This is a genomic window from Vibrio sp. 811, assembly GCF_033339195.1.
This window is the reverse complement of sequence record NZ_JAWOUB010000005.1, coordinates 173,015-230,685: the sequence shown is the minus strand read 5'-3', so window position 1 is coordinate 230,685 and position 57,671 is coordinate 173,015. Positions and strand designations below refer to the sequence as shown.

At 44.4% G+C, this 57,671-nt stretch carries 46 protein-coding genes, 4 tRNA genes and 1 other annotated feature (2 of these 51 running past the window's edge); of the genes, 29 read left to right on the top strand and 21 right to left on the bottom strand.

Annotated features, from left to right (window positions below; genetic code table 11):
• Positions 1-164 carry the 5' end (the start) of a DNA topoisomerase (ATP-hydrolyzing) subunit A gene (gyrA, locus tag R7Q46_RS11030; protein WP_318077501.1) on the bottom strand. Its footprint begins 2,557 nt before the window's first position, so the window shows 164 of its 2,721 coding nt (coding positions 1-164); the start codon lies at positions 162-164; its stop codon lies off the left edge, out of view.
• Positions 165-639: 475 nt separating this feature from the next.
• On the opposite strand from gyrA, the gene ubiG reads away from it, so the two are divergent.
• The 4 genes from ubiG (at position 640) to yfaE (ending at position 5,629) form a co-directional block, all read left to right on the top strand.
• A complete protein-coding gene (gene ubiG / locus R7Q46_RS11025) occupies positions 640-1,347 on the top strand; it encodes a bifunctional 2-polyprenyl-6-hydroxyphenol methylase/3-demethylubiquinol 3-O-methyltransferase UbiG (protein ID WP_213871695.1) in 708 nt (235 codons plus the stop codon).
• Between the two features lie 501 nt (positions 1,348-1,848).
• The gene (gene nrdA, locus R7Q46_RS11020; RefSeq protein ID WP_005376819.1) at positions 1,849-4,131 is read left to right on the top strand and encodes a class 1a ribonucleoside-diphosphate reductase subunit alpha; all 2,283 of its coding nucleotides are present in this window, start codon (positions 1,849-1,851) and stop codon (positions 4,129-4,131) included.
• A gap of 83 nt (positions 4,132-4,214) precedes the next feature.
• On the top strand, positions 4,215-5,348 hold the full coding sequence (nrdB, locus tag R7Q46_RS11015) for a class Ia ribonucleoside-diphosphate reductase subunit beta (RefSeq protein ID WP_005376818.1): 1,134 nt from the start codon (positions 4,215-4,217) through the stop codon (positions 5,346-5,348).
• Positions 5,348-5,629, top strand: a complete 282-nt coding sequence (yfaE, locus tag R7Q46_RS11010; RefSeq protein WP_005376817.1) for a class I ribonucleotide reductase maintenance protein YfaE — start codon at positions 5,348-5,350, stop codon at positions 5,627-5,629. Before nrdB ends, yfaE begins: the two co-directional genes overlap by 1 nt.
• Before the next feature lie 96 nt (positions 5,630-5,725).
• On the opposite strand, the gene R7Q46_RS11005 is transcribed toward yfaE, so the two are convergent.
• Complete coding sequence (locus R7Q46_RS11005) at positions 5,726-6,958, bottom strand: CinA family nicotinamide mononucleotide deamidase-related protein (protein WP_054577688.1); 1,233 nt, start codon at positions 6,956-6,958, stop codon at positions 5,726-5,728.
• A 191-nt stretch (positions 6,959-7,149) separates the two neighbouring features.
• On the opposite strand from R7Q46_RS11005, the gene R7Q46_RS11000 reads away from it, so the two are divergent.
• Both R7Q46_RS11000 and R7Q46_RS10995 read left to right on the top strand, forming a co-directional pair.
• Positions 7,150-8,052: a DUF3943 domain-containing protein gene (locus R7Q46_RS11000; RefSeq protein WP_005376815.1), complete on the top strand. Its 903-nt coding sequence runs from the start codon at positions 7,150-7,152 to the stop codon at positions 8,050-8,052.
• A 221-nt stretch (positions 8,053-8,273) separates the two neighbouring features.
• A complete protein-coding gene (locus R7Q46_RS10995; RefSeq protein WP_005376814.1) occupies positions 8,274-8,786 on the top strand; it encodes a glycine cleavage system protein R in 513 nt (170 codons plus the stop codon).
• Between the two features lie 77 nt (positions 8,787-8,863).
• Here R7Q46_RS10995 and nspC read toward each other — a convergent pair whose 3' ends face one another.
• The 10 genes from nspC to uvrY form a co-directional block, all read right to left on the bottom strand.
• A complete protein-coding gene (gene nspC, locus R7Q46_RS10990) occupies positions 8,864-9,997 on the bottom strand; it encodes a carboxynorspermidine decarboxylase (protein WP_213871696.1) in 1,134 nt (377 codons plus the stop codon).
• Positions 9,998-10,100: 103 nt separating this feature from the next.
• Complete coding sequence (locus tag R7Q46_RS10985; protein ID WP_012841628.1) at positions 10,101-11,345, bottom strand: carboxynorspermidine synthase; 1,245 nt, start codon at positions 11,343-11,345, stop codon at positions 10,101-10,103.
• An 18-nt stretch (positions 11,346-11,363) separates the two neighbouring features.
• On the bottom strand, positions 11,364-14,240 hold the full coding sequence (locus tag R7Q46_RS10980; protein ID WP_213871697.1) for a pyridoxal phosphate-dependent class III aminotransferase: 2,877 nt from the start codon (positions 14,238-14,240) through the stop codon (positions 11,364-11,366).
• Between the two features lie 897 nt (positions 14,241-15,137).
• Positions 15,138-15,213: transfer RNA gene (locus R7Q46_RS10975), tRNA-Gly, on the bottom strand.
• A 13-nt stretch (positions 15,214-15,226) separates the two neighbouring features.
• A tRNA-Leu gene (locus R7Q46_RS10970) sits at positions 15,227-15,313 on the bottom strand.
• A gap of 77 nt (positions 15,314-15,390) precedes the next feature.
• Positions 15,391-15,466 (bottom strand) — tRNA-Gly (locus R7Q46_RS10965).
• Between the two features lie 37 nt (positions 15,467-15,503).
• Positions 15,504-15,577, bottom strand: a tRNA-Cys gene (locus R7Q46_RS10960).
• Between the two features lie 463 nt (positions 15,578-16,040).
• On the bottom strand, positions 16,041-16,598 hold the full coding sequence (gene pgsA, locus R7Q46_RS10955) for a CDP-diacylglycerol--glycerol-3-phosphate 3-phosphatidyltransferase (RefSeq protein ID WP_005394805.1): 558 nt from the start codon (positions 16,596-16,598) through the stop codon (positions 16,041-16,043).
• Positions 16,599-16,644: 46 nt separating this feature from the next.
• Complete coding sequence (gene uvrC, locus R7Q46_RS10950) at positions 16,645-18,477, bottom strand: excinuclease ABC subunit UvrC (protein WP_203345909.1); 1,833 nt, start codon at positions 18,475-18,477, stop codon at positions 16,645-16,647.
• Between the two features lies 1 nt (position 18,478).
• A complete protein-coding gene (gene uvrY, locus R7Q46_RS10945; RefSeq protein ID WP_005386783.1) occupies positions 18,479-19,123 on the bottom strand; it encodes a UvrY/SirA/GacA family response regulator transcription factor in 645 nt (214 codons plus the stop codon).
• Between the two features lie 427 nt (positions 19,124-19,550).
• Here uvrY and R7Q46_RS10940 point away from each other — a divergent pair, with 427 nt between their 5' ends.
• Positions 19,551-21,914 (top strand): DNA polymerase II, encoded by a 2,364-nt coding sequence (locus tag R7Q46_RS10940; RefSeq protein WP_262647517.1) that lies wholly within the window; start codon positions 19,551-19,553, stop codon positions 21,912-21,914.
• Here the strand turns inward: R7Q46_RS10940 and R7Q46_RS10935 are convergent.
• Complete coding sequence (locus R7Q46_RS10935; protein ID WP_213871699.1) at positions 21,911-22,678, bottom strand: nucleotidyltransferase domain-containing protein; 768 nt, start codon at positions 22,676-22,678, stop codon at positions 21,911-21,913. The two genes, R7Q46_RS10940 and R7Q46_RS10935, sit on opposite strands and share 4 nt — an antisense overlap.
• 194 nt (positions 22,679-22,872) lie before the next feature.
• Between R7Q46_RS10935 and yeiP the strand changes: the two genes are divergently transcribed.
• Both yeiP and R7Q46_RS10925 read left to right on the top strand, forming a co-directional pair.
• Complete coding sequence (gene yeiP, locus R7Q46_RS10930) at positions 22,873-23,439, top strand: elongation factor P-like protein YeiP (RefSeq protein WP_005376801.1); 567 nt, start codon at positions 22,873-22,875, stop codon at positions 23,437-23,439.
• Positions 23,440-23,441: 2 nt separating this feature from the next.
• Positions 23,442-23,762, top strand: a complete 321-nt coding sequence (locus tag R7Q46_RS10925) for an HI1450 family dsDNA-mimic protein (RefSeq protein ID WP_005376800.1) — start codon at positions 23,442-23,444, stop codon at positions 23,760-23,762.
• A 186-nt stretch (positions 23,763-23,948) separates the two neighbouring features.
• Here R7Q46_RS10925 and rluB read toward each other — a convergent pair whose 3' ends face one another.
• Complete coding sequence (gene rluB, locus R7Q46_RS10920; protein ID WP_005376798.1) at positions 23,949-24,887, bottom strand: 23S rRNA pseudouridine(2605) synthase RluB; 939 nt, start codon at positions 24,885-24,887, stop codon at positions 23,949-23,951.
• A 565-nt stretch (positions 24,888-25,452) separates the two neighbouring features.
• Here rluB and R7Q46_RS10915 point away from each other — a divergent pair.
• Positions 25,453-26,163, top strand: coding sequence for a calcium-binding protein (locus tag R7Q46_RS10915; protein ID WP_005376796.1), 711 nt, complete (start codon positions 25,453-25,455; stop codon positions 26,161-26,163).
• 93 nt (positions 26,164-26,256) lie between these two features.
• Here R7Q46_RS10915 and R7Q46_RS10910 read toward each other — a convergent pair whose 3' ends face one another.
• Both R7Q46_RS10910 and rnm read right to left on the bottom strand, forming a co-directional pair.
• Positions 26,257-26,877: an L-threonylcarbamoyladenylate synthase gene (locus tag R7Q46_RS10910; RefSeq protein ID WP_005376791.1), complete on the bottom strand. Its 621-nt coding sequence runs from the start codon at positions 26,875-26,877 to the stop codon at positions 26,257-26,259.
• 59 nt (positions 26,878-26,936) lie between these two features.
• Positions 26,937-27,794: an RNase RNM gene (rnm, locus tag R7Q46_RS10905; protein WP_005386777.1), complete on the bottom strand. Its 858-nt coding sequence runs from the start codon at positions 27,792-27,794 to the stop codon at positions 26,937-26,939.
• 95 nt (positions 27,795-27,889) lie between these two features.
• Between rnm and R7Q46_RS10900 the strand changes: the two genes are divergently transcribed.
• From R7Q46_RS10900 to R7Q46_RS10865, 8 genes are all read left to right on the top strand, one after another.
• Positions 27,890-28,015 (top strand): trp operon leader peptide, encoded by a 126-nt coding sequence (locus R7Q46_RS10900; RefSeq protein ID WP_005376787.1) that lies wholly within the window; start codon positions 27,890-27,892, stop codon positions 28,013-28,015.
• Positions 27,962-28,065: a sequence feature (Trp leader region), on the top strand. (Overlaps the previous gene by 54 nt.)
• A gap of 126 nt (positions 28,066-28,191) precedes the next feature.
• Complete coding sequence (locus R7Q46_RS10895; protein ID WP_262647518.1) at positions 28,192-29,757, top strand: anthranilate synthase component 1; 1,566 nt, start codon at positions 28,192-28,194, stop codon at positions 29,755-29,757.
• Positions 29,758-29,773: 16 nt separating this feature from the next.
• Complete coding sequence (locus R7Q46_RS10890) at positions 29,774-30,382, top strand: aminodeoxychorismate/anthranilate synthase component II (protein WP_318077500.1); 609 nt, start codon at positions 29,774-29,776, stop codon at positions 30,380-30,382.
• Positions 30,383-30,419: 37 nt separating this feature from the next.
• Positions 30,420-31,430 carry an anthranilate phosphoribosyltransferase gene (trpD, locus tag R7Q46_RS10885; protein WP_033905671.1) on the top strand — a complete coding sequence of 337 codons (1,011 nt, stop codon included), beginning with the start codon at positions 30,420-30,422 and terminating at the stop codon, positions 31,428-31,430.
• A gap of 13 nt (positions 31,431-31,443) precedes the next feature.
• Positions 31,444-32,883 carry a bifunctional indole-3-glycerol-phosphate synthase TrpC/phosphoribosylanthranilate isomerase TrpF gene (trpCF, locus tag R7Q46_RS10880; RefSeq protein WP_318077499.1) on the top strand — a complete coding sequence of 480 codons (1,440 nt, stop codon included), beginning with the start codon at positions 31,444-31,446 and terminating at the stop codon, positions 32,881-32,883.
• A gap of 64 nt (positions 32,884-32,947) precedes the next feature.
• Positions 32,948-34,138: a tryptophan synthase subunit beta gene (gene trpB / locus R7Q46_RS10875; RefSeq protein WP_005445041.1), complete on the top strand. Its 1,191-nt coding sequence runs from the start codon at positions 32,948-32,950 to the stop codon at positions 34,136-34,138.
• Positions 34,138-34,944: a tryptophan synthase subunit alpha gene (gene trpA / locus R7Q46_RS10870; protein ID WP_130545111.1), complete on the top strand. Its 807-nt coding sequence runs from the start codon at positions 34,138-34,140 to the stop codon at positions 34,942-34,944. The genes trpB and trpA overlap by 1 nt, the downstream gene beginning before the upstream one ends.
• Positions 34,945-35,140: 196 nt before the next feature.
• A complete protein-coding gene (locus tag R7Q46_RS10865; protein ID WP_005376777.1) occupies positions 35,141-35,836 on the top strand; it encodes a Crp/Fnr family transcriptional regulator in 696 nt (231 codons plus the stop codon).
• 126 nt (positions 35,837-35,962) lie between these two features.
• Here R7Q46_RS10865 and R7Q46_RS10860 read toward each other — a convergent pair whose 3' ends face one another.
• Positions 35,963-37,504 (bottom strand): long-chain-fatty-acid--CoA ligase, encoded by a 1,542-nt coding sequence (locus R7Q46_RS10860; protein WP_213871704.1) that lies wholly within the window; start codon positions 37,502-37,504, stop codon positions 35,963-35,965.
• Positions 37,505-38,047: 543 nt separating this feature from the next.
• On the opposite strand from R7Q46_RS10860, the gene R7Q46_RS10855 reads away from it, so the two are divergent.
• From R7Q46_RS10855 to R7Q46_RS10820, 8 genes are all read left to right on the top strand, one after another.
• Positions 38,048-39,307 (top strand): dicarboxylate/amino acid:cation symporter, encoded by a 1,260-nt coding sequence (locus R7Q46_RS10855; RefSeq protein WP_005376774.1) that lies wholly within the window; start codon positions 38,048-38,050, stop codon positions 39,305-39,307.
• Between the two features lie 156 nt (positions 39,308-39,463).
• The gene (locus R7Q46_RS10850) at positions 39,464-40,648 is read left to right on the top strand and encodes an acyl-homoserine-lactone synthase (protein WP_170893474.1); all 1,185 of its coding nucleotides are present in this window, start codon (positions 39,464-39,466) and stop codon (positions 40,646-40,648) included.
• Complete coding sequence (locus R7Q46_RS10845; protein ID WP_213871705.1) at positions 40,641-43,181, top strand: hybrid sensor histidine kinase/response regulator; 2,541 nt, start codon at positions 40,641-40,643, stop codon at positions 43,179-43,181. Before R7Q46_RS10850 ends, R7Q46_RS10845 begins: the two co-directional genes overlap by 8 nt.
• Before the next feature lie 111 nt (positions 43,182-43,292).
• A complete protein-coding gene (locus R7Q46_RS10840; protein WP_017634694.1) occupies positions 43,293-43,535 on the top strand; it encodes a hypothetical protein in 243 nt (80 codons plus the stop codon).
• A 198-nt stretch (positions 43,536-43,733) separates the two neighbouring features.
• On the top strand, positions 43,734-44,297 hold the full coding sequence (locus tag R7Q46_RS10835) for a septation protein A (RefSeq protein ID WP_005376769.1): 564 nt from the start codon (positions 43,734-43,736) through the stop codon (positions 44,295-44,297).
• A gap of 225 nt (positions 44,298-44,522) precedes the next feature.
• On the top strand, positions 44,523-44,918 hold the full coding sequence (yciA, locus tag R7Q46_RS10830; protein ID WP_213871707.1) for an acyl-CoA thioester hydrolase YciA: 396 nt from the start codon (positions 44,523-44,525) through the stop codon (positions 44,916-44,918).
• Positions 44,919-45,033: 115 nt separating this feature from the next.
• Entirely contained in the window at positions 45,034-45,330 is a 297-nt protein-coding gene (locus tag R7Q46_RS10825; protein WP_005386727.1) for a YciI family protein, read from the top strand.
• 3 nt (positions 45,331-45,333) lie between these two features.
• Complete coding sequence (locus tag R7Q46_RS10820; protein WP_005386726.1) at positions 45,334-45,726, top strand: GspS/AspS pilotin family protein; 393 nt, start codon at positions 45,334-45,336, stop codon at positions 45,724-45,726.
• 133 nt (positions 45,727-45,859) lie between these two features.
• On the opposite strand, the gene metE is transcribed toward R7Q46_RS10820, so the two are convergent.
• The gene (metE, locus tag R7Q46_RS10815; RefSeq protein WP_262647522.1) at positions 45,860-48,142 is read right to left on the bottom strand and encodes a 5-methyltetrahydropteroyltriglutamate--homocysteine S-methyltransferase; all 2,283 of its coding nucleotides are present in this window, start codon (positions 48,140-48,142) and stop codon (positions 45,860-45,862) included.
• Between the two features lie 281 nt (positions 48,143-48,423).
• Here metE and metR point away from each other — a divergent pair, with 281 nt between their 5' ends.
• Positions 48,424-49,335, top strand: a complete 912-nt coding sequence (gene metR, locus R7Q46_RS10810) for an HTH-type transcriptional regulator MetR (RefSeq protein ID WP_005386724.1) — start codon at positions 48,424-48,426, stop codon at positions 49,333-49,335.
• 21 nt (positions 49,336-49,356) lie between these two features.
• Here metR and R7Q46_RS10805 read toward each other — a convergent pair whose 3' ends face one another.
• From R7Q46_RS10805 to R7Q46_RS10795, 3 genes are all read right to left on the bottom strand, one after another.
• The gene (locus R7Q46_RS10805; RefSeq protein ID WP_005376762.1) at positions 49,357-49,557 is read right to left on the bottom strand and encodes a DUF4250 domain-containing protein; all 201 of its coding nucleotides are present in this window, start codon (positions 49,555-49,557) and stop codon (positions 49,357-49,359) included.
• A 152-nt stretch (positions 49,558-49,709) separates the two neighbouring features.
• Positions 49,710-50,420, bottom strand: a complete 711-nt coding sequence (locus R7Q46_RS10800) for a hypothetical protein (RefSeq protein WP_262647524.1) — start codon at positions 50,418-50,420, stop codon at positions 49,710-49,712.
• An 86-nt stretch (positions 50,421-50,506) separates the two neighbouring features.
• A complete protein-coding gene (locus R7Q46_RS10795; protein WP_318077498.1) occupies positions 50,507-52,963 on the bottom strand; it encodes an EAL domain-containing protein in 2,457 nt (818 codons plus the stop codon).
• Between the two features lie 425 nt (positions 52,964-53,388).
• Between R7Q46_RS10795 and R7Q46_RS10790 the strand changes: the two genes are divergently transcribed.
• Together R7Q46_RS10790 and R7Q46_RS10785 are read left to right on the top strand one after the other, a co-directional pair.
• On the top strand, positions 53,389-55,722 hold the full coding sequence (locus tag R7Q46_RS10790) for a YgiQ family radical SAM protein (RefSeq protein ID WP_213960490.1): 2,334 nt from the start codon (positions 53,389-53,391) through the stop codon (positions 55,720-55,722).
• Between the two features lie 262 nt (positions 55,723-55,984).
• Positions 55,985-57,671 carry the 5' portion of a T6SS effector BTH_I2691 family protein gene (locus R7Q46_RS10785; protein WP_318077497.1) on the top strand. It continues 1,823 nt past the right edge of the window, so only the first 1,687 of its 3,510 coding nucleotides appear in the window; the start codon lies at positions 55,985-55,987; its stop codon lies off the right edge, out of view.

Below are 57,671 nucleotides of genomic sequence, written 5' to 3'. Positions count from 1 at the left end.
AGTACGTTCATCGCGAATAAAACGCGGCGGTGTACTGGTTTTAGGCCATCACGCACATCTGGAAGAGCACGACCCACGATGACTGACATCGCATAGTCTAGGTATGAACCTCTAAGCTCATCTTCAATGTTTACGGGCGTGATCTCTTTAGCTAAATCGCTCATAGAGCCATTATCCCTCTATTATCTGATCGTAATTACGATACGTGTAAGGTGCAAAAATATAACACACAATTCATCACTTCGGCATCACTTTCCCTCTCCTTTTATCAGGTTGTGAGCTTGGTTATGAATCAAATGTCGAGAATTTGCACACTCATCCCATATCTTTCTGATTAGTGGTTATATTTCGGTCAACATTGAGCAAAATCGGACTCTTTACGCGGAAAAGCGAGGTAAATTCCTTTAACCACACAACGCGAAAATGCAGGTTTTAGAGTTATTGTCACTGGCACTAGTTCAAGGATGAACCAAAAACAATAGCTAGCGCTTTCAAAAATACAGGAACCTGTCGCTATTGTCGCGCCAGTGAACTCTGTCATTGTCCCTTAACTAAGCACATCGAGGTTGTTTGGGTATAAAACGTTGGAGTATACTGGCGCCCTCTAAAGGACTCAGATTGAATGCAATAAAACCAATTATGACTAAAGCACAAAACGTCGACCCAAGTGAAATTAAGAAATTCGAGGACATGGCTTCTCGATGGTGGGATTTAGAAGGCGAGTTTAAGCCGCTTCATCAAATTAACCCACTTCGTTTGAACTATGTACTTGAAAAAGCAAATGGCTTGTTTGGCAAGCGAACACTTGATGTCGGCTGTGGTGGTGGCATTCTTGCTGAAAGCATGGCAAAAGAAGGCGCTATTGTGACGGGGCTTGATATGGGTAAAGAACCATTAGAAGTCGCGCGACTACATGCATTAGAAACAGTCACTCAACTGACCTACATTCAGAGCACAATAGAAGACCACGCTATAGAAAACGCAGGAACTTACGATGTCGTGACTTGTATGGAGATGCTTGAACACGTTCCAGATCCTCTCTCCGTTATCCGCTCTTGTGCTGCGCTAGTCAAACCCGGTGGTCACGTGTTTTTCTCAACTTTGAACCGAAACATTAAGTCGTACTTATTTGCTATTGTCGGTGCTGAGAAGCTTCTTAAGATTGTTCCTGAAGGCACTCATGAGCACGATAAGTTTATCAAGCCAGCCGAAATGATGAAGATGATAGACCAAACTGACCTGACGGAAATGGGCATTACTGGGCTTCATTACAACCCTCTAAATGACAGCTACAAACTCGGTCGTAATGTAGATGTAAACTACATCGTTCATACTAAAAAATACTGAACGCTATTAAGTTAAAAAATGAGTTTTGTGATTGACATTTTTTAAAGAAAATGAATCGAAAGCGGTAGCACAAAGTTGCCGCTTTTTTTGTCTTTTTATGGCTAAAATTCGTGCTCTAGATTCCATTTTGACCAAGCCATTTTTCGTAGATAAAAACGGCCAAAGATCAAGGAAAATATTTTTGCATGCGGTTATTTCTAAACCGATCTCGAAACCATACTTTTAACCATTCAAGTCTGCCCTTTTCTCATCGGTTAGTGTTCACTTACTGATTTTTTTCATTTTGTCAGTTATCCACAAGTCATCCCCGAACTGTACCTTGATAAATCAGTGTAATAGCACTATCTTGTAACCCGCAAACAAATGAACCCCTATATGTTGTGTTTAAGCGACAATATATAGATAGACTTTGATCACAAAGCCGCCGCAAGCTTTACTCATATTGCACATAAACAAACAAAAATACGGCTTTTATCAGTTTTCTTAGGGAAATAAAGCAGAATGAACCAACAACTTACCGTCACCAAGCGTGATGGCCGTAAAGAAAGTATCGATCTGGATAAAATCCACCGCGTTATCACTTGGGCAGCAGAAGGTCTAGATAATGTTTCGGTTTCTCAAGTAGAACTTCGCGCTCACATCCAGTTTTACGACGGCATCACAACGACAGATATTCACGAGACAATCATCAAGTCTGCGGCAGACCTGATCTCTGAAGAGACTCCGGATTACCAATACCTAGCTGCTCGCCTAGCGGTATTCCATCTGCGTAAAAAAGCGTATGGCCAATACGAGCCACCAACGCTTTATGATCACGTGTCTCGCCTCGTCGATATGGGTAAGTACGATCAACATATTCTAGAAGACTACACAAAAGCAGAACTCGACGAACTTGATGCGTACCTCGACCATAAACGCGACCTAAACTTCTCATACGCGGCAGTTAAGCAGCTAGAGGGTAAGTACTTCGTACAGAACCGTGTTACGGGCCAAATTTACGAAAGTGCTCAGTTCTTATACATCCTTGTAGCAGCGTGCTTATTTGCGAAATATCCAAAAGCGACACGCCTTGATTACATCAAACGTTTCTACGATGCGACATCGACATTTAAGATTTCTTTACCTACGCCAATTATGTCTGGCGTGCGTACCCCTACTCGCCAGTTCAGCTCATGTGTTCTGATCGAGTGTGGCGACAGTCTTGATTCTATTAACGCAACAGCAAGCTCAATTGTTCGTTATGTATCTCAGCGCGCTGGTATTGGTATCAACGCTGGTCGTATCCGTGCATTAGGCTCAGAGATTCGCGGTGGTGAAGCATTCCACACTGGTTGTATTCCGTTCTACAAGTACTTCCAAACAGCAGTAAAATGTTGTTCACAAGGTGGTGTACGTGGTGGCGCAGCTACTGTGTTCTACCCAATGTGGCACGGTGAAGCACGCTCACTCATGGTACTTAAGAACAACCGTGGTGTTGAAGAAAACCGTGTTCGTCACATGGACTACGGTGTTCAGTTAAACAAACTGATGTACCAACGTTTAGTTGAAGGCGGCAATATTACGCTATTCTCACCATCTGATGTACCTGGTCTGTACGACGCATTCTTCGAAAACCAAGAAGAGTTTGAGCGTCTATACGTGAAGTACGAGAACGATCCTTCAATCAAGAAAGAAACGGTTAAAGCGATTGAAATGTTCACTCTGCTAATGCAAGAGCGTGCATCAACGGGTCGTATCTATATCCAGAACGTGGACCATTGTAATACTCACAGCCCATTTGATTCTGAAGTCGCTCCAGTTCGTCAGTCGAACCTATGTTTAGAAATCGCACTGCCAACGAAACCATTAACTAACGTTGAAGATGACTCAGGCGAGATCGCACTGTGTACGCTTTCTGCATTCAACTTAGGTGCTATCAAGTCTCTAGATGATTTCGAAGAGCTATCCGATCTTGTTGTTCGTGCGTTAGATGCACTGCTTGATTACCAAGATTACCCTCTACCAGCGGCATACAAATCGACTATGAACCGTCGTACGCTAGGTGTTGGTGTGATTAACTTTGCTTACTACTTAGCGAAGAATGGCGTGAAATACTCTGACGGTAGCGCGAACGGCCTAACTCACCGTACGTTCGAAGCAATGCAGTACTACCTATTGAAAGCATCTGTAGCACTGGCGAAAGAACAAGGTAAGTGTCCTTCATTCGACGAGACGAACTACGCGAAAGGCTTACTGCCGATTGATACGTATAAGAAAGATATCGACCTAATTTGTGACGAAGCGCTGCACTACGACTGGGACAGCCTACGTAAAGAAATTATGGAGCACGGCCTACGTAACTCAACACTGACTGCACTAATGCCTTCTGAGACTTCTTCTCAGATTTCAAACGCAACTAACGGTATTGAGCCACCACGTGGTTACGTTTCAGTAAAAGCTTCGAAAGACGGTATCCTGAAGCAAGTTGTACCAGAGTTCACAGAACTTAAAGACAGCTATGAACTGCTTTGGAATATCGGTTCGAACGACGGTTATCTGCACCTTGTGGGTATTATGCAGAAGTTTGTTGACCAAGCTATCTCTGCTAATACTAACTACGACCCGTCACGTTACGAGACTGGCAAGGTTCCAATGAAAAAACTACTTCAAGACCTGCTAACAGCGTATAAGTTTGGTGTGAAAACGCTTTACTACCACAACACTCGTGATGGCGCGAAAGATGAACAGAAAGACGCTGTTCAACCACAAGATGACGATTGTGCTGGCGGCGGTTGTAAGATTTAATCTTCCCGTACCTAGCGAACCCGTAAAGACAGACTATCGATAACCTCCCCCTTACGGGGAGGTTTAAAAGGAATTGAGGCATTATGGCTTACAGTACTTTTAACCAAAAAAAGAATGACCAATTGAAGGAACCAATGTTCCTAGGTCAATCAGTAAACGTTGCACGTTACGACCAACAAAAGTTTGAGATTTTCGAAAAACTTATCGAGAAACAACTTTCTTTCTTCTGGCGTCCAGAAGAAGTAGACGTATCTAGCGACCGTATCGATTACAACAAACTGCCAGATCACGAGAAGCACATCTTCATCTCTAACTTGAAGTACCAAACGCTTCTTGACTCTATCCAAGGCCGCAGCCCTAACGTGGCACTGCTGCCGCTTGTGTCTCTACCAGAACTAGAGACTTGGATTGAGACTTGGTCTTTCTCTGAAACGATTCACTCTCGTTCTTACACACACATTATTCGTAACATCGTGAACGACCCTGCTGTAGTGTTTGATGATATCGTTGAGAACGAGCACATTCTGAAGCGTGCAAAAGACATCGCGCACTACTACGACGATTTGATTCAAGCGACGAATGATTACCATCGCTACGGTGAAGGTGAGCATGTCCTTAACGGTGAAACGGTTAAGGTTAGTCTGTACGATCTTAAGAAGAAGCTGTACATCTGTTTGATGTCTGTTAACGCATTAGAAGCTATTCGTTTTTACGTCAGTTTCGCATGTTCTTTCGCTTTCGCAGAACGCGAACTAATGGAAGGTAACGCGAAAATCATCAAGCTGATCGCTCGTGACGAAGCACTTCACTTAAACGGCACGCAGCACATGATCAACCTGCTACGTAACGGTCAAGATGACTTCACTTTCATGCAAATCGCAGAAGAGGCAAAACAGGACTGTTTTGACCTATTCAAAGAAGCGGCTGAGCAAGAAAAAGAGTGGGCAGAGTATCTATTCAAAGATGGCTCTATGATCGGTCTAAACAAAGACATCCTAAGCCAATACGTTGAATACATCACAAATATTCGTATGCAAGCGGTAGGTCTACCAGCAGCGTATCCAGAAGCAACAACCAACCCAATTCCATGGATTAACGCTTGGTTGTCTTCAGATAACGTTCAAGTTGCGCCTCAAGAAGCAGAAATCTCTTCTTACCTTGTGGGTCAAATTGACAATGAAGTTCGCGCAGATGACTTCGAAGGATTCGAGCTGTAATGGCAACACTCAAAATCAACAAACTGATCAGCATTGAATCCAACCCTTCCAATACGATTTTGGAAACAATGGAGCAAGCTGGCCTATTACCAGAATACAACTGCCGTGATGGGCACTGCGGCGCCTGTCGCTGCAAATTGGAGTCTGGTGAAGTGGAGTATGTTGGTTTTGCGATGGCTTACACACAAAGTGATGAAATATTACCTTGTATCTGTAAAGCAAAATCAGATTTGTCACTTAGCGGCGTTAACTACGCGATGAAAGAAAAGCAGCGCGCATAACGTTGACTCGACGGTATAAAATGCAAAAGCCAAGGTAATCACCTTGGCTTTTTTGTCTCTGTTTTTTGTCTCTCAGACTACTGTAGAGAGCTTTGGTTATAAAGCACTGCTCGGGAGGTGCATCTCTTTAACTTTCTCTAAAAATGCATAATGCGCAAACATCGGTTTACGTTCTAGGTAGCGACGCAACAAGTCTAGTGCTGCCGTGCTGATCACTTTAACTTGATCATTGCGCTGATACTTTTTCGAGAGTTTATATAATGCTCCCCACTCGCCTGACGGTGTCGATAAAGCGACGGAAAAAACCCCCTCTTCAATATGGCCAGTAACGAGTGATAAATCCGTCCCACACTTCTCTCGCGTAGCACCAGCCAGAGCAAACGTTTCTGCTAATGGATCTCCGCTGTTGGCCATCGCTTGAGTCAGGCTCGGTAGTATCCAACCATGCCCTAGTTGCTTTTCAGCGTTTTCATCACCGTTTAGCCAGTACGTTAAGTATCCTCCGCTACTTTTTTCGGAGGTCGACACTGTTAGTCCTTTATCGACCAACAACTGGCCGACATTTTCAACCATAGGTAAGTCAATACTAACGGTATTACTCTCAAGGTGTTTATTAATTATCTGTACGAGTTTCAAACGCTGTTCAAGCTGATCTGAAGGACCAAAAAGTTTCACTTCAATAAAAGGCAAGTAAGAGCGATACCCTAGCTCATAGCCTTGAGGAAGTTTTAGCTGATCTAGCTTATCTGAAATACCGGATTCAGACAGACCAAACGTGTAGATTCGGCTACAACATGAACCTTGCACATCGGGAAACACTCTTCTCAGATCGGGAAGAATTTGCGTCTCTGCCATGAGCTTAAATTCACTTGGTACACCCGGTGTGAAATAAAAAATGGCATCATTAATCAGCATTTTGAAACCGCAAGCAGTGCCTATCGGGTTGTCCAATATCTCTGCCGTTTCTGGCAGCATTGCTTGCTTTAAATTACTGTCCGGCATAGGGATGCCACGTCGAGCATACAAACTTTCTAGATGCTGCAACCACTCTTTGAATAGCACCAGTTTACAATCGGCGGCTCTCGCGGCGGCGGCGGCACTCATGTCATCCGTTGTAGGGCCTAAACCACCATTAACAATAACCACATCGTTGTTAAAGCTGAGCATTAAAAACTCTTCAACCAAACTCGATAGGCTATCGCCAACCGTTGAGCGCTTTGTTAAGCCAAATCCATGTTGATAAAACAGGCTAGACAACCATGCCGCATTAGTATCAACAATATCACCGTGGAGGACTTCCTCACCAGTACTAAGCATTGCTATTTTCACAACTGACTCCTGAACGTAAGCACAATCCTATTTTCGTTATAGCGCTTATTTTTCTTTTTATTTGGACAAATCTCGCCGAGGTTTGTTGGGACTAAATAAGGGTCAAGTGTTTAAATGATTGATGTTTTGAGGGATAATTACGAGCCCGAACATACACCATTCACTCGGAGACCTTTGTGTCAAAATCATCCATGTTCAAGACGACTCTAACAGGCCTTTGCTTGGCTTCGTCAGCGCTTGCGCACGCAAGTCACTATGACCTAAGCCGTCATACAGAGTTTTCTTACACACCTGATTGTTTGTCAGGTTACTGCGAAACGACGACTCTGTACACCTTCGAGGCTCAAAATCGCGGTGTTATGTATGAACAGAATAATGATGATTCGCTAAACCTTGACGCAGGGCTTCAGCCTAAACATCTCATCATCCCTCAAGATAAAGACTGGGATTATCTGATGGGTCAAACCTACACCATTCTAGGTCTCAGTATCGCGACCGTAGGCATGATGACTTTTCTTCCAGAAAGTATCACCAAATGGGACGAAGAAGACCGAGACATGAGTAAGTTGGGGCAAAAGTGGAAAGATAATGTCTCTGACGGCCCCGTTTGGGATCGCGATGAACATGTCCTCAACTACATCATGCACCCATATTTTGGCGGCGTTTACTACACGGCAGCACGTCACGCTGGCTATAATGAATTTCAGTCGTTTTTGTACTCCGCAACTATGTCGACGTTCTTTTGGGAGTATGGCGTGGAGGCGTTCGCAGAAGTACCATCTTGGCAGGATATTTTTATCACACCATTCTTTGGTGCTGTTGTTGGTGAAATGATGTTAACGGCTGAGCAAGACATTATTGCAAACGGCGGCGAAGTTATGGGCTCTGAAACCGCAGGTGATGTTTCGCTCTTCTTCTTAAACCCTGTTGGACATATTCATTATTGGGTAACTGATGCATGGGGCGGTAGTGCAGAACTACAATTCAATTCATCACCTTGGTTTGGAAACCAAGATGTTGCAAAATTCGCCATGGACGCAGGCGCAAACTACGACAGTCAATTTTATGGTGTCGAGTTAAAAGTAACCTTCTAATCCTAAGTTGATACTCGGTAAAAAGCAGCCTTACGATGGCTGCTTTTTTGTGCTCTGAACATTGTTTTAATTATTTGCATCACGAATTAGTGTTAAAAATTGACTTTCATCAAACATTACCTGCCCTTAGCACCTACACTAAATAAAAGGATTTATTCCAATAACTTAAGTAGCACGTTTATTCGTACTGCGTCCAAACCTTGATTCCAGGAGGGGACATTATGAACACCGTATTTATTGTTAATTTTGTCGGACAAGCGTCACCCGCCACGATTAAAGAGCTCGCTGCAATCACACACGAAAACGGCGGGAAATGGCTGATCAGCAAAGTAAACTTTATCGAAGACCAAGTTGCAGGTGTCATCAAAGTAGAGCTTCCAAGAGAAAATGCCGACATCGTTAAACAGGCGTTCTCTTCTTGTCAGACTCTTGTTGTTAGGTTCGTCGACTCTGAACCTCATTCATATCGTGAAGACACTATCTTCCAACTTCGTTTAGATGCCAACGATAGAGCGGGTATTGTGAATGAAATTACTCACGTTCTCGATAATCAAGGTATCTCAATTTTAGATATGGATTGTCAGCGTGTATTCATTGCTGGAGGCGGAGGGGTAAGCTCTAGCTTATTCAGCGCTAAAATGGCGATAAAACTACCTAGCGAGCTAGAAATTGAAGACATAGCCAATGAGTTAGAATCTCTGAGTGAAGACACTCGTGTAATTGTAGAAAGCTAACTGCACACCTTTAACGCTTCCCCAATAAAAAGAGCAGCAATTCAGCTGCTCTTTGTCGTTCTAATACTCAATACGTTTTATTTCACTGACCACTGAGACAGTGAACGTTTGAAATCAGAGTAGTCAAATTCATTCAGTTTTTGAATGTCACCATTCGAGCGTTCACAGTAAACCGACGGCATACGTAGACCGTTAAACCAGTTCAGTTTCACCATGGTGTAACCGGCACTATCTAGAATATGCAGACGCTGTCCTATCTCTAGAGGCTGTTCGAAGTTCGCCACGCAGAACTGGTCTCCAGCCAAACAAGAGCACGAGCCGATCACATACTCGTGTTCACCATTTTCAGATGCTTCAAGAATTGACGCTGGCTCATTGTAGATCAACGTATCTAAGCGGTGAGCTTCTGTGGCTGAATCGACAATCGCCGTCTTCTTTACGTTCTCAACGATATCAACCACAGTGACCACTAGATCAGTCGTCTTGGTAATGATCGCTTCGCCCGGTTCTAGGTACATTTGCACGCCGTGTTTTTCAGCAAACGCTTTCAGCGCTAGGCCAAGCTTTTCGATGTCATAACCCGGCCATGTGAAGAACACGCCGCCACCCATGCTTACCCAGTCCAGCTTATCTAGGTACTCGCCAAACTGAGCTGAAATAGCATCGAGTAAACCGATAAACGCATCCACGTCTTTGTTCTCACAGTTCATGTGGAACATTACGCCATCAATACCATCAAAAATTTCCGGTTTGATGTGATCAGCCTGAACACCAAGACGAGAGAATTGACGCGCTGGGTTTGCTAAGTCTTGCCCTGCATAGCTCACACCTGGGTTCAGGCGCAAGCCAATCGATGCTTTACCTTCGACAATATGACGATAAGCCGCTAGCTGTGACTGAGAGTTAAAGATCATCTTGTCACAGATGTCCGCCACATCGCGAACGTCATCTTCGCTGTAACCCACGCTGTATGCGTGTGTCTCACCACCAAACGTTTCGTAGCCAAGCTTCACTTCAAACGGGCCAGAACTTGTTGTTCCGTCTAGGTAAGGCTTGATGATGTCGAATACACCCCATGTTGAGAAGCACTTCAGTGCTAATACAAGCTTCACACCAGAGATGTCTTTTAGCTGTTTTGCTTTCTCTAGATTCTCAATCAGCTTGTCTTCATTGATCATGAAGTATGGCGTTTTTAGTTCGTTTTGTTGCATTTTGATACCTTACGTCCCTTCGCCTTAGCAAAGGCACTATAAAATCGAACAAAGCCGACGCAAGTGCATCGGCTTAAACGTACAAATAAGAGTCGCTAAATTCTTACTTCAATTTATGGATAACAGGTTGCCCTGGCTCCAGTTCTTGAACATGCCAATCTAGACCAATAGATGGCATGGTTTCTAGGAATGGGTCTGGATCTAGTTGTTCCATGTTGAACACGCCTTTGTCTGCCCACTTGCCACGGAAGAACTGCAAAGCCGCAGTGATCGCTGGTACGCCAGTGGTATATGAGATAGCTTGGTGTTCAACATCTTCGTATGCGACTTCGTGATCAGCGTTGTTGTAAATAAATACACTGCGCTCTTTGCCATCTTTCTTACCTTGAACCCAAGTACCGATACACGTTAGGCCAGTGTAGCCTGGTGCGAGAGATGTTGGATCTGGTAGTAGTGCTTTTAGCACGTGCAAAGGTTGAACAACCGTACCGTCGTGAAGCGTTAGTGGATCTGGGCTGAGTAGACCGATGTCGCGCATCACATTGAAGTAGTTTAGGTAACGGTCACCAAAGCCCATCCAGAATTCGATGCGTTTCGCCGGGATGAACTCTTGCATAGATCGAACTTCGTCGTGCGCCATTGAGTACACTTTGTGTGAACCACAATTCGGGAATTCAAACTCAAGCATACGTGAGTGACAAGGTACTTGTTTCCACTCGCCGTTTTCCCAGTAGAACGAATCGCCTTGAATCTCAAGCATGTTCGTTTCTGGATCAAAGTTAGTTGCGAACTTCTTACCGTGGTCGCCTGCGTTTACATCCATTACGTCGATAGTATCGATTTCATCGAACAGATGCTTCACTGCGTATGCGGCAAACACCGATACTACGCCCGGATCGAAACCAGCACCAAGAATACCTGTAATGCCCGCTTCTTCAAACTTCTCACGGTAACCCCACTGCCAATCGTAAGCTTGAGGTACTTGTTGGCCTTCAGAGCACAAATCAACCGCAACAGATGTATCAAGGTATGACACTTTAGCTTGGTAACATGCTTCCATAATAGACATGTTCACCCAAGGAGGACCTGCGTTGATCACTAAGTCAGGTTGTACTTCTTTAATTAAAGCAACTAAAGAATCTACGTCGTCCGCGTTTACCGCTCGCGCTTCTAATTTCTTAGTTGAATCTTTCAGATTGTTTTTCTTCTGAATCGATTCGATGATTTTCTCACACTTACCTACGGTACGTGATGCGATTGTGATATCACCCAGAACGTCGTTGTTTTGTGCTGCTTTATGTGCAACTACCCAGCCAACGCCGCCTGCACCAATCTGTAGAATTGCCATAGTTTTCCGTTACCTTTGTTAAACTAGCTCTGCCGCTAGCGTATTGATTTTTGAGAGCAAAGATTCAAAGTCCGCCGTCGTCAGACACGGGTTCAAAATCGTAAATTTCAATGCAGTTTTATCGTCGACAATGGTTTCACCCAATACCGCGATACCGCGTGTTAACGCTTCTAAGCGCAACGTTTTGTTCAGTTCATCAAGATCCGCTGATTCATGTGTCGCGCGGAACAGAACCGTAGATAGTGATGGTTCAGCCAACAACTCAAAGTGTTTGTTATCTCGAATCATGTCCGCCACTTCAAGCGTCTGTTCAAGCAAATGATCATACATATCGCCTAGGGCTTTTGGCCCTACGCTTTGCATCGTCATAAACACTTTGAGCGCATCAAAACGCTTAGTTGTCGCAATAGACTTATCCACCAAGTTCGGTAGTTCGTCGTGTTCGCGGTTCAAATAGTCTGCATGGTGAAGCAGGAATTTAAAGTTAGACTTGTCATTTACCAATAGCGCACCACAACTGATGGTTTGGTAAAACAGCTTATGGAAGTCTACGCTGATGGAATGTGCACGCTCACAACCTTTCAGACGCGCTTTTTGGCTACTTAGAATCAGAGCTCCACCGTATGCACCGTCGACGTGCATCCACATGTCATGTTTCGCTGCGATATCGGCGATAAAGTCTAAGTCATCAATAGCACCGTGATCCGTTGTACCCGCGGTGCCAACAATGGCAAATGGGATCAAACCTTCTGCTTTGGCCTGATTGAGAACTTCGTCTAACTTAGTGACATCCATCGTTCCATCGGCATTAGCATCGACGGTCATGACCGCTTTTTCACCCAATCCCATCCAAGACGCTGATTTTTGAACCGTGAAGTGGGATTTTTTCGAACATACAATACGTAGCTTGTCTGCGTATTCAGGAAGGCCAAGCTTTTGAATTGAGTGTGCACTGAGTTTGTCAGCAATCCAATCTCGCGCAAGCATCAAACCCATTTGGTTACTTTGCGTGCCGCCGCTCGTGAAGATACCGTCCGCTTTTTCACCTAACTCATATTTATCGCATAGCCAGTTCACAACTTTCTGTTCAACATAAGTCGCTGATGAAGCTTGATCCCATGAGTCCATCGACTGGTTCAAAGCCGCAATCATTGCCTCTGCCGCAATCGCTGGCATCAACGGTGGAGTATGCAGGTGAGCAATACAATCTGGATGTTGAGTAAAAATTGCGTTTTTCGCGACCAGATCAGCAGCATCGTCGATAACGGATTTAAGAGGCGCATTTCCATTATCAAGATCAACGTCGTGAATCGCTGCTTCCAATGCTTTTGGATCCATACCTGAATACGGTGCAGTCACTTGTTCAAACACTGACTTCATTGCCGTAGTAGTGTGATTCATCACCGAAGCAAATTCATTGCTGCCCATCTCTCCAGTGTGGATGAAATGCTTCTTCCATTCATCTTGTGGCTGAGTTTCGATGTGACTACCGCCAGCGGCTAAAATCGCGTCTTCAAATACACGTAAAGCAAAGTCGATTTGCTCAAACGAGATGATAAGAGGAGGAAGGAAACGAATTACTGCGCCTTCGCGTCCACCTTTCTCAACGATCAAGCCACGCTCGAGTGCTGCGCGTTGAATAGAAAGTGTGAGTTCACTATCCGCTTGAGGTTCACCAAATTTATTGAGCTCACCGTTTGGAGTTTTAATCTCCACGCCTAGCATCAAACCTTTGCCACGAACCTCTGCGATACAGTTCACACGCTTTTGAATACTTTCAAGGCCGTAGCGCAGGTACTGACCCGCAACATTGGCATGCTCAACAAGGTTATCACGCTGGATAATTTCTAATGCTTTCGCACCAGAGACCATAGCTAGCTGGTTACCACGAAATGTACCTGTGTGCTCGCCCGGCTTCCATGTATCATGTTGCTTGTTGATAACCAATAGCGACATTGGTAAACCACCACCAATTGCTTTTGATAAACACAGAATATCTGGAACAATGCCCGACTCTTCGAACGCGAAATTGTAGCCAGTTTTACCAACACCACACTGGATCTCATCGAAGATCAGTAAGATACCGTGTTCATCACAAATACGACGTAACTCTCGTAGCCAGAATGCTGGCGCAGGAACAACACCACCCTCACCTTGCACTGGCTCCAAGATAATCGCGGCAGGCTTCATAATGCCTGACTCATCATCGTTTAAAAGACGATCGATATAGCGGATACTTGCTTTAGCACCTTCATCACCGCCAAGCCCAAAAGGACAACGCAGGTTGTATGGGAAAGGCATAAAGTGCACATCCGACATCAAACCAGTTCGACGAGCTTTGGTGCCTAAGTTACCCATCATGCCCATCGTACCGTTTGTCATACCGTGGTATGCACCACGGAAAGCAAACATGGTATTACGACCTGTCGTTTGTTTCGCTAGCTTGATCGCAGCTTCAACCGCATCAGCTCCAGACGGGCCACAAAATTGGATAACGCTGTTCTCGCTTAACTCTTGAGGAAGAAAAGACTTAACGGATTGAATAAACGTCGTTTTTGCTGATGTTGCAATATCTAGCGTCTGATATGGCAGTCCTGAATCTAATTGCTCTTTCAGAGCTTGGTTTATTTCAGGATGGTTATACCCCAAAGCTAGAGTGCCTGCCCCCGCAAGGCAGTCTAGAAAGATCTGTCCACGCGTATCTTCAACCAAGCACCCAAAGGCTTGTTTAATTGCGATCGGCAAACGACGTGGATAAGAACGTACTTCAGATTCATGCTCAGCCTGATCAATCAATACTTGATCTGGCGTTAAGTCATAAGTTCCCTCAACGATAGGAACCTGAGACGAAAAAATGTTTGCGATATTGCTATCGACTTCAAAGGCAGTGCTCATACTACATAATCCCTTGAATTATAATAATTCTGTATCCTGTATTAATAATCATTAGAATGAAATTACAGGAGGTGTGAATACCCCTCCGCATTTGTCAGTGCATAAATGACAAATACAGATCATCCGCCACGATACGCGCGGCTTTATATGTAAAAGGGATTAATCAAGGTTCTGTAATGCACCCGTTTTGTAAAACAGGACATTTCGGCAGTATGAAGCTGATTAGTGTGTGTTTATTCAAAGGTTTCAATGTTGGGTTTCCCATTAATATGCCGCGTTTACAGCATTAGTATCCCGTCTATCGACAAAAGGCTTTGCCGATACCTACCCTACGCAGTGTCACAATCAGCTTGAATGGTCACTACGCGTATCCCCCAGAGATCAAACGTTGTTAATTACGCTCCGAGATTGCGCGCGAATTTATCACAAAATAAAATCTTCTGGCAACGATTTTTCATATTAGTAACAGTGATGTAAATCACAACAAAACATACCCCATCGCAACTCGCATGTTCATATTCATGAGCTATGCTTTTCTGCTTCTCTCAAACAGCTGTTATTTAAACAAATATTCTTGAGATATCATCACCTCATCCAACAGAGGTTTAAGGTTGTGCTGCTTAATCGTAAAACATTCCTTTCTATATCCGGAACATTTAAAAAGATAGCATTCTCGTCACAGCTTTGCCTGGATCAAGAGTGGTTATTCTCCACAAGTGATGGTTTAAACATAGACTAGTAGGAATGGCTAAGATGCTTTGCAATGGCAGAATGAACAATCACTTGAGTCAATGAGACAAAGGGTTCGTTACTTAACGAAGTCTGTGACAGAAAAGAAGTTTGAGATTTTCAAAAAATACGAAAAAGGCCTAACATTTTCATGTTAGGCCTTAAATCTGGAGCGACACACGAGGTTCGAACTCGTGACCTCAACCTTGGCAAGGTTGCGCTCTACCAACTGAGCTAGTGTCGCATTTAATATGAGATGGTGCCCCGGGCCGGACTTGAACCGGCACAACGCGAACGTCGAGGGATTTTAAATCCCTTGTGTCTACCAATTCCACCACCAGGGCACACAAATATTCTTTGTGATGCCTTTACAGAAAAGTAAAACACCATCTGATACCGCTAATGCCATATCAATAAAACTTGGAGCGACACACGAGGTTCGAACTCGTGACCTCAACCTTGGCAAGGTTGCGCTCTACCAACTGAGCTAGTGTCGCATTTATTCTCGAAAGCCATTCGATCTCAAAAGAATAATGGAGGCGCCTCCCGGAGTCGAACCGAGGTCCACGGATTTGCAATCCGCTGCATAGCCACTCTGCCAAGGCGCCTCATTTGTGAATAAAACTAAGCTTTTTCACCACCCTTTCGAGCCGTGCTCTCTTGGGTACGGGATGCATTCTACGGATTCGAGCGATCGAGTCAACACTATTTTTATTTTTTTAAATCGTTTGACTAGAATTTGTGCGAAAGACGATGGATTGCTTAGTTTTAATACTAAAAATCGCTTAAATACACTTGTTTATCATAAAACTTTGGCTACGCCTTACACTGCTGGCCGTGCGTTGCGTGCATTGAAGTATTAATAATCAGAAGACTCGCCTCTCTAAGACTCTCCAAGGACAAAAACAAGACTTAGATCACAAATAGAACTCTATCGAAGCAAAAGCCCCAGATACAAATTGCAAACATGGCCGTTAGCAAGCATTGAAAAGCGAGAGAAGCCAAAAAATGCTGTAGATTGTCTTAGATACAAAAAAGCAGGCTATTAAGCCTGCTTTCTAACATCAGAATTTAATGGTGCTCTTCATTCAACAGATCGTCTTTCGCAGCAGCCAAATATTGAATCATTGACCAATATGTCAAGAAAGTTGCCACATACAAGGCCGCAAAGCCTAGCCAAACCATCCATTCATCGTAACGCCATATCAATACCCATAAGGCGAACATTTGCGAAACAGTTTTTACTTTGCCAACCCAAGATACCGCAACACTTGCTCGCTTACCGATTTCAGCCATCCATTCTCGCAATGCTGAGATAATGATTTCTCGCGCAATCATCGTTACCGCAGGAATGGTCACCCAAATTGAATGATAATGTTCCGTGATTAGAATCAATGCCGTTGCCACTAGCACTTTATCAGCGACAGGATCAATAAACGCGCCAAAACGAGAAGTTTGGCCAAGTTTACGGGCCAACATGCCGTCAAGCCAGTCAGTAAAACCCGCTACCCAAAACACCATTGCTGCTGCAAACGGTGCCCATGAATAAGGTAGATAAAAGACAACCACAAAAACAGGGATTAGGAACAGTCTAAGAAGAGACAGAATGTTCGGGATATTCAAACGCATTTTATTATTCTCTTACACATTGCGGCTTAATGTTGCGCGATTTTCCTTATTGTTTCAATGCTTGGAAAATAATTTCTGCTAAAGAGTGACTTATTCCCGGTACTTTGGCGATTTCTTCGACACTTGCACGTTTAAGTTCTTGTAACCCACCCATGTACTTGAGTAACGCCTGACGTCGTTTAGGGCCGATTCCCTCAATCCCTTCGAGTGCACTCGTACGTCTGGTTTTACCTCGCTTAGCACGGTGCCCCGCTATAGCATGGTTATGGCTTTCATCACGAATATGTTGGATAAGATGCAGCGCAGGAGCATCGCTTGGTAAATGAAACTCGTCCCCATCGACTGTAATCAGCGTTTCTAAACCTGGTTTGCGAGTAACGCCTTTTGCAATACCAATCATGATAGGACGCTTTGGCCAATCCCCCCAGTACTGCGAAATGATGTCATGCGCACGATTTAACTGACCTTTACCGCCATCGATAAAGATGATGTCGGGAATTTTCTCTACGTCCAATTGCTTCGAATAACGGCGCTCCAACGCTTGTCCCATTGCTGCGTAATCATCACCACCGGTAATCCCAGTAATGTTGTAGCGACGATACTCTTGCTTTACGGGGCCTTCGTTGTTGAACACCACACATGACGCAATCGTGCTTTCCCCCATCGTATGGGAGATATCAAAACATTCCATTCGAGCTATAGACTCCAACTTCAATGTTTCGCGAAGCGCATGAAAACGCTGATTAATCGTCATCTTGTGATTGATTTTGGTGGTAATCGCCGTTAGTGCATTCGTGTTCGAAAGCTTGAGATACCTTGCTCGAGAGCCAGTTGGCGACGTATGAAAATGAACCTTACGGCCTGCCACTTCACTTAACGCTTTCTGTATTGGCGCAATATCTTCTGCCAACTCTTGATTCAAAATAATACGAGAAGGAATTGTACGTGCTTCGTTATGGCTCAAATAGTATTGAGTCAGAAAACTATCGAACACTTCCTGCTGGCTTGTATTTTGTGGGATTTTCGGAAAATGGCTACGGCTACCAAGCACTTTGCCTTGGCGTATCATCAGGATATGGATACACGCGATACCATTCTCCTGAGCAAACCCGAGTACATCCATATCATCCATGCTGTCTTCTGAGACGTACTGCTGCTCTTGAACACGCCTAATCGCTTGGATTTGATCGCGAAATTTAGCGGCATCTTCAAAGCGCAATTGCTGACTGGCATCTTCCATTTTCTCAATCAACTGTTTGAGTACTTGCTGATCTTTGCCTTGCAAAAACATGCGCACAAAGCCAACCAACTCTGCATATTCTTCATCAGAAATGATGGTATTAACGCATGGTCCTGCACAACGACCAATTTGGTACATCAAACATGGGCGCGTTCGGTTGGAATAGACAGTGTCTTCACACTGGCGCACAGGAAATATCTTTTGCAGCAAATGCAATGTTTCTCTTACTGCACCAGAATCTGGGTAGGGGCCAAAATATTCACCTTTGCGCTTCTTGGCGCCACGGTGGATAGAAAGCCGTGGGTGCTTATGACCGCTAATAAAGATATAAGGGTAAGACTTATCATCTCGCAGCAACACATTGTATTTCGGTAAATACTGCTTGATGTAGTTATGCTCTAAGATCAGCGCTTCTGTCTCAGTATGAGTCACCGTGACGTCTATTTTGGCGATATTACTGACAAGCGCGCGAGTTTTCTCACTGTCTACTTTTTTTCGAAAGTAGCTTGAAAGGCGCTTTTTAAGGTCTTTGGCTTTACCTACGTAGATTACAACAGCTTCGGCGTTGTACATTCTGTAAACGCCGGGCTGATGAGTTACTGTCTTGAGAAAGGAAGCCGAATCGAAAGGAGGATTCACGCTAAAGGGTCTCGGTGTCCAGCATTCCGTGGCGAATCGCTAAGTGAGTTAACTCAACGTCACCATTAATGTCCAATTTACTAAAGAGTCGGTAGCGATAGCTGTTGACTGTCTTTGGACTTAAATTAAGTTGCTCAGAAATATCCGTTACCTTTTGGCCTTTGGTGATCATAAGCATGATCTGCAATTCACGCTCGGATAAGTCTTTAAAAGGGTTCTCAGAGGCTGGAGAAAATTGACTCAATGCCATCTGCTGCGCAATCTCTGGCGAGATGTAACGCTGCCCACTATTAACTACACGAATCGCATTCACCATTTCGTCAGGGCCAGCACCTTTGGTTAAATAACCAGACGCACCTGCCTGCATCACCTTGGTTGGAAACGGGTTTTCTGTATGAACGGTAAGTACGATGATTTTCACATCAGGATTCACGCGAAGAATTTTTTTAGTGGCTTCCAAGCCGCCAATTCCTGGCATGTTCATGTCCATTAAAACGACGTCAGCATGATTACTGCGACACCATTTTACTGCATCTTCACCGCTGTCAGCTTCTCCTGCTACGTTCATTCCACGGACGTCTTCAATAATACGTCGTATCCCTGTGCGAACCAGCTCGTGATCATCTACAAGGAAAACATTTATCAAACTTGTATCTCCACACTTTGTATTGGTTCTGCACCCACATAACCATTATTTGTTAAATGTGGATATCAGTATGACTGCCTATATACTAACGTAATCGACAAAAAATTGCTTTCTATGAATATGTGCTGAAACGCAAACTTTAGCAAGAACTTATTCATAAACCACTCTATTATTTTAGAGCGTGATGAGCAGAACCGAAATCTAAGAAAAGACAATTAACAACATTAAGTACAATAAATCAAGTAACTAGGTTTCATATTGCCCAGAGAAACACGCTATAACTTAAAATGACACTGTCCCTCTTGCACCAAAGACTAACTTGTAATCACTAATTCCAGCAAAAATTTGAGACGCTTTCTTTACTGGTTATTTTTACAGTTCTTAGTGTTAAACTAACGTTCTTCAAGTTTTCTAAGGTTTCTCACATTTGAATATTCAACAAGGCTTCCTGCTAACTCGACATACACGAGACATCAAAGGTCAAACTCAAATCGAGCTGTGGCTTTCGACAGAAGCAGGCCCTACTCAGTTACTTATTAATGGTGAGAAGCCAGTATTTTTCATCGCTCAGAAACACTCAGAGCAAGCAAAGACACTCGCACGAGAAAAAAACATATTCGTCGACATCCGCCTTTTGGATCTCAAAACGTTTGAACATACGCCTCTTGCTGCCTGCTATACCAATGTAACCAGAGACGCTCTCGCACTCAAAGACACATTCGCTCAAAAAGATATCACTACGTATGAAAGTGATATTCGCCTCGCCGATCGCTACCTAATGGAACGTTTTATCAAAGGCAGTATCGAGTTTACAGGCAATGTGACTCGCACCAATGGCTACCAACACGTCCAGAGCGCAAAATGCCGTGCGGGGCAATATGAGCCGAAGTTAAACGTTGTCTCGTTAGATCTAGAATGCTCTGAGAAAGGCATTCTTTACTCAATCGGATTAGACAGCGTCATGGATTCCCGCGTTATAATGATCGGAGAACCAGAACCTTCGGAGACACCGATACAATGGGTTAAGGATGAAAAAGCGCTTCTAGAAGCACTCATCGTTTGGTTTAAACAATTCGACCCCGATGTCATTGTCGGTTGGAACGTCATTGATTTTGACTTTCGTCTGCTACACAAACGAGCAGAATGGCACAACATGAAGCTAATGCTTGGTAGAGCAGACCAAGCCAGCTTTTTCAGAAGTTCATCTCAAAGCCAACAAGGGTTTATTTCCATTCCAGGGCGAGTTGTAATGGACGGTATCGATACGTTAAAAACGGCGACTTATCACTTTCGGTCTTGGTCATTAGAGTCTGTATCTCAAGAACTCTTAGGGGAAGGGAAAGAAATCCACAACGTTCATGACCGCATGGATGAGATCAATCGTATGTACCGCTCCGACAAACCATCGCTGGCTAAATATAATTTACAAGACTGCGTGTTAGTGAATAAGATTTTCAATCAGACTCACCTGCTAGACTTTGCAATAGAGCGCTCTCGTCTCACTGGTGTCGAACTGGATCGTGTCGGCGGTTCGGTTGCAGCATTCACAAACCTATACATGCCTCAGATACACCGAGCAGGCTACGTTGCTCCGAACCTACACCCTGAAAATTGGATTGCCAGCCCCGGCGGTTACGTGATGGACTCCATCCCTAACCTATATGATTCTGTTTTAGTATTGGATTTTAAGAGTCTATATCCATCGATTATTCGCTCTTTCTTGATTGATCCTATGGGTTTAGTTGAGGGGTTATTGCTCGATATTGGAAAAGAAGAAAATCAGGCTGTACCTGGCTTTCGCGGTGGGCAGTTCCATCGTACGAAACACTTTTTACCAGAAATGATTGAAAAGCTTTGGGCAGCACGTGATGTTGCAAAGAAGAACAATGAAAAAGCTTTTTCTCAGGCAATCAAAATCATCATGAACTCCTTTTATGGCGTACTGGGCTCATCGGGATGTCGTTTCTTTGATACTCGGTTAGCTTCTAGTATTACCATGCGCGGACATGAAATCATGAAGCAAACTAAGGTGCTGATTGAGGAGCAAGGATATCAAGTGATTTACGGCGATACGGATTCCACATTCGTGTCGTTGAATCGACCATACAGTCAAGTAGAAGCTGACGCTGTTGGAAATCAATTAGTTGATTACATCAACTCTTGGTGGCAAAAACACCTGCGTTCTGAGTACAACCTAACATCTATGTTGGAAATCGAGTATGAAACCCATTATCGCAGATTCCTTATGCCAACGATTCGTGGCGCAGAAACTGGCTCGAAAAAGCGCTATGCGGGTTTAATCGGTGAAGGAGAGCAAGAACGGATTGTATTTAAAGGGTTAGAAAGTGCCCGTACTGACTGGACCTCGTTAGCACAGAAATTTCAAAATACACTCTATAGCATGATTTTCCATGGTGAAGATCCAAGCGACTATGTCCGAGAGATGGTTGAGAAAACTAATAACGGTGAATTTGATGAACAGTTGGTGTATCAAAAGCGACTGCGCAGAAAACTGCATGAGTATCAGAAGAACGTCCCGCCACAAGTGCGTGCAGCTCGTTTAGCGGATGAGATAAATGCCAAGCTTGGCCGCCCATTACAGTATCAAAACAAAGGGCGAATTGAATACATTATTACCGTGAACGGCCCTGAACCTTATGAGTACCTCAATAGCCCGATTGATTATCAACATTACATTGATAAACAACTCAAACCCGTTGCGGATGCGATTCTCCCTTTCATTGGGACGGACTTTGACAGGCTTTCAGCGCCACAAATGGGGTTGTTTTAGCCGATACGAAACTCTGTTTTCTGGTACTGTTTGACTAACCAATCACCAAACGCATCAATTAGCCCGATAACAGAACGCTTGGGAATCCCCCGGCCAGAAAGTAAAATTTCTAGCCGCTCGATCTCAAGCTGCTTTTCAGGATGATAAGTTAAGAATACCTTGCCACATTGTATAGGGTCATCAAACCAACGTTTATCTCGATACATCACCAAAGAGTATGACGCTCTTAGTAACTTTTTAGCAATCACGCGCTGGGCGGCCACCTGCTCTTCTATCGCCTTCGCTTGTACGATTTTTTTGCGATACACCGTAATCCAATCTTCCACATCCATATTCCAGTGCTTAGCAATTTCCCAACTGGGGACGTAATCACCAAAACAGTCTGCTAGATCATCACCATAAACACAGACACAGCAATGCTTAAGCATAAAGCCCCAAGTGAAAATACTGTCTAAATTAGCCACTTCACTCACTAAGGCTGTACGGACCGATACACCATTAACGTGAGGGTAACTCTGCTGCGCACGCCACTTAATTGTGTTGAGCAAAGTCGCGCGATTGTGCTCAAAGGATGATTGAGTAACGACAACCAGGTCTAAGTTCGACTTCCCAACGATCGCTGTTTTACGAGCAACACTACCGTATACATAAACGCTGTGTAAGTTTTGCCCCAATCCACCTTTGAGACAAGCGGTGACTTCCCTAATTAAAGGCGCAAACTCTGGTTGAAATGGTTGTTTAGGATCGATAACAGGCAGAGACATGACTTAAAACGTGTTCTCAGATGGTTCAAGAAGTTGGGCTATATGTTCTCTTAGCCGACTCACCGAATCAAGTCCATTCAGGTGTTTAGTCATGGGAATAACAACAAATTTCTGCAATGAATTTTAATGCTAGGCGGCTAACTTAGCGCTATAATCACCGAGTTTTGCTTAATAAGTATGAATAGGAATATACAATGCCAAAGGCAAGTGAAATCAAAAAAGGCTTCGCAATCGAGTCTAATGGTAAAACTCTTCTAGTTAAAGACATCGAAGTAACGACTCCTGGCGGTCGTGGCGGCGCTAAAATCTACAAAATGCGTTGTACAGATCTAAACACGGGCGCACGTGTAGATGAGCGTTACAAGTCTGATGACGTTGTTGAAACGGTAGAAATGAACAAACGTGCAGTTGTGTACTCATACGCTGACGGCGATGAGCACATCTTCATGGATAACGAAGACTACTCACAATACACATTCAAGCACAATGAAGTTGAAGACGACATGCTGTTCATCAACGAAGATACACAAGGTATCCACATTATCCTTGTTAACGGTGCTGCAGTGGGTATTGAACTACCATCTTCTGTTGAGCTAGTGATTGAAGAAACTGACCCTTCAATCAAAGGTGCTTCTGCATCTGCTCGTACTAAACCAGCACGCTTCGCTTCAGGTCTTGTCATCCAGGTTCCTGAGTACATTGCAACTGGTGACCGTGTTATCATTAACACAGCTGAACGTAAATACATGAGCCGAGCATAAGCATGTCTGATTTGATTTCTTACGACGACGTCATCGACGCAGCGTACGACATTTTCCTTGAGATGGCTCCAGATAACCTAGAGCCTGCTGACGTGATTCTGTTTACTGCGCAATTTGAAGATCGTGGTGCCGCAGAACTTGTTGAAACTGGTGATGACTGGGTTGAACATGTTGGCTTCGAGATCGACAAAGAAGTATATGCAGAGGTTCGTATCGGCCTAGTAAATGAGGAAAATGACGTTCTTGATGACGTATTTGCTCGTATGCTAATCAGCCGAGACCCTGAACATAAGTTCTGCCATATGCTTTGGAAACGCGATTAACGTTTCTTCATCATGAACAAAGATACCAGCCTAGTGCTGGTATTTTTTATCTGTTGTTTTCGTCTAGCTGAGATATTTGTTTATACAAAGCACCCTGCTCTATATAGGCTTTAGATCCTTTTGTTATGTAACAGATAAGAAAAAGGCTTGCCGAATTGGCAAGCCTTTCTGATGTTTTGCTATCGATTAACGATGCTTGTTGCGTGCGCCTTGGTCACCAGCAGTCTTCTTCGGCTTACGACGAGAAGGGTTGTTGCTGCGACCTTTTGGCGTGTTAACACGCTCTTCATGGCGCTTAACTGCGCGACGAATTTTTTGGCTGCGTGCACGCTCACGTTTGCGTGACGTGTTGTCTTTGTTCAGATCAAGCATGGTTTCTTTCTCTGGACGAAGCTCTACAAGCTCACGCAAGTAGTTTACTTCTTTCAGGTCAAGCTCCATCCAACCGCCACGAGGCAGTTTCTTGTCTAAGAAGATGTCGCCGTAACGAACACGTTTCAGACGGCTAACGGTACACTCTTGCGATTCCCATAGTCGACGAACTTCGCGGTTACGACCTTCGTTGATAACAACGTAAAACGTGTGGTTCATGCCTTCACCACCCGCGTAAACAACATCTTCAAAGCGAGCTAAACCGTCTTCCAGTTCAACACCTTTCACTAGATTACGAACTTTCTGTTCAGTTACTTCACCGAACACACGTACTAGGTATTCACGTTCAACTTGGCGGCTTGGGTGCATTAAGCGGTTCGCCAGTTCACCATCCGTTGTGAAAAGTAGAAGACCAGAAGTGTTCGCATCCAGACGACCAACTGAAATCCAACGAGAGCCACGAATTTTTGGCAGACGATCAAAAACAGTACGACGACCTTCTGGATCGTGACGAGTACACAGTTCACCCTCAGGTTTGTAGTACGCAAGTACACGACAAATCACTTCTTCTTGAATCTTTGCAGAGACAATGTGACCATCGATACGAACTACGCTGCTCTCGTCTTCAAGTCTTTCACCAAGCTTAGCGACTACACCGTTCACGCTAACGCGACCAGATTTAATTAACGATTCAATCTCACGACGAGAACCGTGACCAGCACGTGCTAATACTTTTTGTAACTTTTCGCTCATTTATCTACCTATGTGTCGTCTTCACAGACGTCTAGACCAGGATTGGTCTGCATTTTGCTATTTACCCATTTCAGTGGGATTTTTCGGTCGGACATTATACGTAACTTTCTTAGTTAATGTAAGCTAAATCGGCGCCATTCTCCACACCAAAATTCACTTCAAAAATGACCGAAATATTTGTCCTATTCTGCAACTTTTTTACTACTTAATGCAGGCATTGCTTAACGAGAATCCCACTAATATCGGTCTTCCTGAACCACTTTAACCACGCTGTACCTGATAAAATTGTCAGGGTTACAACAATAACCACTTGGGGTGTGTTTACTGTTCGTATTGCTAGAAAGCAACGAAGAATAAGCCGTCCCTGTTTGCAGCTAAGTAATACCAATCACCGCAGACAATGAGCGCTCATAGCAAAACAAGGTCGTGGGTAACAAGACAAAAATTGTCTTTAAGTCATTAGTTCACATCAAAAATAACACTAATGCTATCGTGTACTCTGACTCTCTAGGTTCGCTCTGCACTCTTGGCGATTGGCATAAATCAGACAAAAAGGAATAGAACAATGTCTATGCTAAATCTCGACCTAAATTGGATTTTTGGGACATCTCAAGATGACGATATGACAGGCACAAAAGGCTCTGAAACAACCGATATTTTCTTCGGCTTCTGTGGTGATGATAAGTTTGTAGGATACGGAGGTAATGATATTGTCTTCGGTGGCTGGGGAGATGATACCTTGCTTGGTGGCCGAGGTAACGACTTTGTTTCTGGCGGCTTTGGAAACGATTTCCTATCCGGCGGATTAGGAAACGACAAACTCTTTGGTGGCTGTGGCGACGACACAATTTTTGATTATTCAGGCAACAACTACTTGAGTGGTGGCTGGGGTAACGACACGCTCGTTGTTGGTGATGGTGAATCGGTACTGAGCGGTGGCTGTGGAGACGACACCTTCGTGCTTACAAACCGCCTGGCTATTGGTGTACCTGATCAGCCAGTGTCTTCCAACGATATTGATGTTAAAGCCGACATTGTCGATTTTAATATTTTCCATGACAAACTTGTCTTTGATATGGGCCGAGACACTGATAACGATGGCATTCGAGATACGTTCTTGGATTCAGCGGATGATCTGACTTTATCTTACAATGAATGTGGCTGGGCAGTATTCTCAAGTGATGAATACAATGTTGAAGTGACACTAAACGGTGTGAGCTCTGCATACATCAACTATGCAGAACAAAATGGTATCGACATTTTCGATTTCGCTTAACCTCAATCAGTTAAGTTCAATGAGATATTCGATATGACAACTAAAATAGGAGGCGCGATGCCTCCTATTTTGTTTGACGGTGGTGTGCGTCTACTATTCGAATGGTGCAGGGTCACCAGATCCCAAACGAACCACAACAGGTTCACCTTCGCTAAAGTCAATTACAGTCGTAGGTTGTTCACCTAGGTAACCGCCATTAAGAATCACATCAACCGCATGTTCTAGTTTATCGCGAATATCCTCTGGATCAGATTCTGTTACGTCACTGCCAGGTAGAATCAACGACGTAGACATCATCGGCTCACCTAATGCTTCCAACAAGTCCAAGGCAATTTGATTGTCTGGAACACGGATACCGATGGTCTTACGTTTTGCATTCATCAAACGACGCGGCACCTCTTTTGTGCCTTTGAAGATGAAGGTGTAAGGACCTGGTGTGTTATTTTTCAGCAGTCGGAATGCAGAGTTATCCACTCGCGCATAGAGAGAAAGCTCCGACAAATCACGACACAGTAAAGTAAAGTTATGCTTATCATCCAGACGACGAATCTGACAGATTCGTTCCAGTGCCTGTTTGTTCTCCAACTGACAGCCAAGTGCGTACCCTGAATCAGTAGGGTAAACCACAACGCCGCCGTTACGAATGATTGCTACTGCTTGATTAATCAAGCGAGCCTGTGGGTTTTCTGGGTGAACGTAAAAAAACTGGCTCATTGTAATTCCTCATTATCGAGCCTCTCGGCTCTATATTTTTATGGGTTCTCGACTTCGTATTACTGAGTATTATTCAACGAAGGATCTATTCCCCAATCTTTCCAAACTGGTTCGACGCCAGCAGGCAACCATAGGTTCCTTCCTAGCTCCATCCACGGTGATGGGTAGTGAAAATCACTGCCTTGAGAGGCTAATAGTTTGTATTGTATAGCATAATCAGCCAAGTTGCGCCTTTCTTGTTGCGCTTGCTGTGGCTGTGCAACTTCCATCGCATCACCACCCGCTTCGACAAACGCTGCTAGAAGACGCTTAATCCACTTCGCTGTCAACTTATATCTACCAGGATGCGCTAATACCGCCATTCCACCAGCCGCATGGATAGCATCAACCGCATCCTTCATCGAACACCAATTCGGTGGTACATAACCTGGGTTATTACGCGTTAGGTATTTTTTAAACACCATTTGCATGGTTTTTGCGTAACCATTATCTACCAACCATTTCGCGAAATGCGCTCTTGTCACTGGAGCATCACCGGCGATTTGCCTTACCTCTTCAAGCACACCTACTCGAGTTGCTTTTTGTAGTCGCTCTGCAATTAACTCAGATCGTGTTATGCGATGCTGCTTCTGCTGTTCTATGAGGGCAGATAATTGTTCATTTTCCGGATCGATATTCAGGCCGACAATATGAATGTCTTTGTTTTGCCAGACGGTCGATATCTCAATGCCATTGATGATTTTTATCGGCAAATTATTATCTTGAACGTATTGCTTAGCTAACGCCAAACCGTCAACCGTATCGTGATCAGTGATCGCCAAAACCTCGATATCAAAACTCAGCGCCCTTTCCACTAAATCTTTAGGCTCTAACCGACCGTCCGATGCAGTGGTGTGACTATGTAAATCAATTCTCATATTTTTATCGTTTTAATGCCGTTTTGGGGTTGACTTTTTACTCTCGCACTAGTTAACTAGTACACAAATACAAAGTACGTAATTTAAGGTTCACCATGTTACAAGAATTTAACCAAAACCAAAAAGCGAAAGTTGCGGTTTGTCTTAATAAGGCAAACTCATCAGATCTTGCTTGGTGGCGCACTTGGACTAGTTCTTGGTGGGCAAACGTATACTTCTAGTTTATAGAACCAAACGTTGTAAAGCCCGCTACTTAAGCGGGCTTTTTTGTTTTGTTGCTCATTTCACATTCAACTGCCTAAACATTAATCGAATATAGCCAAGTCTAGATTGGGAGAACGTTTGCTTTATGCGACTATGTACGGCAGGAAGATTTAAACAGCTACAAGGAGGTCTTGTGAACAAGGCCATTGAAATTAAGAAACTTGGACAGCTTGAAGTGCTAACGGCTTCCGTCCCTTATACTCAAGACCCGACTCGCTTGTTCCACACACTATGTGAGAACAAAACTGACAGCCTATTGCTGGAATCTGCTGAGATCGATTCAAAGCAAAATTTAAAATCCCTGCTAATCGTAGATTCAGCGGTTCGCATTGTTTGCTTCGGCCATACCGTTAGCATGCACGCCTTGACCAATAACGGTAAAAACCTACTGTCTCACCTAAACCAAAACATCCGTGGTGACGTTGAGAGCAAGTTCGATGGCGAAGCGCTAACTTTGGAGTTTAACCAGCCATGCGACACGTTAGATGAAGACTCTCGCCTACGTGAAGCCTCTTCTTTCGATGCGCTGCGTTTGGTTCAGCATAGTTTTGATATTTCACAGCAAGACAAACACGCAATTTTCCTTGGTGGTCTGTTTGCCTACGACTTAGTCGCAAACTTTGAGCCGCTTGGTAATGCCGAAGCAACAAATCAGTGTCCAGATTACGTTTTCTACGTCGCGGAAACACTACTTGTTGTCGACCATCAAACGGAATCTTGCCAGCTTCAAGCGACGTTGTTTGTTGATGGTTCAGAGAAAACAGCGTTAGAGACTCGTATTGCAGAAATTAGCGCCCAGTGTGCAGCGCCAAAACTGTTGCCGAGTGCAGAGCAAATAACAGATGTAACGGTAGAACCTAGCGTGTCTGATGCAGACTTCCGCCAAACCGTTCGCGACTTAAAAGAGTTCGTAGTGAAAGGCGATGTATTCCAAGTTGTACCGTCTCGTAGATTCACTCTACCTTGTCCTTCTCCACTGGCGGCTTACAAAGAACTGAAACAAAGTAACCCAAGCCCTTACATGTTCTACATGCAAGATGAGCTGTTCACTCTGTTTGGCGCATCACCTGAAAGCGCGCTTAAGTATGAAACCGACACTAACCAAATTGAAATCTACCCAATCGCAGGCACTCGTCGCCGCGGTAAGCGCCCTAACGGCGAGATTGATTTCGACCTAGATAGCCGCATCGAACTTGAACTGCGTACCGACATGAAAGAAAACGCAGAGCACATGATGTTGGTTGACTTAGCACGTAACGACGTCGCTCGTATTGCTCAAGCTGGCACTCGCCACGTAGCAGACCTTCTAAAAGTCGACCGCTACAGCCACGTAATGCACTTGGTATCTCGTGTGGTTGGTCAACTGCGTGAAGACCTAGACGCGCTGCACGCATACCAAGCATGTATGAACATGGGCACGCTCACTGGTGCACCAAAGATTCGTGCCATGCAGTTGATTCGTGATGTAGAAGGCGCACGACGCGGTAGCTACGGCGGTGCTGTGGGTTACCTTACCGGTGAAGGCACACTCGACACATGTATCGTGATCCGCTCAGCTTACGTTGAGAACGGGATTGCTCAAGTTCAAGCTGGTGCAGGCGTGGTGTTCGACTCCGATCCACAAGCGGAAGCAGACGAAACACGCGGCAAAGCACAAGCGGTAATCTCTGCTATCCAAGCAGCGCATAAGTCACAATAAGGAATAGGGTTCAGAGATGGCTAATATCATTTTTATCGACAACTTTGACTCGTTCACCTACAACCTTGTGGATCAATTCCGCTCGCTAGGTCACTCAGTCAAGATTTACCGAAACAACATCCCAGCAGAAACCATCGAACAAGCGGTAAACGCGCTTGAAAACCCAGTGGTTCTACTATCACCAGGTCCTGGTGCACCTTCAGAGGCAGGCTCAATGCCAGCGCTTATCCAACGTATGAAAGGCAAAGTGCCAATGATTGGTATTTGTCTTGGTCACCAAGCGATTGTTGAAGCATACGGCGGCACCGTTGCTGGCGCGGGCGAAATCATTCACGGTAAGGTCTCTATGATGGAGCACCAAAACCATGCGATTTACCAAAACCTACCATCACCACTTGCAATTGCACGTTACCACTCGCTGGTTGCGACCAAGGTTCCTGAGAGCCTAACCATCACAGCAGAAGTGGATGACTTGGTAATGTCTGTTGTACATGAAGAAGATAAAGTTTGCGGGTTCCAGTTCCACCCGGAATCTATTATGACGACCTACGGAGCAACACTGTTGGCCAATGCCATTGAATGGGCACTTGAAGAACAAACTTCAGCGACCCCACTCACTGCTTAAAAAGCACTTGGCACATAAGAAATTTAGGAGAGGAAATATGGAAGCAATCATCAACCCTATTATTACCAAACTGTACGAGCAAGAATCGCTTACTCAGGAAGAGAGCCAACAGCTATTCGACATCATTATCCGTGGGGAACTAGACCCAATTTTAATGGCATCAGCACTGACTGCACTAAAACTCAAAGGCGAAACGCCAGACGAAATTGCAGGCGCGGCGAAAGCACTGCTGGCAAACGCAAATCCATTCCCTCGCCCAGATTACGATTTCGCAGATATCGTAGGTACTGGTGGTGACGGTCACAACACCATCAACATTTCAACCACTGCGGCGTTTGTTGCTGCAGCATGTGGTCTAAAAGTAGCGAAACACGGTAACCGCAGCGTTTCAAGCAAATCTGGTTCTTCTGATCTTCTTGATTCATTTGGTATCAACCTAGCTATGAGCGCAGAAGATACGCGCAAAGCGGTAGACGATATTGGTGTCGCTTTCCTATTTGCACCTCAATACCACGGTGGTGTGCGCCATGCGATGCCAGTGCGTCAAACTATGAAAACACGCACCATCTTTAACATTCTTGGCCCACTGATTAACCCTGCTCGTCCTAACATCGAATTGATGGGCGTTTACAGTGAAGAACTGGTTCGTCCTATCGCAGAAACCATGCTACAAATGGGTATGAAGCGCGCCGCTGTAGTACACGGCAGTGGCTTGGACGAAGTAGCAATTCACGGTGAAACAACCGTTGCCGAAATCAAAGACGGTAAGATCACAGAATACAAATTAACGCCTGCAGACTTCGGTCTAGAAGCGCACCCACTAGAAGCAATCAAAGGTGGCGATCCTGAAGAAAACAAAGCGATCATTACCAATATCCTGACGGGTAAAGGTACAGACGCACAGTTGGGTGCAGTGGCAGTAAACGTTGCTCTGCTAATGCGTCTATTCGGCCACGAAGATTTAAAAGCCAACACGCAACAAGCGATTGAGGCAATGAATTCAGGCAAGGCGTACCAATTGGTACAACAACTTGCCGCACACGCTTAAGGAATTGAAGAAGATGACTGACTTCAACACTCAGCAAGCTGACAACCTGTCTGAACACGTTTCTAAGAAAGAAGCAGAAATGGCAGAAGTACTGGCGAAAATTGTCCGCGACAAATATCAGTGGGTAGCAGACCGTAAGGTGTCTCAACCGCTAAGCACATTTAAGTCTGATTTGCTGCCATCGGACCGCAGCTTCTACGATGCTCTGAGTGGCGAAAAGACGGCCTTCATCACCGAATGTAAGAAGGCATCTCCTTCTAAAGGTTTGATTCGTGATCACTTCGACTTGGATTACATTGCATCGGTTTACAACAACCATGCTGATGCGATTTCAGTCCTAACAGACGAGAAGTACTTCCAAGGTAACTTTGACTTTCTTCCTCAAGTGCGTGGTCAAGTCAAACAACCGGTTCTGTGCAAAGACTTCATGGTAGATACCTACCAAGTTTACCTAGCGCGTCATTACAGTGCTGATGCCGTGCTACTTATGCTTTCTGTCCTTAATGACGAAGAGTACAAAGCGCTAGAGGAAGCAGCGCACAGCCTGAACATGGGTATCTTGACCGAAGTCAGCAACGAAGAAGAGCTTCATCGTGCAGTTAAGCTAGGCGCACGCGTTATCGGCATTAATAACCGTAACCTTCGCGACCTAAGTACTGATTTGAATCGTACGAAAGAACTGGCACCGACCATTCGTGAACTGGCTCCTAACGCAACAGTAATCTCAGAATCTGGCATTTATACACATCAACAAGTTCGTGATTTAGCGGAATACGCAGACGGCTTCTTGATTGGTAGTTCACTGATGGCGGAAGACAACCTTGAACTTGCAGTACGTAAAGTGACGTTAGGCGAAAACAAAGTCTGTGGCTTAACGCACCCAGATGACGCAGCGAAAGCGTACCAAGCTGGTGCGGTATTTGGTGGTCTGATTTTTGTCGAGAATTCGAAGCGTGCGGTCGACCTTGAAGGTGCGCGCTTAACCATGAGCGGTGCTCCACTTAACTACGTAGGCGTGTTCCAAAATCACGATATCGATTTTGTTGCTTCTGTCGTGACCTCTTTGGGTTTAAAAGCGGTGCAACTGCACGGTCAAGAAGACCAAGCTTACGTTAATCAGCTAAAAGCAGAGCTACCAGCATGTGTTGAAATCTGGAAAGCTTACGGTGTGACAGATGCGAAGCCAGAACTGCTTTCGGACAACATTGACCGTCACCTATTAGATGCACAAGTTGGCACTAAAACAGGTGGAACCGGACAAGTGTTCGACTGGTCACTGATCGGCGACCCAAGTCAAATTATGCTAGCGGGCGGACTGTCGCCAGAAAATGCTCAACAAGCAGCGACACTAGGTTGCTTGGGATTAGATTTAAACTCTGGTGTAGAAAGCGCACCAGGCAAAAAAGATTCACAGAAGTTGCTTGCGGCCTTCACCGCCATTCGCAACTACTAAAGCTGGACATCAGCTAAAAAATTTAAAGCTATTCGTAGCGAAAAATACGAGAAGGAATATAACGATGGCAAAACTGAATGCCTACTTTGGCGAATACGGCGGTCAGTACGTTCCGCAAATTCTAGTTCCAGCGCTGGAGCAACTAGAGCAAGCGTTTATCGACGCGCAAGAAGATCCAGAATTCCGCAGCGAATTCATGACGCTTCTTCAAGAGTATGCGGGTCGTCCAACGGCTTTGACTCTAACTCGTAACCTAACCAAAGGTACGAAAACCAAACTTTACCTAAAACGTGAAGACCTACTTCACGGTGGCGCGCACAAGACCAACCAAGTGTTAGGTCAAGCGCTGCTTGCGAAACGCATGGGTAAAAACGAAATCATCGCAGAAACAGGCGCAGGCCAACACGGTGTTGCAACCGCACTAGCGTGTGCACTACTTGGCCTTAAGTGCCGCGTTTACATGGGTGCAAAAGACGTTGAGCGTCAAAGCCCGAACGTATTCCGTATGAAGCTAATGGGCGCAGAAGTCATTCCTGTCCACTCGGGTTCAGCGACACTTAAAGATGCATGTAACGAAGCGCTGCGCGACTGGTCTGCAACTTATGAAGACGCGCACTACCTACTAGGTACAGCGGCAGGTCCTCACCCATTCCCAACCATCGTGCGTGACTTCCAACGCATGATTGGTGAAGAAACGAAGAATCAGATTTTGGCACGTGAAGGTCGTCTTCCTGATGCGGTTATCGCATGTGTGGGCGGTGGTTCAAACGCGATTGGTATGTTTGCTGACTTCATCGAAGAAGAAAGCGTTCGCCTAATTGGTGTTGAGCCAGCAGGTAAAGGTATCGATACTGACCAGCACGGCGCCCCACTTAAGCATGGTAAAACAGGCATCTTCTTCGGTATGAAAGCGCCATTGATGCAAGATCCAAACGGTCAAGTAGAAGAGTCTTACTCGGTATCTGCTGGCCTTGATTTCCCTTCAGTTGGCCCACAACACGCACACCTAAACGCAATTGGCCGTGCTGAATACGACAACGTGACAGACGATGAAGCACTAGAAGCATTCCAAGAGATTGCACGCCATGAAGGCATCATCCCTGCTCTTGAATCTTCTCACGCACTGGCTCATGCACTGCGTATGGCTCGTGAGAACCCAGAAAAAGAGCAATTGTTGGTTGTTAACCTATCTGGTCGTGGTGATAAAGATATCTTCACTGTGCATGCCATCTTAGAAGAAAAAGGAGCAATCTAATGAGCCGTTATGAGAAGATGTTTACGCGCCTAAACGAAAAGAACCAAGGCGCATTTGTACCGTTCGTAACGGTTTGCGATCCAAACGCCGAGCAGTCTTACAAAATCATGGAAACACTGGTCGAGTCTGGCGCAGATGCACTTGAACTTGGTATTCCATTTTCAGATCCTCTTGCGGATGGCCCGACCATCCAAGGCGCTAACATTCGTGCGCTAGATTCAGGCGCAACACCGGATATCTGCTTCGAACAAATTGGTAAGATCCGAGCTAAGTACCCAGAGCTACCTATTGGTCTTCTGATGTACGCGAACCTTGTTTACTCTCGTGGTATCGAAAACTTCTATGAGCGTTGTGCAAAAGCAGGCATCGATTCTGTTTTGATTGCAGACGTACCAACTAATGAAAGTGCCGAGTTCGTTGCTGCTGCAGAGAAGTTTGGTATTCACCCGATCTTCATCGCACCACCAACGGCAAGTGACGAAACACTGAAGCAAGTATCAGAGTTAGGTGGCGGCTACACTTACCTACTATCTCGTGCAGGCGTTACTGGCGCAGAAACCAAAGCAAACATGCCTGTAGGTCATATGCTGGATAGACTGAACCAATTTGATGCGCCACCAGCACTACTTGGTTTTGGCATCTCTGAGCCTGCACAGGTGAAACAAGCACTAGAATCTGGTGCGGCTGGTGCAATTTCTGGTTCAGCCGTGGTCAAAATCATTGAAGCGAACGTTGAGCAGCCACAAATTATGCTCGACAAGCTAGGTGAATTCGTTTCTGCAATGAAAGCTGCCACTCAAAAATAATTTCAGTTTGATATGACACAACAACGCCCGCTTAACATTATGTTTAGTGGGCGTTTTCTTACTATCGCGTTTATACCACGTCATTTTTTGTTCAACGCCCGCACTTTCCAAATCTATCTCAAGCAGAGCACTCAAAGAGTGTTAAGCTTGGGTCACTTAACTAACTCAATAAAGCAATGTGCAGTAAGGTTGCTACATGGAAGAAGTCAAAACACTGCTAGCCAAATGTCCTGTACTATCAGGGCTGCCAGATAAAGGGCTCAGTGAAGCAGCGCAAATGACTAAGGTTCGCTGCTTCGACGAAAAAGCACTGATTTGCAATAAAGGTGCACTTCAATCTTCTCTTATGGTCATAGCTCAAGGTGCAGTGAGAGTGAACTCAATTAGTTCAAAAGGCAAAGAAGTCACACTGATGATTTTCGAAGCTGGTGGCTGGTTTGGAGACAATGTTTTTTCTCCCGGTATGCCTCGTATTTTTGGTGCGACCGCGCATTCGGACGTGACTGTAATGGAGCTTCCTGGAGATAAATTTCGCCAGTTACTCGCCAAATACCCTCAAAGTTACCCCACTATACTCGACTTACTTAGCCGCCGTTTATGGTCTGCTATTTCTGTTATCGAAGATGACGCGATTAGAGGAATTGAAGAACGAGTCGCCAAAAGGTTGCTGCTGCTTGCTGAATACCAACTTAATCAAGCGATCGATACTCGACCATGCGTTGTCAGGGTAACAAGAGAACATATCGCTAACATGATGGGGCTAACTCGTCAGAGCGTACACAAGATACTAAAACGATTAGAAAGTATTGGGATGCTAGAGCTAAACTATGGCTCAGTAACCATTACCAATCCGAAACGCTTAGAAGAATACTTTAAAGAACTCGAGCAATAGATCCATTCAACAAGCGGTAAGTATTGTCTAACGATAGCTAAAAAACTTATGCATCTAATTGGTCAAGAGCACAACACCATTTGCGCTTAGGCAAGTGGCGCTGTGACACAAAAACCATTGAATTGACTAAGCTATATTCAATTCAGATTTCAACTCACGTTTCAAAATCTTTCCTGTCGCACTCATCGGGAGGTGTTCACGAATTTCGACATAACGAGGATATTTAAACGAGGCTAATTGCTCTTTACCCCACTTTTGTAATGAATCGGCGTCAATGTATTCTTTTGGTTTAAGTACAACGTAGGCTTTTATCTCTTCGCCATACTCTTCATTTGGAATCCCTATCACCGCTACCATTGAAACTGCAGGATGAGTCATGAAAACTTCTTCAATTTCTCTGGGATAAACATTAAATCCACCTCGAATGATCAGATCTTTCATTCTATCGACAATAAATAAATTACCTGAACTGTCAAAGCGGCCCACATCACCAGTATGGAACCAACCATTTTGTAGCGCAGATTCAGTAACTTCTGGGCGGTCAAGATATCCCTTCATAACATTATGACCACGCACAACAATCTCACCTTCTTCGCCTATCGGTAGTGCATTGCCTTCAATGTCGATAACTCTTACTTCGACGCCTTGAACCGGTTGACCTACCGAGCCTGGTATTCGCTCCTGATCTAAATGATTAAAACATGCAATAGGACTTGTCTCCGACAACCCGTATCCTTCTAAGATCGGCACATTAAATGTTTCTTCAAAGGTTCGAAAGATTTCGGTTGGTAATGGCGCACCACCGCTTACTGCAACACGCAATGACGAGGTATCAAATTGATGCTGCACATGAAGCAGACCGATGTACATCGTTGGCACACCAGCAAATATCGTCACCCTATGTTTTTCCACCAGCTCAAGAACATGTTTAGGCTCAAACCTAGGCACTAACACCAATGTTGCCCCGCCCAAAACACTAGCATTTAAGTGGACGGTTTGACCAAATGTATGAAATAAAGGCAAAGTTACTAAGTGAATATCATCGGCCTGGCTGCCCATAATGTTTTGTGCCACCAGAGCGTTCATTATGATGTTCTGCTGAGTCAGCTCAGCGCCTTTTGGTAAGCCTGTCGTCCCTGATGTATACAAAATCACACAAGTATCATCCGCATTACGCGGTATATAATCCGGCAACGGTTGGACATCGGCTATAAACGCATTGAGAGTTATTACACCATTCCAATAGCTTTCATCTTGAGATTGAGTCAGTACGACTATGCCTTCGCATGTATCGACTTGTTCAAAGGCTTTGACGCCCTCTTTTGCCATTGGCAGTTCTTTCGTCCCTTCAAAGCAGAAATAAAACTTCGCTTTTGAATCTTCTAAGTGATACTTAATTTCTCGCGCTTTCAAAAGCACATTTAATGGGACTGCAACCGCGCCAGCTTTTTGTATTGCATAATAAACAAACGCGAAAAAAGGAATGTTTGGGCATGAAATCGCAACGCGGTCACCTGGCTTTACGCCTTTATTGATTAAAGACGCTGCGATCTTGCCGGCGATCGCATTAAACTGCGCATAATTTATCTTTTCAGCGCCACATATCAACGCCGTTTTATCTGGTTTACTCGCAGCATTTCTTTGTAACGCAGCAGCAAGATTCATCATAGTCTCTTCACCTCTTACTTGTCTTTCTCGTCTAATCAGCTCAGGAGCATTAACTAAGCAAGTTATCCTTAACACTGGATCGTCAGCATTTGATTCTCACCAGTCATTACCATTTAACATTATGTTTACAACGCAATCAGGACTAAGAATGTAAAGCAATTAACATTTCAGAAGGCAAATTAATAAAAGTGTGAGCTTGAAAGAGATGAATTGTTATAAATATCACCCCAAGTCACTAAAAACTCTGACTGCAATAGCAAATACAAAAGCGGTTAAAATTAACAAAAAGAAAACAAATAAAGAAAAATAAACTTGAACAATCCCAAGCGTAACCATTATAAGAAAAATCAATAGCAAACGTTTGCTATTGAACAAAACTTTATCGTTCGTCAATAAAATATCGATTAATCCATCAATAATACCTTGCTGCATATTGCCAATTGTAAACGATAAGTGTAAAAAGCAAGGCGAGATAATTATCCGTAAATCCATTTATGGTTAGTGGGTAATTTTAGGATTTTACATTTTATTAGCACAGAGGTTATGGAAGTGTTAAAAGAAAAGAGTTTGCTAAACAACATTGGCGTACAAGTCGTAATCGCCATGATCGTGGGCACAGCCGTTGGTGCCATGATGGGTCATGATGCGACAGTGTTCGCTCCTTTAGGTGCTATCTTTATCAACTTAATCAAAATGTTGGTTATTCCTTTGGTCGCTGTAGCCTTGATTTCTGGCGCCGCTGGTCTTGGGAACAGCCAGTCAGCAGGTAAAGTTGGTATCGTCACTCTAGGTTATTTTGGTTTAACATCCGCCCTAGCCGTTGCGCTTGCACTATTTATGGGTGAAGTATTCCAACCAGGCATGGGTATCGACGTCTCTGGCGTCGAAGGCATGTTCTCAGCAGAATACGCTTCAAAAGGTGAACTACCTACTTTCTGGGCAACCATCACTGGTATGATCCCAACCAACGTTTTCCAATCACTAAATGAAGCAAACATCCTACAGATCCTCGTTTTCTGTATGTTCTTTGGTATTGCGATTTCTAAGCAAGCAAAAGAGCGTCGTGAACCAATCATCAATGGTGTTAACTGCATCGTTGACGCAATGGTTTGGATGATCAACAAAGTAATGATCATTGCACCTATCGGTGTATTTGGTCTGATGGCAGAAGCCGTCGGTACGTTCGGTTTTGGTGCGCTAATGGTGGTGTTTAAACTGTTCGTTGTTTACGTTGCCGCCATCCTAATCTTCGGTTTCGTTGTTTACCCAGCAATGGTGCATGTTTTCACGAAGACATCTGCGAAGAAATTCCTGTCTTCAATGAAGAAACCGCAAGCAGTTGCGCTTTCAACAGCGTCTTCTATGGCAACACTGCCTGTTACAATGGACACCTGTGAAAAAGAGCTGGGCGTAAAAAATTCAACTGCATCATTTGTTCTGCCTCTAGGCGCAACGATCAACATGTCAGGTAATGCGATTTACTATGGCTTGGTTGCTATCTTCTTTGCTCAACTGTTCAATATCGATCTAGGCATGGGCGCTTACATTGCAATTATCGTAACGTCTACATTGGGTGCGGTTGGTCAAGCGGGTGTTCCTGGCCCTTCTTTCCTAGTGGTTGCCGTGCTTCTTGCCGCTGGCATTCCAATTGAAGGTCTACCGCTGCTATTCGCTCTTGACCGTATTTTCGATATGATTCGTACAGCACTGAACATCACAGGTGATGCTGCATGTGCAGTTATCGTTGATGCGCTAATTGAAGAAGAAACGGCAGAAGCTGAGCTAAAAAAGCAAGAAGCCTAACCCTTTCTTGAATAGACCAAAAACCGCTCATAATGAGCGGTTTTTTTGTCTTTTCTTGCATTACGTAACTATACAAATAGAAACCGATGGCATAAATTTTTCAAAATGATATAAACCATTACAAAATATAACAAAACGTTAGAGCTAGGTTATATCATGAGTCTTGAGCAATCTTTGGACTATCTCACCAAAACAAATTTGCCGATCGAATCAAAGCAGCAGGCCTTGGTTGACTCAGTTATTCTTACCCTAACGAAACAAAAACGAGATGCTCTTTTTCAACAGGTTGCTCTGTATCGAATAAAACTGCTTAAATCTCTCTTTCCTAAACACGCATCAAAAAGTCTTTCTGCACTATTTGAGTTAATGGATTATCGAGATTTAGTGCAACAGTATCCGACAGGTTTCTCCAAAGAGATTCGTTTACTTGAACAACTTGCCGCAGATTGTTACCCGCATTGGATGGTTTTCTGGTGTCAATGCGAGATCGAAGCAATCAAGCAAAAATATCCTTCAAACGAAGCTGTGATTCCTACTCCGCTTCCGTTTGACGACCACAGCTATACTAGCGTGTTAATTGAAGATATCGCAGATTGCGATCTTGAGGTAATGCTGCCAAATCATGCTGCGTTAATGCCGATTTCCGAAGCGATCACACTGAGTAATCTTGAGCTTTTCGTCCAAGCTGAACAGTGGTTTGAAATCTTGCCTCTTTTATCACTCTCGCAAAAAGGGCAGCACTTTGCGCTCTTGCTCAAATCGTCATCTTCACCAATCATGGTCTCCTCCGCTTTAGTGCAAGGCTGGCATCAACGAAATAACTGGCTCAGTTACTCACCACAGTTTAGTAACGAACAATGGCAGTTTTGCTTTCCTAATCATGGGTACAGTGTTCTCTATCAACTGGGTATTTTGGAGTGTCGTGCTCTAACTCATGAGCACACTCTTATTGGGTTTGATGCTCAGTTTCAATCTCGTGTAAAGAACACTGAAGCGGTTTGCGAAGTACTGCGTCTTACGGTGGGAGGCAACATTCAACAAAAGCTGTATTTTTTGTATCTGGCGCAAAAAACTATGATGAGCGAGCTCTATAAAGCAGGCTATAAGCTCGGCTTTACCATTATTGAGCAAGTATTTATGTTAAATTTCTATCAATCTATTGATTTAAGTGCCTACTTTCACTCAGGATACCGCGACATTAACGGTGACGGTACCAAGACATACCGCGGTTTCTGGAATTTAGGTATGATGGTTGAAGCATTTCAAGACATACAATTTCGCGACTACAAACATTGCGTACGAACAAAAAGAATGGATAAAAAGGTGAATGAGCATGCTTGATGTTCATTTGCACGGTCTCTTTTACCCAAAAGCAATGGCATTGTACGCGACTGTACTAATAGTATTCGCTTGGCTACTGTATTACTGCTATCGCCTAAAACAGAAGAGTGAATCAATCTTAGGCTCGCATCACGCGCCTTACATCGCTTATTCCAGCTGTATCATTGTTTGGATAAGCAGCAACGCCTATTTCCATACCGATTTATTGCCAGAATTAGGCTCTGTTGGTGGTATTTTTATGGCTAAGTTAGCGAACTTAGCGTCTTTTTTCGCCTTTGCGTTTGCATTCTATTTTTCTTGCCAGTTAACCGCAGATGTTAAAAAAACAGCGGTCAAAGTCTGGCAAAAAGTCGTCTTTGTCGCACTAGCAACGTATTCACTGTACATCAACTTAGTGCCGAATCTTACTGTCGAAAATGTCACCATTAGTGGTCCAAGCCAGTTCGTCATTGAATTTGGCCCACATACCTCATATTTTTTCATTAGTTTGCTAGCTTTCGTGGTACTAACGCTGCTTAACTTGATTGCCATGCGCGCGAACAGCAGCAAGCTCACGCTAGCAAAAAGCAACTATATGATAGCTGGCATTTTGGTATTCATGTTATCTACGGCAGTGATACACCTTGGAATGACGTATTTCCTTGGCGACTTCTCCCTAACTTGGTTACCACCAGCACTTTCAATCAGCGAAATGTTGTTTGTGGGCTATGCCCTACTTACCTCTCGCTTCTACAGCGCTAAATATCTCACGTACTTAACGGTAAGCGCGCTCTTAGTCTGCGCCATTTTTGTTCTGCCGCTAGGGGCGATATTTATTCCTATCTCTGAAGATAACCAATGGCTTGTTGCGGTACCTTTATGTGCGCTTATCGGTATCACTTGGCACTTGCTTTTTAAGCGAGTCAGTCGTTACGCTTCGTATTTTATTTATGGGAAACGACACACTCCCGTTCAGCAAATCCTTGGGTTAGAGGAAGAGTTTAAACGCTCAATAGATGATGCTATGCATCAGTTGGCATCGTTACTTAACATACCAAACAACAAGCTGCAGCTAGTCACTAGCAATTACACAGAAACGTTTTACGAAGAGTACCTGCCGTCAAGCAAGTCAGTTCTCGTGCTAGATGAGTTGTCTGAAGAAATTGATTATGCCTCCTCTTCTAAAGGGTCGATGAGAAAGCTCTACGAGCGCATGCGCTCAAGCAATACTGCGCTCGTTATGCCTCTCTTCGGTCGTGGAAAGTCTGTTACTCACTTACTAATTTCTTCACATAAAATAGATAATAAGCTGTTTTCTAATGAAGAAATCTCAGCTCTGCAAACGTTATTAGTTCGCATCCAGAGCACCATTGAAGCCGATAGAAAGGTACGCCAAAGCCGTGCGCTGGCTAACTCCATTGCACATGAAATGCGTAACCCTCTCGCTCAAGTACAATTACAATTTGAAGCTTTAAAACAGCATATAGAGTCAAACGCTTCACTGGATACGCTAAAAAGAGAAATTGATAAAGGTGAAGCCGCTATACAACGCGGTCGACAACTTATCGATATTATTTTACGAGAAGTTAGTGACAGCTCACCAGAGCATGAGCCTTTAGCTCTCACTTCCATACATAAAGCCATCGACCAAGCAATAAGCCGTTATGGTTTTGAAAACGATCAAATAATAGAGAGAATTAACCTGCCACAGGCACACGATTTTGTCGCGAAGTTAAATGAGACCCTGTTTAACTTTGTCATTTTCAATTTGATTCGTAACGCTATCTACTATTTTGATTCTTATCCCGACAGTCAAATTGAGATTCGTACCCAGACGGGGGCTTACGAAAACATTCTGATCTTCCGAGATAGTGGGCCAGGTATAGATAGCAGTATCTTACACAAGATATTTGATGACTTTTTCTCGTATCAAAAAAGCGGAGGCAGTGGCTTAGGTTTGGGCTATTGCCAACGTGTTATGCGCTCCTTCGGAGGACGAATAGAGTGCCAGTCTGAATTGAGCGAGTTCACAGAATTCTACTTGTATTTCCCAGTCGTACCAAACGCACCAAAACCAGAGACATTGAGAGCACCGGACTTTGATAGCTGGAAAGCAACTCCATCACATTCTGAAAATCATTCAGCTCAACACGTACAAGTATGTAAAGATGCACCAACAGTGCTCATTGTTGATGACAAAGAGGTGCAACGCACCTTGGTACAGATGTATTTAAAAAGATTGGGAGTCAACAGCTTACAAGCAAATAATGGAGCCTCTGCGGTAGAACTATTCCACTCACACAAGATTGATCTCGTTCTTATGGATGTCCAAATGCCGGTAATGAATGGATTTGACGCAAGCCAACGGATTAAGCAAATCACATCCTCCGTTCCAATCATTGCCTTATCTGGTGAGTCTGGAGCTAGAGAGTTGGAGCTAATTTCGAAACTCATGGATGACAGACTCGAAAAGCCCACCACGTTAAATGCACTTCAAGTCGTCATCCAAAGATGGCTACAGAACGAGACTTTTGCACCTTCCAACACTTTTTAATTTGCAAATATAGAATTGGCACTAGATGTGCATTATTGGAGTAAATCGAATTATCCAGAAGGTCAAGCAGGCTGCAAATGAGTAGCGTATGAGCTTGATAAGGAGATCGCCATGTTACTTCATCGACATACATACTACGGCTTGATTCATCATGGAATCAAAACACTGTTACTTGATCGCTTAGGCCACTATACAGAAGAAGAGTATCATCAATATCTGACCCTGATGACTGGTAAATCCACTTGCTTCACGATGTCTCTCGAAGAGCTAGAAGCAACGGTCGATAACTTACTGCGGGAAGGCTATTTAGAAGATGTAAAAACGCTTATTTCCCAATATCAACGTGTGGCTTAAGGTTTAAAACTCTCAACTCTATTGCCGCTTCACGCGGCAATTTTTATTCCTTCCATTTGCTGTTTCGACGTGGAAGACGCTTGCGGGCTGTACGATATACTAAGCGTTACTATTCTTACCCTAACTTCCCCAGTATTCACATCTTGTCAGATTCAGTTAGACTGTCTTCAATTCAATAATTAGGTAGATTTTGCCATCATGAAGCAGATCCTAGACTTTATACCACTCATCGTTTTCTTCGCTTTATACAAGCTGTACGACATCTACGTGGCGACAGGTGCACTGATCGTAGCAACAGCCATTCAGCTTGTCGTCACCTATGCACTGTATAAGAAAGTCGAAAAGATGCAGCTAATAACATTTGTTATCGTCACTATCTTCGGCGGCATGACCCTTTTCTTCCACGACGACAATTTTATAAAGTGGAAAGTCACCATCATTTACGCGATTCTGGCGATTGGCTTAGCAGTGAGCCACGCATTGGGAAAATCAGCCATCAAAGGTATGCTAGGCAAGGAAATTACGTTACCTGACGCTGTTTGGGCAAAGATTAACTGGGCTTGGGTTGGCTTCTTCTCATTCTTCGCTGGCCTAAACATTTATATTGCTTACGAATTGCCGTTGGATGTTTGGGTTAACTTCAAAGTATTTGGAATGTTGATCGCGACATTTGCCTACATGATTGCGACTGGCTTTTACATTTATAAACACATGCCAAAAGAACAAAAAAATAACTCATCCGATGTGTCCACTGATGATTAAAAACTCAGTTTTGCTATAATCCGCGACTTCACAGCGACCTTAGGGTCGCTGTTTTGCTCCATGTATCAGTAAACCGCTCAAACAACGTACCGTTTTCAGACCATTCTTGCTGCTGTAAACCAACTTTCTCTGGTCCGGTATCTGCGGTTTTTTAAGGACCTTTGGTTCTAGGTATTTACTATGTTGGCGCTTAGTTTGAGCGCCTTTAAGATTTAGGATGTCACAATGAGTCAAGAAATTAGCTCTCCGAAAGGTCAAATGCTGCTTCGTACCCTTGCAATGCCTGCAGATACAAACGCCAATGGCGATATTTTTGGCGGTTGGATAATGTCTCAGCTCGACTTAGCGGGCGCGATTCTGGCAAAAGAGATCTCTTGTGGTCGCGTTGTCACCGTTTCGGTATCAAGCATTACGTTCAAAAAACCTGTTAGTGTGGGCGATGTCGTATGCTGCTACGGCGAATGCACTAAGATCGGCCGCACATCCATGAGTGTCGATTTGGAAGTATGGGTCAAACCCGTCAAAGCTCACGGTGTTGGCGAACGCTTCATGGTTTGTGATGCGACCTTCAACTACGTAGCCATTGACAGTGAAGGTAAACCACGTCCGGTTCAGAATTAGTCAACCTACAACGCTAACAGTTAGAAAGGATCTCACATTTTCTGTTGTTCACTTGTGAGAGACACAAAAAAGGCGTTAAATTAACACTTTACCCTACCAATTAAGGAACTATGCTATGTGGTATGTCATCTTTTCACAGGACGTTGAGAACTCGTTGGAAAAACGCATGAGCGTTCGCCCACAACACTTGGATCGCTTACAAAAGCTACAAGACGAAGGTCGCCTTCTTACAGCTGGTCCGATGCCTGCGATAGATTCTGACAATCCTGGTGAAGCTGGATTTACGGGCTCAACTGTCATCGCTGAATTCGCCTCTCTAGAGGATGCTAAAGCGTGGGCAGAAGCCGATCCTTATGTAGCGGCTGGTGTTTACGATCATGTAATCGTGAAACCGTTCAAAAAAGTGTTTTAATTTATGAAAAAATTACTGTGTCTTTTCTTGGTATTTGGTGCTCTGGCTGGCTGTTCATCAACCGATGATAATCAGCGCCAACTTGAGCTTATGGCATCAAACCGAGCAGGAGTCTTGTCAGCGGGCCTCCCTTTAGAGTACGGTCCACTGCAAATAATGCGTGTCTCATCCAACAAAAATGTTGTAGAGATGATGATGATTTATAACGATGGCGCACTCGGTGCAAAGCCGTTAAATCAAGTACTGAATACCAGTATCTATACCTACTGCAGCAACCCAGAAGTTCGCAAGCAAATTGATATGGGCTTGATGTATCGTATTAAAGTACGTAATTCTCGCGGTCAGTTGATGGCAGATGAGTTGGTTTCCGCACAGACTTGTACTCAGGTGAAGTAGCTACAGTAATTTTTGTTGCTTTCGGCATGAGACGATGATTCGCTATTATTGGATAATCTGAAAACGAAAGTTAACAGTTAAGAATAGAAAAACGGAGACCACAGTCTCCGTTTTTATTTGCTGTAACGATGTGTTACGCCAGCTCAGCACGGAGCTTCTTCGCCGCTGAAACCAGATTCGCCAATGCCGCTTCTGTCTCCTTCCAGTTTCGTGTTTTCAGACCACAATCTGGGTTTACCCACAAACGTTGAGCCGGAATTTTTTCTGCCGCTTTCTTGATTAAACCTTCAATCCATTCTTCCGTAGGAATGTTTGGTGAGTGAATGTCATAAACACCAGGGCCAATTTCGTTCGGGTAATTGAACTCTTCAAATGCTTTCAGCAGCTCCATATTTGAGCGAGATGTTTCAATGGTAATGACGTCCGCATCGAGTGCCGCAACCGAATCAATGATTTCATTGAACTCGCTGTAACACATATGAGTGTGAATCTGAGTTTCTGGTTTTGCACTTGCCGCAGAGACCTTAAACGCATTTACGGCCCATTCTAAGTACGCTTTGTGATCACGTTTTTTGAGTGGTAAACCTTCTCGAATGGCTGGCTCGTCAATTTGAATGATATTTATGCCTGCATCTTGCAGGTCAGACACCTCATCACGTAGTGCCAAAGCAAGTTGCTGCGCAATTTCTTGACGTGTGATGTCTTCACGTGGGAACGTCCAACATAAAATCGTAACTGGTCCAGTCAACATGCCTTTCATCTGTTTGCTGGTTAGCGACTGGGCGTACGTCGACCATTCAACCGTGATCGGTTTTTCACGTTCAATGTCAGCAACTACAATGGCAGGTTTCACACAGCGAGAGCCATAACTCTGTACCCAACCAAATTTGGTCGTTTGAAAACCCGCTAAGTTCTCAGCGAAGTATTCCACCATGTCGTTACGCTCTGCTTCACCGTGAACTAGCACATCTAGGTCGAGCGCCTCTTGACGTTTCACTGCGTCAGCAATATGTCCTTTAAGTGCTTGGATATATTCAGACTCAGATAATTGACCTGTACGATAAGCGCTGCGCTGCACCCGGATTTCACCCGTTTGAGGAAAAGAGCCGATTGTCGTTGTTGGCAACAAAGGCAAGCCCAATACTTCAGCTTGATGCGCAGCACGCTCTGCATAAGGTGCGCTGCGCTCGGCAAGTGACGCGGTAATGTTGTTTAAACGCGCTTGTACTTGAGGTTTATTCACATGTGTTGCTGTCTTGCGCACTTTTATTGGCTGGCTATAGGTATCACAAGCGAGAATCGCATTTTGGTCACCATCGAGCGCTCGGCCAAGCAAGGCGACTTCTGCCACTTTTTGTTTTGCAAAGGCAAACCAACTTTTTACTTCTTCGCTCAGTTCTGTTTCCAGAGCTAAATCAACAGGGCTATGTAGCAGAGAACATGAACTGGCAACCCAAAGTTTGTCGCCCAGTTTCTCTTTGACTGGCTGTAGACGCTCGAGTTGGGCACTTAAATCTGAACGCCACACATTACGACCATTCACAACGCCGGCAGAAAGCACCCACCCCTCGGGTAACTTGGTAACTACATCGTCAAGCTGCTTAGGGACGGTAGATAAATCGATATGCAAACCATCTACCGGAAGCTCTACAATTTTGCCTAGCGTATCGCTTACGGAGTCAAAGTACGTCGTTAGCAGCACTTTTACATCGCTTCGAATCACTTGGTAGGCTAGCTTAAACGAATCAGCCCATTTGCTTTCTAGCTCCAGTGACAAAATTGGCTCATCAATCTGAACCCACTCAACACCTTGACTTGCTAGCTTTGCCAAAATAGCTTGGTAAGCAGTAAGTAAGCGTGGTAGAAGGGTTAAGCGGTCAAACCCTTCTTCGACCTCTTTGCCCAAGTAAAGGTAACTGACTGGGCCAAGCAAAACAGGCTTCACTTGGTGGCCAGCTTGAAGCGCTTCGTTGACTTCTTCAAACAGTTGCGGCCAGCTCACTTCAAACGTATCGTCCTTGCTGAATTCAGGGACAATGTAATGGTAGTTTGTGTTGAACCATTTGGTCATATCCGATGCCGCAGCGCCCGCACAGCTGCAACCCGCCTGAGATTGACCGCGACCCACTTTGAACAACGTATCCAGGTTAGGGAAACCATCAGCGTGACGCTTTGGCACATGACCCAATAGCAACGTGGTCGTCAGTACATGATCGTACCAAGCGAAGTCGCCAGCGGTGGCAAAACTCAGACCAGCATCCGTTTGTGTTTGCCAGTTTTTGGCGCGTAGATCTGCCCCAACCTTTTTAAGCTCAGCTTGATCAATTTCTCCTCGCCAGTATTTCTCCTGAGCGAATTTTAATTCTCTTTTTTCACCAATGCGTGGATAACCTAGTATGTGAGTCGTTGTCGCCATGTCTCTATTCCTTTCTCAATTTTGTTCAATTTGTTTGGATCAGAGCATCTTTCGGTAAAGAATGAGATGTCTGGATGGCTAAACTATCGCTCTCATCTGATATTAGAACAACGTCCATTTATTCAACTTGTTTATTAAAAAAATTCATCATGAAGCGACATGATTCGCAAATAAAAACAACAAATAGACGTCTAGACGTTTACATATCCATTTTTTGTCGTTAAGTTATTTACACGATTGCTATTCTGTTCATAGCGAGCAACAAAGGATGAAAGGAATTCATGATAGAGCTAAAACATTTGCGGACACTCACTTCGCTTCGAGACACTGGCTCTCTAACGGCGACAGCGACCGCTTTGCATCTCACTCAGTCGGCACTGTCTCATCAGATCAAAGATTTGGAGGCGCGAATTGGAGGGCAACTGTTCCTGAGAAAGACTCGTCCGGTGAAGTTCACTTCAGAGGGAGAAATCCTATTGCGTCTTGCAGAAGATATCCTTCCGAAACTCGCAAGAGCAGAAAATGATTTAGCGAGCTTGAAAGAGGACGTCAATGGCCGATTACATATGGCCATTGAATGTCACTCTTGCTTCCAATGGCTAATGCCTGCACTTAGGGAGTACCAACTTGCTTGGCCTAGCGTAACATTGGACTTTTCCTCTGGTTTTGGCTTTGAACCACTCCCAGCTCTATTGGCAGGCGAACTCGATCTCGTTATTACTTCCGATATCCAACCTCGATCTGAAGTCCACTACGAGCCTCTATTCGACTTTGAAATGCGTTTAATTACCGCAACCAACCACCCATTGGCGGAAAAAGAAATTATTGAGCCGCAAGATCTCGCAGATCAAACCATGCTCTCTTATCCGGTTCAAAAACAAAGGCTAGACGTCGTAAAACACTTTCTTCAGCCAGCAGGAATAGAACCTGCGAAATGGAAGCAAGCCGACAACACTCTCATGTTAGTTCAGATGGTCTCTGCTGGATTAGGGGTGGCGGCACTACCCAATTGGGCGATTTCTGAATTTTCTCGCCAAGGTCTTATTACCAGTAAACCTTTCGGCCAAGGCTTATGGCGTCGCTTGTTTGCTGCAACGCGTCACTCAGAGAAAGAAAAGCGTTACTTACAAGCTTTTTTCGCAACCGCGAGGCTACAATGTAAAAGCCACCTTGACGGAATCAAGGTGGCTTAAAAGATTTGGATTATGAAAGGCTTAGCGTTGATATGCTTTAAATTGGTTAGTCAATGGATCGTACTGATAACCGAGCATATCAAGCTTGCCGACTACAGACTCTACATCCATCTCATACACTGATACTAACTCGTCAAAACTGTCGCACTCTAAACGTAGCTTTTCGTTGACGATACCTAGCAAAATAGTGCTGTCCAGATTACCTACATTGCTTAAATCCATCGCGACTCTCCTCTTCGACAAGGTATATAAACAAGCGTAGTAGTAATCACGCGAATTTAAAGTGAGTGCGATCTAAAACGTGATCACCTTATACCCAAGCACCAAGAAAGCACTTGGATATAAGCCGTCTAGCTTTGTCTTTAGAATAGAGGTTAAGCCGCGAGAGAGAATAAACCTTGCAGGCTCGTCATCGACGCGAGTGCTAGAAACAAGGCAACGCTCAGTTGCACCTTTTCTGGTTTCTTATGCGTAAAAATATGCCAACACCACACAATAATTGAAGAAATTAGCATAGCTAAAGACAGCAAGATCGGCTGTGTCGCAGCGTTTAGTGTGGCTTCATTTAACTGGTAAGAAGCAAACAACGTTGCGATGACTAATAGCATTCCAGACACAATGCCAGTAACTGGTAAAATTCGGTGAAATGCCTGTAATCTGCTGCGAGCTATCGTAAGTAGCAATTGAGAAAATGACGCCCCAAGGAAAAATATCATTAGCGCCATCGCTATCGATGCTGGCCAGCTTGATTGCTCAAATACCTGAATACTTACATACGCAAAGGCCAAACCATTCGCTAAATGCATCGCCCATAGTGGCCCTTTTTCACGCGTTTTCTTGGTTTGAACCTGAGAATAGAAGTAGAAAATAGCAAACACGATCATAAATGCTTCAATGCGAAGTGACGCAACAGCGAGCCACAATACAGCTACTGCTGGCAACATTTTATGAAGACGTCCTCGCTGACCAGGACAAATATCTCCCTTTATTAGAAGCAAAGTCAGTAGCGCTTGTGCGCCAAATAGCATCGGAGGGAAAGTAACCAGCAATTGTTGAATCATGTAGAATGCACGCTCAAAAGTCATTTTGGGGGGCGATAATATCAAATCAACTATCGCCAAACCACCGAAAGTCGGCCCCCAAATGAGCTAAAACGGTAAGACAATTTTATTCACAGAGAAGCAAGATACTTCAACGCGTCTTCCTGCGTTAAAACTCCACGGTACTCTTCTTTGGTATTACACAGTACCCAAGGGAAACGAATGCCGGTTTTAACCAACTCTCGAATAACAGAGACAGGTAAATCCTCATCAACCAACACAAATTCGGTGCTCATTATCTGATTAACAGGACGTTTCCAAATTCGGCTTTCTCGTTCAGTTTCTCGCTCTGTGCCCATCGAGGGCGTTAGGTGTAAATTCACCGTCTCTTTCGTAATTAACCCAACACAACGATTTTCATTGAGAACAACTAAAGGCGAGCTTGGATTCAAATTCATGTACTCCACTGCCAAGGAGAGCGGTTCTCCAGGGTCCATAGACCTGACTTGTTCATGGCCCACAGATTGCAACACATCACTTTGCTTAGACTCAACCGCGATGTCAGAGAACAGATGCTCATAACTGTCCGCTTTATCCATCAAATCGACAGGCACGGCAGCAGAAAATAGAAAGCCCTGCATGTAATCGACACCGATTTCTGCCAATACTTGAAGTTCTTGCTTAGATTCCACGCCTTCGGCAACCACTTTTACATTCATTTGCTGTGCAAGCTCGGTGACCATTTTAACAATGTTATAGCTTGTGCTCCCTTTATGAATGTTCTTGACGAATTTTCGGTCTATTTTCAGTAAATCAAACTGCCCTTTTTCTAGATAAGAAAAAGAAGAATACCCAGTACCGAAGTCATCAATCGCGATCTCAATGCCCTCTTTCCGCACTTCCTCTAGAGCTCGAGTATGCTCCTCATCTTGTTCAAAATACGCGGTTTCTGTTAGCTCGATAGTTACTCGCTTAGGGTCTACACCACTGGCTTTAATCAAATCATGCGACCGCTGAAGGATCTGAAGAGAATCCAATTTCGTATTGAGGGAGCGATTGATGGTCACGCCCACTTCCTCGCCATAAATTTCTTGTAAGCGCGGAAAGTGCTTCAACGCAGCTTGGCAGACCACATCATCAAGTGCCGCTATGAGTTCTAGATCTTCAATAATAGCGATCATCTTTTGCGTACAATACGCATCATTTTCATCATAGAAGCGTGCGAGAGCCTCGAACTTAACCACTCTTCCGGTTTGAACGTCGATAATCGGTTGAAAGTAAACGTCCACTAGCCCACTCTCTATTTGCGCCTCCAAAAACGCCTCGAGATGTTGGCGCTTCACTAATTCAGAGTGAAGTTCACTGTCGTAAAAGTTGAAATAGCTGCCTTCACCGGAAATAGAGGACAACATTGCTTGCGCTGCATGTGCTAGCGCTTGTCTTGGTCGGTTCGTATCATAGCCAAGGATTGACACACCAGTTTGGCCTTTAACGATAGTGGCATGCATTTTTGTGCCCATTGCATTTCTAAGCTCATTAAAGAACCCTTTCATGGCAATTTGGATCAAACGAACCGGGCTCAACCATTGACAATGAGGGGTCTGCAAGCATACGACAAACACATCCCGAGATAACTGCCCCGCAATACTGGTGTAGCGACTTCGCATAATAAAATCTGCAAAACCTAATTGCTGTTCAAGCAAGTATCTCTCCGAAAACTTGGGTCTTAGTGTCATAACAATGTTGAGTTCTTTATTTCTGCTTTCATTCGCTAAGGTAGCTAATTGGAGTTCAAATTCTTTCCTCGTCGGTAAAAAGGCAGCCCAATCATGCTGTTGTTCACAACGATTTTTCATCCACAACAACGAAGCAGAAATATCCGTAGAAAATCCGAGATAGAGAATTCGTCCAGAATGAAACGTAAGTCGGTAAATACAAAGATGATGAGCTTGGTTGCTACCGTTTGCTGTTTTGCTCAACAAGTTACCACACCAACATCCTTCATCATTAATTTGCTGCCACAGCTGATCATAAAACGCTTGGCTATGGTGAGAGGTACTGAATATATGAGTTTTAAGCCCAACCAGATCTCGGTTTTGATAGCCCATTTGTAACTCAAAGGCACGGTTACAACCTAAGATGCGCGTATCTTCATCGGCAACTAAAACGCCTACATTTGGCAAATCAAAAATCGTTTCGAGGATTTTCGCTAACTCCTCGCAACCAGTGATTGTTAATTGTGGAATGATAGTGCCTTGGATAATGCGCTTATTGAGCCTTTCAAAACTAATAGTAACGTGCACTAAGTTAACGTTTTTTAGCATCATGCAACAAGAAAACCGCCCCCGTCCGCCAAAGAGTTCCACTTCTAGAATTCGTTGTTTTAGCGTTTCTTGTTGCCCCATCAGCATATGATCAAACAAGTTATTTAGGCTGGTTACTGGCGTACTTATCCCAAATGCCTTTGCCATTCCTTGCTGATCACATTCGAACTCGCGAGTATCAATATCGTAAGACCACTCTATAACAGGAGTTAGACTGGAAGTCGTTTGCATTTTTGGATGCACTGTTGTCGTAGATTCACTCATACCCTAGCCCCTTTTTTTGTAATTAGCCCAAGGCTCAAAATTCACAGTCAATTCGCGACATTCCAGTTGGGACCTGCCGATCCTCTTTATAGATGGATTGTGTCAACGATAAGCCTATCGACTTAGAACTATTTCCAGAGCAGCTCAGCCTTTTGCATTTAATATGCACTAACTTGATTATAGGCTTTACCCCGCATAAGCACACCATTGCTTATGCTTTGTATTAAGATTGCGACATTTTTCATGAACCGATCTATAACCATGAGGCTTTCAAGGTGAAATTAGACAGAAAATCGCCGATAGAGCATTGATATTTTTACAAACCAAATAAAACTCGATGAACTAAGCTTGAATAGATGAGTTTGTTATAGATACCTGATAATCAAATCGCTATAATTCGCGCTCCCTGGAACAGAGAGCAAAATATGACCAATAACATCACTCCTATTCATGAGTACAAAAAATACTGGGCAGAGTGTTTTGGTACGGCACCTTTCTTGCCGACCAGTCGCAAAGAAATGGATGCCCTAGGATGGGATAGCTGTGACATTATCATTGTAACCGGTGACGCTTATGTGGATCACCCAAGCTTTGGTATGGCTATCATTGGCCGCCTGCTAGAAGCACAAGGTTTCCGTGTCGGTATCATTGCTCAACCAGAATGGCAAAATAAAGATGCGTTCATGCAACTTGGTAAGCCAAATCTGTTCTTCGGGATCACTGCGGGTAACATGGACTCCATGATCAACCGTTACACCGCGGATAAAAAGCTTCGTCACGATGACGCGTACACACCGAATAACGAAGGTGGTAAACGCCCAGACCGCGCGACTTTGGTTTACTCTCAACGTTGTCGTGAGGCTTACAAAGAAGTACCTATTGTTTTAGGTGGTATCGAAGCCAGCCTACGCCGTGTGGCACACTACGATTACTGGTCAGATAAAGTTCGTCGTTCAGTACTGTTTGATGCAAAAGCAGACATCCTACTTTTTGGTAACGCAGAACGCGCACTTGTCGAAGTAGCACATCGCATCGCAAACGGCGAAGACATCAGCACCATGACCAATATTCGTGGTACTGCCGTGAACTTGCCAGCGGCGCCAGAAGGCTACACGGTTATTGACTCTTCTCGCATTGAAAAACCTCGTAAAGAAGCGTTCGTACCAAAGAACCCATACGAAGTAGAAACTCAGTGTGAAACTAAAAAAGACGAGCCAGTTGCACAACCAATCACGATTCGCCCATCACGCCACGATGCTGCGACGACTGCGGTCCGTTTACCTTCGTTTGAAAAGCTAAGAAACGATCGTATTCTTTATGCGCATGCAAGCCGTGTACTGCATTTAGAAACGAACCCGTACTCTGGTCGAGCGTTACTTCAAAGCCATGGTGATCGTGAACTTTGGGTAAACCAAGCCCCAATCCCATTGACGACCGAAGAGATGGATTTTGTGTTTGGCCTGCCTTACGCGCGTGTCCCTCACCCTATGTATGGCAAAGCAAAAATTCCTGCTTACGACATGATCAAAACCTCGGTTAACATCATGCGTGGCTGTTTTGGTGGCTGTTCTTTCTGTTCGATTACCGAGCATGAAGGTCGAATCATTCAAAACCGTTCGAAAGAGTCTATCATCAACGAGATTGAAGAAATTCGCGACAAAGTTCCAGGCTTTACCGGCACAATTTCCGATCTTGGTGGCCCGACTGCAAACATGTACCGCCTGGGCTGTAAAGATCCAAAAGCGGAAGCGAACTGTCGTCGTCCTTCTTGTGTATTCCCGGGCATCTGTAACAAGCTAAACACAGACCACAAACACACGATCGATTTATACCGCGAAGCGCGTAAAGTTGAAGGCGTGAAGAAAGTGATGGTTGCATCTGGCGTACGTTACGACCTTGCGATTGAATCACCAGAATACGTGAAAGAGCTCGTGACTCACCACGTAGGCGGTTACTTGAAGATTGCACCGGAACATACAGAGAAAGGTCCTCTTGATCTAATGATGAAGCCAGGCATGGGTACGTACGATCGCTTTAAAGAGATGTTCGAGAAATACAGTGCAGAAGCAGGCAAGAAGCAGTACTTAATCCCTTATTTTATCTCTGCGCACCCAGGCACAGAAGACGAAGACATGCTGAACCTTGCTCTGTGGCTGAAAAAGAACAACTTCGAATGTGACCAAGTACAAAACTTCTACCCTTCGCCAATGTGTAACGCAACGTCGATGTACTACTCAGAGACAAACCCTCTGAAACGCGTGAAGTACAAAAAACGTGAAGATGTACCTGTAGCAAAAGGTGAACGTCAACGTCGCCTGCATAAAGCGCTGTTGCGTTATCACGATCCAGCAAACTGGCCAATGATCCGTGAAGCCCTAGTCAGTATGGGTAAAAAACATTTGATTGGTGACAAACAAGGCTGTCTCGTTCCTGCAGAAGACATTGAAGCACAAACACCTGCGCAACGTCGTAAATCTGGTCGTCACGGGGCAAACCGCTTTGCAACCAAACATACCAAAAACCAACCAGGCTTCGGTGGTCATTTGAACAAACGCTCTGAAGGCGGTTCAAAAGATGGTAAACCATCTGGCAACCGTAACGGTTCGGGTAAAGCTACAGGTGGTCAACGCCCTGCAAGCAACGGCCAACGTCCTAGCGGCAACGGTGCAAACCGCCCGGCAGGTAGCAAGCCGCAAGGCCAAGGTCGCCCACAAGCACAAGGCAAACCAACTGGTCAACGTAAACCAAATCGTCGCTAACTCTTTAGCACTTAGATACTAGAAAGGGCTCCAGAGGTAACTCTGGAGCCCTTTTGTTTTGTCGGCTCATTGAGGCATCACTCACAACTCAAACTTTGATTCAATCAATACAAAAAATGGTAAACACCAACCAACTTATTGGAAAAACAAACAATTATTTGATTGACGCAAAACCATAAAAATCTAACTCATTGATTTTTAATTGCTTTATTTTGGTGCGATATTTGCGTAACAGAGTAAAACTCTTAAACATGGGCTAACGATGAATAATCCACTTCCCCCAAAAACTTCTATGTTCTGGTATGACAACAGCTATACCTATGAGGAGGCCGTTCAGGCATTTGAAAGCGATGGTACACTGAAATCGCTGAATATCGTTCCAACCACGGAATCTGATGATCTTGCTGGCTCACCCCCAGAGCGCAGTATGTTTTGGGAGGGAGAAACAAAAAAAATCGATCCGCCACCGCCGTCTGAACCAGAGCCTCTCAATTTAAAAACTGAGAAAGAAGCAACGGAAGCATCACCTGCGCACTTTATCCCAGTCCGCTATGCCATCGATCAGCTAGAAACAGAAGAGACACAACCTTTTGGTTTGCCTGAAGAATGGAAAGGCCAAGGCCGAGCCAAACTCAATACCGTTGGTTACACCCTGCGTCAACTGCGCGACGGTTGGCTGTATGTCTATGATGCAATCAACAAAAGCTTAGACGAATACGAAATCAAAGGAACGCAATTCACGCTCTATAAGTTGGGAGAATCAGAAAGCCCAAAATCAGAGCAGCGTGGGACACCACAAGATGCAAAGCCCTTCCTTACTTACGTCAACGGAAGCGTACTATCGATTTGCTTCTCTGAGCACCGGTGGACATGGCACACGTTCATGCGCGTACTTAACAATCCGAGTAATCATATCGATCGCATGCAAACCATTGTTCTGTCCTCAAACGAGAATCAGCACAACATTGCACCAATAGATAAGTTAACCCAAGTCGCTGATATTGAATCTTCTGCCGTCGATGATGGTCGCTTTGCGGATTCTGGCATCGCCACCAAAGCAGATGAAGATGGTTCTGTCTTTAAACCTGTCGCAGTCGAAAGCGATTTAACCTCTGCGATTCCAGAAGAAGAATCAGGCTACTTCGTCGCGATAAAAGATTACGCCGCAGACATTCAAGATATGTCACTGCATTTTGTTGGTGCCGCAAGCCCTTACCGCCTTTTCACTGACCAGTTTTCAAACCAGTGGAACTTGATGCAGACCGCCATGCAACTGTGTATGTTTGGTGCAAGTGACGAGATAGACATGCCAGCTAGCGTTAAGCGTAACGGCGAAGAGCTGTCGTTTTATACCGACATGGCTGACTATTATGACTCCTCTCACCAACTTGATTTGGCAGAGCAGAACAAAAGCTCAGTTCAGTCCGGCTATCCTGCTAAATTTTCCGCTGGAGCGATTGAATCACACCAACATACCCAAAGTGACATTGCTAAAGCGATACAGGACAAATATCGAATTTCTGCGAGCCGTTTTGGTAAATACGAACAATGGATAGCGACTGAACGCTGGCGTCAGCAGCTCAACTGGAAGCAAATGCTGAGCGAGATGCAAGAGCTGTCAGAACAAAAAGAAACCATGCTAGCCCAAGTGGTTTCGGTCAAACGCGACTTTATCGCAGTAATGGAGTCCTTAACGCCGCATCATCTCGAAAGAACCTTCGACCTATACAGCGAAGACACGCAGTACAGCTTGTATCAACTACACAAGCAAGCGGTTGAGTCATTTACTTTGGTGATACAAGAAGAAGACCGCCAATGGGCTGAAAGCCAATGGGAGAAACCAACCAGTTTACTTGCTCTCTATGCCTCTGGGTTTAGTCGTAGTTTATTTAAAGTGATGGAGAAGAATATTACAGAGGCGCTTGATGAACAGTCGATCGTCTCAGGAA

Coding starts and splice junctions, on each gene's coding strand:
- ubiG (WP_213871695.1), top strand. CDS start 640: ATGACTAAAGCACAAAACGTCGACCCAAGTGAAATTAAGAAATTCGAG.
- nrdA (WP_005376819.1), top strand. CDS start 1,849: ATGAACCAACAACTTACCGTCACCAAGCGTGATGGCCGTAAAGAAAGT.
- nrdB (WP_005376818.1), top strand. CDS start 4,215: ATGGCTTACAGTACTTTTAACCAAAAAAAGAATGACCAATTGAAGGAA.
- yfaE (WP_005376817.1), top strand. CDS start 5,348: ATGGCAACACTCAAAATCAACAAACTGATCAGCATTGAATCCAACCCT.
- R7Q46_RS11000 (WP_005376815.1), top strand. CDS start 7,150: ATGTTCAAGACGACTCTAACAGGCCTTTGCTTGGCTTCGTCAGCGCTT.
- R7Q46_RS10995 (WP_005376814.1), top strand. CDS start 8,274: ATGAACACCGTATTTATTGTTAATTTTGTCGGACAAGCGTCACCCGCC.
- nspC (WP_213871696.1), bottom strand. CDS start 9,997: ATGCAACAAAACGAACTAAAAACGCCATACTTCATGATCAATGAAGAC.
- R7Q46_RS10985 (WP_012841628.1), bottom strand. CDS start 11,345: ATGGCAATTCTACAGATTGGTGCAGGCGGCGTTGGCTGGGTAGTTGCA.
- R7Q46_RS10980 (WP_213871697.1), bottom strand. CDS start 14,240: ATGAGCACTGCCTTTGAAGTCGATAGCAATATCGCAAACATTTTTTCG.
- pgsA (WP_005394805.1), bottom strand. CDS start 16,598: ATGCGTTTGAATATCCCGAACATTCTGTCTCTTCTTAGACTGTTCCTA.
- R7Q46_RS10935 (WP_213871699.1), bottom strand. CDS start 22,678: ATGTCTCTGCCTGTTATCGATCCTAAACAACCATTTCAACCAGAGTTT.
- yeiP (WP_005376801.1), top strand. CDS start 22,873: ATGCCAAAGGCAAGTGAAATCAAAAAAGGCTTCGCAATCGAGTCTAAT.
- R7Q46_RS10925 (WP_005376800.1), top strand. CDS start 23,442: ATGTCTGATTTGATTTCTTACGACGACGTCATCGACGCAGCGTACGAC.
- rluB (WP_005376798.1), bottom strand. CDS start 24,887: ATGAGCGAAAAGTTACAAAAAGTATTAGCACGTGCTGGTCACGGTTCT.
- R7Q46_RS10915 (WP_005376796.1), top strand. CDS start 25,453: ATGTCTATGCTAAATCTCGACCTAAATTGGATTTTTGGGACATCTCAA.
- R7Q46_RS10910 (WP_005376791.1), bottom strand. CDS start 26,877: ATGAGCCAGTTTTTTTACGTTCACCCAGAAAACCCACAGGCTCGCTTG.
- rnm (WP_005386777.1), bottom strand. CDS start 27,794: ATGAGAATTGATTTACATAGTCACACCACTGCATCGGACGGTCGGTTA.
- R7Q46_RS10900 (WP_005376787.1), top strand. CDS start 27,890: ATGTTACAAGAATTTAACCAAAACCAAAAAGCGAAAGTTGCGGTTTGT.
- R7Q46_RS10890 (WP_318077500.1), top strand. CDS start 29,774: ATGGCTAATATCATTTTTATCGACAACTTTGACTCGTTCACCTACAAC.
- trpD (WP_033905671.1), top strand. CDS start 30,420: ATGGAAGCAATCATCAACCCTATTATTACCAAACTGTACGAGCAAGAA.
- trpCF (WP_318077499.1), top strand. CDS start 31,444: ATGACTGACTTCAACACTCAGCAAGCTGACAACCTGTCTGAACACGTT.
- trpB (WP_005445041.1), top strand. CDS start 32,948: ATGGCAAAACTGAATGCCTACTTTGGCGAATACGGCGGTCAGTACGTT.
- trpA (WP_130545111.1), top strand. CDS start 34,138: ATGAGCCGTTATGAGAAGATGTTTACGCGCCTAAACGAAAAGAACCAA.
- R7Q46_RS10865 (WP_005376777.1), top strand. CDS start 35,141: ATGGAAGAAGTCAAAACACTGCTAGCCAAATGTCCTGTACTATCAGGG.
- R7Q46_RS10860 (WP_213871704.1), bottom strand. CDS start 37,504: ATGATGAATCTTGCTGCTGCGTTACAAAGAAATGCTGCGAGTAAACCA.
- R7Q46_RS10855 (WP_005376774.1), top strand. CDS start 38,048: ATGGAAGTGTTAAAAGAAAAGAGTTTGCTAAACAACATTGGCGTACAA.
- R7Q46_RS10850 (WP_170893474.1), top strand. CDS start 39,464: ATGAGTCTTGAGCAATCTTTGGACTATCTCACCAAAACAAATTTGCCG.
- R7Q46_RS10845 (WP_213871705.1), top strand. CDS start 40,641: ATGCTTGATGTTCATTTGCACGGTCTCTTTTACCCAAAAGCAATGGCA.
- R7Q46_RS10840 (WP_017634694.1), top strand. CDS start 43,293: ATGTTACTTCATCGACATACATACTACGGCTTGATTCATCATGGAATC.
- R7Q46_RS10835 (WP_005376769.1), top strand. CDS start 43,734: ATGAAGCAGATCCTAGACTTTATACCACTCATCGTTTTCTTCGCTTTA.
- yciA (WP_213871707.1), top strand. CDS start 44,523: ATGAGTCAAGAAATTAGCTCTCCGAAAGGTCAAATGCTGCTTCGTACC.
- R7Q46_RS10825 (WP_005386727.1), top strand. CDS start 45,034: ATGTGGTATGTCATCTTTTCACAGGACGTTGAGAACTCGTTGGAAAAA.
- R7Q46_RS10820 (WP_005386726.1), top strand. CDS start 45,334: ATGAAAAAATTACTGTGTCTTTTCTTGGTATTTGGTGCTCTGGCTGGC.
- metE (WP_262647522.1), bottom strand. CDS start 48,142: ATGGCGACAACGACTCACATACTAGGTTATCCACGCATTGGTGAAAAA.
- metR (WP_005386724.1), top strand. CDS start 48,424: ATGATAGAGCTAAAACATTTGCGGACACTCACTTCGCTTCGAGACACT.
- R7Q46_RS10805 (WP_005376762.1), bottom strand. CDS start 49,557: ATGGATTTAAGCAATGTAGGTAATCTGGACAGCACTATTTTGCTAGGT.
- R7Q46_RS10800 (WP_262647524.1), bottom strand. CDS start 50,420: ATGACTTTTGAGCGTGCATTCTACATGATTCAACAATTGCTGGTTACT.
- R7Q46_RS10795 (WP_318077498.1), bottom strand. CDS start 52,963: ATGAGTGAATCTACGACAACAGTGCATCCAAAAATGCAAACGACTTCC.
- R7Q46_RS10790 (WP_213960490.1), top strand. CDS start 53,389: ATGACCAATAACATCACTCCTATTCATGAGTACAAAAAATACTGGGCA.